Below are 57671 nucleotides of genomic sequence, written 5' to 3'. Positions count from 1 at the left end.
AATCTTTAAAAAATGATAGACAAGGACTTCAAAATTTATTTTTAGTTAAAATCAGATAAATACTTTAAAACAAATTGAGCAAATTCATCGCTATCATTTGGACAAGTGATTAAATCATAATCACACTTTGCTAAATGTTTATACTCTATACCTAGCTCAAAAATCGTTTCAGAACAATCTATGCAAAAAGAAATAGGATAAATCAAAGCTTTGTTATCTAAATTTGCCAAAATATCGCTTGTGTTTGGTTCAAGCCATTTTACTGGTCCTAGTTTTGATTGGTAAGCTAAGATAATCTCATCAAAATGATCTTTTAATCTTTCTTTTAAAAGTTCTACATGATGATTGACATGTTTTTCATATAAATCGCCCTTATCGATAATGCTTTGCGGTAAAGAATGCGCTGAAAAAATCAAAATTTTGGCATCAAACTCACTTTTTTTAGCCAAAATGTGTGAAACTATCATCTCGTTATAAAGCTCATTTTTGTAAAAAATATCTATAGTTTTCACTTTTGCTTGAATTTTTTGCTTTGAAATTTCATTTTGCAGAACTTCTAAAGATGAAGTTACTGTGGTGCAAGAATGGTGCGGATAAAGTGGAAAAAGAATGATTTCATCACTTTCATTTAAAGTGTATTTTTGCAAAATTTCTGTGGCAAAAGGAGGAACATAAAGATTTACAAAATCAAATTTAAATTCATCTTGTTTTAAATTAAGCTTGTCACACAGGCTTTGAGTAAGTTCGTTTAAAGGGGATTTTCCGCCCATTTTTTTATAGTTTTCTTGCATGGCTTTAACGCGAGCCTTTGTTATGATCCATGCTACAAATTTTCTTAAAAATCGATTTTTGATTCCTAAAATATAAGGATCATTAAACATATTTTTTAAAAAAACTTCACAATCTTGTAAATTCGCAGCTCCGCCCATATTTAAAAATAAAACTAATTTCACGCAAACCTTTCTAAAATTTCTTGAACTTTGTAAGCATCGCTCGTGCTGGCTAAATGATTGGGTTGATTATCGATAAGTTTTAACAAAGCTTCGTGTTCTGAAAAAAGTGGACTTTGTTGAGTAAGTTCTATAAAATTTCCATCTTTTAATAAAGAAAAGTCATTTAAATTGGCTTCATAAAAATGATTTTTAGTAATAAGATGAATTTTTCTTAGTTTTTGTGTGCTATTCCAACTTTGATGTATGCTAGCAATACATTTTTCAAGCTCACATAGAATAATGCTTTCACTTTCTCTTGTTTGATCTTGGGTGTATTTTTTAAGCAAATTGGTTTTTGTTATTTCTTGTTTGCTTAAAAAACAAAGCAAATCAAGATCATGCACAGCCAAATCTTGCAAAATCCCTACATCGCTGATTCTTTGTGGGTAAGGTGAAAATCTTTGTATGTTAATGCTGATAATTTCTTCATTTTCAAGCTCTTTTTTTAGGGCTAAAACCGCAGGATTAAATCTTTCGCAAAAACCTACGCCTACTTTTATGCTGTATTCTTTAGCTAAATTTGAAATTTCGTCTATTTCTTTTAAATTTAGAGCTAAAGGCTTTTCGATTAAAACGCATTTGCATTGTTTAAAAACTTTTTTTGCTATTGTTAAATGTGAATTTGTAGGTGTTGCTATGATGATAATATCATTATTTTGATTTAAAAATTTATCCAAATCATCATAAAAAATATCATCAAAAATATTTAGGTTTGGATTTTTGCAAAGATCAAAAAGTGCATTAAGTTTAAAATGAGAATTTTTACTAAGTTCATTTAAGTGGTTTTGCCCCATTTTTCCAAGGCCTATGATACCTATTTTCATGGAATTAATCTTTAAAAATACAAATAACTTGCTCTTGCTCTTCTTCACTTAAAAAAGGTGAAAAAGGCAAAGATAAGATGTGTTCGCTTGCGTATTCTGAATTTTTAAGTTCTAAATTTGAAAACTCACTAAAGCAAGATTGTTTATGCAAAGGGGTTGGATAGTGTATAGCATAAGGTATATTAGCTTTTTCAAATTTTTGCAATACACTAGCTCTATCTTCAACTAAAACGCTGTATTGTGCATAAGCGCTAAAAGCATTTGGATCAATTTGCGGAATTTGGCAGTTTTTTAAATTTGCATTATAAGTTTGTGCTAATTTTTGTCTTTTGTCTAATTCTTTTTCTAGGTATTTTAACTTAACATTTAAAATCGCCGCTTGTAAAGTATCAAGGCGTCCATTTATACCTATAAATTCATGTTTATAACGCTGAGTTTGTCCGTGATTGAGTAAAATTCTTATTTTTTTAGCAATTTCATCATCATGGCAAAAAATAGCCCCGCCATCGCCATAAGCTCCCAAAGGCTTCGAAGGAAAAAAGCTTGTGCATGAAATTCTAGCTATAGAGCAGGATTTTTCTCCTTTGAAACTTGCGCCAAAACTTTGTGCACCATCTTCGATCAAAGTGATATTTTTATCTTTTAAAATTTCTTCCAAAGCCCTTAAATCACTCATTTGTCCAAACATACTCACTGCTATAACAGCTTTAGTTTTTGGGGTTATTGCTTTTTGCACTGCTTCAAAATTAAGATTGTAATTTGATAAATTTATATCTACAAAAATAGGTTTTGCGTCCACTAAGGCGACAACTTCAGCTGTTGCTATGAAAGTAAAACTAGGCACTATAACTTCATCATCTTTGCCAATATCTAAGGCTCTTAAGGCAAGATATAAAGCACTGGTTCCACTTGAGCAACCTATAGCGTGTTTAACACCTAAGAAATGAGCTAAATTTTGCTCAAATTCGTTAAGCTTTGCACCGCCTATGAAAGAAGAGCTTGATAAAACGCTTTCAATTTCAGCATTGATTTCATCTTTGTATGCGAGATATTGGGCTTGAAGATTGATAAAATTCATAAAAAACCTTAGAGAAATAAAATTAAATAAAAATGTTTATTGTATTTTAGTTTTACTTAATTTAAAGTAATTTTGGTATGATATGTTTTTATAAAAATTTCTTTAGGAAAATTTATGGATATCAGAAAAGCTTATTTGGATTTTTTTGCATCAAAAGGACATGAGATAACCCCGTCAAGTCCTTTAGTTCCTGATGATGCAACTTTACTTTTTACCAATGCGGGTATGGTGCCTTTTAAAAGTATATTTACAGGAGAAATTCCACGCCCAAATCCTCCACGCAAAACAAGCTGTCAAACTTGTATAAGAGCAGGTGGAAAGCACAATGACTTAGATAATGTAGGATATACCGCACGCCATCATACTTTTTTTGAAATGCTTGGGAATTTTAGTTTTGGAGATTATTTTAAAGAACAAGCCATAGCTTATGCTTGGGAATTTGTAACTGAAGTTTTAAAACTACCTAAAGACAGACTTTATGTAACTGTGCATGAAAACGATGATGAAGCTTTTAATCTATGGCAAAAACACATTCAAAAAGAAAGAATTTACAAATTTGGTGATAAAGATAACTTCTGGCAAATGGGCGATACTGGTCCTTGTGGTCCTTGCAGTGAGATTTTTTATGACCAAGGACAAGAGCATTTTAACTCAAGCGAAGATTATATGGGTGGAGATGGAGATAGATTTTTAGAAATCTGGAATCTTGTTTTTATGCAATATGAAAGAAGTGCTAATGGAGTGCTTAGCCCACTGCCAAAGCCAAGTATTGATACAGGAATGGGGCTTGAAAGGGTAACAGCGATTAAAGAAGGTAAATTTAGCAATTTTGATAGCTCGCTTTTTATGCCAATCATCAATGAAATTTCAAAACTTTGTAACAAAACTTATGTTTATGAAAGTGGAGCAAGTTTTAGAGTCATAGCTGATCATATAAGATCAAGTGTATTTTTACTTGCGCAAGGGGTAAGTTTTGATAAAGAAGGTAGAGGTTATGTTTTGCGTCGTATTTTGCGCCGTGCTTTAAGGCATGGATATTTGCTAGGTTTTAAACAAGCTTTTATGTATAAACTAGTTGATGTTGTGTGCGATTTAATGGGCGGACATTATACCTATCTTAATGAGAAAAAAGACTTTATAAAAGAACAAATTCGCCTTGAAGAAGAAAGATTTTTAAGTACTATAGAAAATGGGATTGAAATTTTTAATGAAGAGCTTAAAAACACTAAAGAAATTTTTAGCGGAGAAGTAGCCTTTAAACTTTATGATACTTATGGTTTTCCGCTTGATTTAACGGCTGATATGCTAAGGGAAAAAAACCTTAAAGTTGATGAAGAAAAATTTGAACTTTTAATGAACGAGCAAAAAGCACGCGCTAAAGCTTCTTGGAAAGGAAGTGGAGATAAAACTGCAAGTGGAGATTTTAAAAACTTGCTTGAAAAATTTGGAGAAAATCATTTTGTAGGTTATGAAAAAGCAGAATGCGAAAGTAAAATTTTAGCCCTTTTAGATGAAGATTTTAAAGAAGTTTCCACCCTTAAAGATGCGGGTTGGGTGATGCTTGAAAACACACCTTTTTATGCAACAAGTGGGGGACAAAGTGCTGATAGTGGGTTTATAACTAAGCGTGAAGTTTTAGATACGCAAAAGTTTTTTAATCTCAATCTTAGCTTTATAAAAGCAGGCGAAGAACTAAAAGTTGGCGATATAGTTCATGCAAGAATCGATACAGAAAAAAGAGAGCAAATCACACGCCACCACTCAGCCACTCATCTTTTACACCATGCTTTAAGAGAAATTTTAGGTTCTCATGTAAGCCAAGCAGGATCTTTGGTTGAAAGGAATAAACTAAGATTTGATTTTACTCATCATAAAGCTTTAAGCAAAGAAGAGCTAGAAAGCATTGAAAAAAGAGTTAATGAAATGATTATAAACTCAAGCGAAGCTATCTTAGAAAATATGCCTTTAGAAGAAGCTAAAAAAAGCGGTGCTATAGCATTGTTTAATGAAAAATACCAAGGCAATGTGCGTGTTTTAACTTTAGGTGAAAGCAAAGAACTTTGCGGGGGAACTCATGTTAAAAATACTGCTCAAATAGGAAGTTTTTACATAGTTAAAGAAAGTGGTGTGAGTGCTGGGGTTAGACGCATTGAAGCTGTAGTTTCTAAAGCGGCTTTAGAATTTGTAAAAAATCAACTTGAAGAACTTTCTAAAGCCAAAGATGAGCTTAAAAATAATGATATTTTAAGCGGGGTTAAAAAGCTTAAAAATGAAATTTTAAGTTTAAAAAATGAGCTTAAAAACTCAAGTAAAACAGAGTTTGATTCTAAAAATATCCAAGGTGTTGAAATTTGCGTAAAACGCGTAGATAATGGCGATATTAAAGCTATGATTGATGATTTTAAAAACAAATTTATTAAAGCGGTGATTTTGCTTATCCAAGTAAAAGATGAAAAAATCACTTTAGCAGCTGGTGTTAAAGATGCGCCTTTAAAAGCAGGAGCTTTGGTTAAAGAAGCGGCGCAAATTTTAGGTGGAAATGGTGGCGGAAGAGATGATTTTGCTACTGCAGGTGGAAAAGATTTAAGCAAAATTGATGAAGCTTTAAAACAAAGCTTAGAAACGATAGAAAAAGCACTTTAATGTTAATTCTTGCTTCAAGTTCCATTTCAAGGGCTAACTTGCTTAAAACCGCAAAGATTGATTTTAAACAAGTTGGTTTTGATTATGATGAAAATTTAAATAAAAATATTTCACCTTTTTTATATGTTCAAAAAATAGTTCTTGAAAAAGAAAAACAATTTTTAAGTGCTTTAGGCAAAGATTTTCAAAACCAAAATTTGCTTTTTGCAGATAGTATAGTTTGCATAGATGAAAAAATTCTTACTAAAGCAAAAGATAAAAAAGAAGCTTATGAAATGCTTGCCTTGCAAAATGGCAAGTATGCAAGTATTTTATCGGCCTTTTTGCTTGTAAAACCTGAAAAAAGAGTTTTTTCTCTTTCTAAAACTACGCTTTATTTTAAAAATTTTGATGAAAATGCTTTAAGAGATTATGTAGAAAATGATCTTTATAAAGGCAAGGCGGGTTGTATCATGTGTGAGGGTTTTCATCGAAATTTCATCACTCAACAAGTAGGAAATCTAAGCACTGCTTTAGGGCTTGATATTCAAACTTTAAAGGCTTATTTATGAAAATATTAAAATATATTTTTTCATTTTTTACTCTTTTGTTTATAGCTGGATTTATTTATGTGGCTTATCTTTTCACAAGTGCTGATGCTGAGGGTTATACTTTTAAAGAATACAAACCTCCTCTTACAACACAAATTTACGATAGAAATGGTAAGCTTGTGGCTAATATTTTTGAACAGCATCGTTTTTACGCTCCTTATGAAGAGCTTCCCCCACGCCTTATAGAAGCTTTGGTTGCTATAGAAGATACAAGCTTTTTTGAACATAATGGAGTTAATATCGATGCCATTTTTAGAGCTGCTGTAAAAATCATAAAAAGCGGTGGAAAAACCATGGAAGGAGCTTCCACTCTTACTCAGCAATTTATTAAAAACACAGAATTAACCCCCGAAAGAACGATTACGCGTAAAATTCGAGAAGCTTTGCTTGCTTATAAAATGGAAACCATTTTAACTAAAGAGCAAATTTTAGAAAGGTATTTAAATTTTATCTTTTTTGGACATGGGTATTATGGAGTAAAAACCGCATCTTTGGGGTATTTTCATAAAAATTTAAATGAACTAAGCCTTAAAGAGATTGCTATGCTAGTGGGTATGCCAAAAGCACCTAGCAGTTATGATCCTACAAAGCATTTAGATCTTTCCATCTCAAGAGCAAATAATGTTATTTCAAGAATGTATAATCTAGGCTGGATTTCAAAAACAGATTATGATACAGCCATCAAAGAAATTCCGCAAGTTTATGATGATACGCTTACTCAAAATGCTGCTCCTTATGTCGTAGATGAAGTGATTAAACAATTAAGTCCTAGCATTAAAGACTTAAAAACAGGTGGATATAAAATTATTTTAAATATAGACCTAGATGTTCAAAATATGGCGCAAAATGCTTTGAAATTTGGTTATGATGAGATAGTAAAACGCGATAAAGATGCAAATTTAAGCACTTTAAACGGAGCTATGGTTGTGGTAAATCATCAAAGTGGCGATGTTTTAGCTTTGGTAGGTGGGGTTGATTATGAAAAAAGTAATTATAATCGTGCTACTCAAAGTATGCGTCAACCTGGAAGCTCTTTTAAACCTTTTGTGTATCAAGTGGCGATTAATTTAGGATATTCGCCTATGAGTGAAATTGCTGATATTTCTAGAATTTTTGAAGGTGGAGCGGGTAATAATGAGGATTGGAAACCTAAAAATGAAGGGGGTAAATTTTTAGGTTTAATTACCTTAAAAGAAGCTTTAACAAGATCAAGAAATTTAGCTACCATTAATCTCGCACTTGATATGGGGCTTGATGTTCTTTACTCTAAACTAATGGAATTTGGATTTAAAGATATACCGCCTAATTTATCAATCGTATTGGGAAGTTTTGGTATTTCTCCTTTGGAGTATTCGAAATTTTATACCATGTTTGGGAACTATGGTATGATTAAAGATCCTCAAATTATCAGACAAGTTCAGGATAAAACCGGTAAAACCATCATGGAATTTAACTCAAATGAGCGTAAAGTCAGCAATGAAGCGCAAAGTTTTCTGGTTTTAGATATGATGAGAAATGTTGTTGAAAAAGGCACAGGGCGTAATGCAAGAGTAAAAGATATAGAAATAGCAGGAAAAACAGGAACAACGAATAAAAGTGTTGATGCTTGGTTTTGTGGACTTACGCCTGAAATAGAAGCAATCATTTGGTATGGAAATGATAACAACAAGCCTATGCGTTATACAGAAGGTGGTGCTAGAACGGCTGCTCCTGTGTTTAGAGAATTTTTAACTCAATATATAGAAAAATTCCCTGATACAACTAGAAAATTTAGCATTCCTAATGGAGTTTATCGTGGAAATTATAAAGGAGAAAGTGCTTATTATACCACCAAATCACCATTACCAAAAGCAAATATGAAATTTAATGAAAGCGAGATTATATTTTGAAAGTAGTTCCTTTCTACTTTCAAAATGATTAAGCTTTTTTGATGATTATTTCATCATCTTTTGCATCAATGATAATATTATCATTTTCATGAAGTTCATCAGCAAGTATCATATCGCTTAATTTATCTTCTATAAGATCATAAATAGCTCTTCTTAAAGGTCTAGCACCAAAATCAGGGTCAAAACCATCTTTAGCGATTAAAAGGGCTGCATTTTCGCTTAAACTCGCTTTTATCCCCTTGTTTTCTAAGCTCATTTGTAAATCTTTAAATAAAAGCTTGACTATTTCATAAGCTTCATCTTTTCCAAGTGGATTAAAGGTGATAATATCATCTAAGCGGTTTAAAAACTCAGGTTTAAAGAAATTTTTTAACTCATTTTTTACCGCATCTTCTTGTTCTTTTCCACTTAAATTCATAATGGCACTTGAGGCGATATTAGAAGTTAAAATGATAATGGTATTTTTAAAATCCACTGTTACACCTTTACTATCGGTTGCTCTACCATCATCTAAAATCCCTAAAAGCACATTAAATACATCTTTATGTGCTTTTTCAACTTCATCAAACAAAAGCACGCTATAAGGTTTTCTTCGTACAGCTTCAGTAAGCTCTCCACCTTCTTCATGTCCTATGTATCCTGGAGGCGCACCTAAGAGTCTTGAAACACTATGTTTTTCCATAAATTCACTCATATCAAAGCGAATCATTGCTTTTTCATCATCAAATAAAAATTTCGCCAAAGCTTTAGCTGATTGTGTTTTTCCTACCCCTGTTGGCCCTAAAAATAAAAAGCTTCCTATAGGTTTATTGTCTGCATTAAGTCCTGCTTTGTTGCGTTTAATGGCTCTAGCTAAAGCACTTAAGGCCTTATCTTGTCCTATGACACTTTCTTTTAAATGTTTTTCCACTTCTAAGAATTTTTGTTTTTCGGAAGTTAGCATTTTTTGCACGCTAATACCTGTCCATTTGCTTAAAATTCCAGCAACCAAATCCTCATCTACTTGATTTTTAAGTAAAACTCCATTTTCGCTCATTTTTTTCCATTTATCTTCTAAAATTTCTACTTCTTTTTCAAGACTTGGAATTTTTCCATACTCTAACTCAGCTGCTTTTTGAAATTCACCTCTAGCTTTAGCTAAAGAAGCTTCATTTTTAAGTAGATCAATTTCTTTTTTCTTAGTGCTTATACCATCAAAAACACTTTTTTCATTTTCAAACTGTGAATTTAGTGCATTTTGTTTTTCTTTTAAATTGGCTAGTTCTTTTGCGATTTCATTGAGTCTTTTTTGATTTTTCTCATCATTTTCCATTTTTAAAGCTTCATTTTCAACTTCTAAAGTTTCTATATCTTTGCGTACTTTTCTTAAAGAACTTGGTTCGCTTTCAATTTGCATTTTCAGTTCAGCTGCAGCTTCATCGATTAAATCAATAGCCTTATCAGGTAAAAAACGATCTGCTATATAACGCTTTGAAAGTTTAGCTGCGGCTACTAAAGCACTATCATTTATGGTTACATTATGATGAATTTCAAGCTTTTCTTTTATACCCCTTAACATAGCCAAAGCCTCATTAACACTTGGTTCGCCCACATTTACAGGTTGAAAACGGCGTTGCAAGGCTGCATCTTTTTCAAAATATTTACGATATTCTTTTAAAGTAGTTGCGCCTATGGTATGGAGTTCACCTCTTGCAAGAGCGGGTTTTAAAATATTTGCCGCATCCATACTGCCTTCACTCGCTCCAGCTCCTACTATAGTATGAATTTCATCAATAAAAAGAATGATATTTTCACTTTTTATTACTTCATTAACCACAGCTTTTAACCTATCTTCAAATTCTCCTCTGTATTTTGCACCTGCAATTAAAGCACTCATATCAAGAGCGATGACTTTTTTATTTTGCAAAGATTTTGGAACATCTTTTTTGATAATTCTTTGTGCTAAAGCTTCCACTATAGCTGTTTTTCCTACACCTGGTTCACCTAAAAGTATAGGGTTGTTTTTGGTTTTGCGTATTAAAATTTGCATCAAACGCTCGATTTCTTCTTCTCTGCCTATAACAGGATCAAGTTTACCCTCACTTGCTTTTAAGGTTAAATCTATACCAAATTTATTTAAACTATCTAAGGTTTCATCGCTTGTTTTGCTATCGATTTTGCGTCCTGCTCTTAGACTTTCAAGCTCTTTTTGAAATTCTCTTAAATCTAAAAATTGCGCCAAAATTTCTTTAATAGAGCTTTTTTGACTTTCACTTATAAGCCAAGTATCCACACTTAAATAACTATCTCCATTAGCACTCATTAATCCTTTGGCATTTTCTAATGAATTTATAAGTTCATTGGAAAAGCGTATATTTTCACGGCTTACATTTGAACTTGTTGCAAGTTTTGAAATTCTGCTTTTAATTTCAAGTTCTAAGGCTTCTTTAGAAATATTTAATTTATTTAAAATTTGATTTAAAATACTTGTGCTATCTACGCTTAAAGCCCATAAAAGGTGTAAAGGTACGACTTCAGTATTTTTAGAATGTATAGCTAAAGATGCTGCACTTTCAAGGTTTGAAAGCATATTATCAGTTAAAAAATCTTGTATATTTGCCATGTTTATCCTTTATTTAGTTTATATACTTGACATTATATAACTTTAGTCATATAATGTCAAGTTAATTGAGTAAAATTTTTTAAATAATAGGACAAATGACTAATTTTAGATTATTTCATAAACATATCTATAGCCTTGTTTAATTCTTCTATGCTTTGAATATCATTTTCTTCTACAGCATGTACCATGCAATGAGCTAAATGTTCTTTTAAAACTACTTTTGCGGTATTGTTAACTTCGGCTTTTACGGCAGCAAGCTGGACTAAAATTTCACTACAGTCTTTGTCATTTTCAACCATTCTTTTAATAGCGCTTAAATGCCCTATGGTTCTACTTAGACGATTGCAAACTGCTTTAAGATGTTTTTGAGAATGTGTATGAGTATATTTTTCTTGGCACATTGTATTAACTTTCTTTTTGGAATTTTTAGTCTATTTTAACATATTTTTAAGAATTTAAATTTATTTACGAAGTTTTAAGCAATTTTTATTAAAATTTACTCTTTAAACTAAAACTCAATGATGGAGCTTATTTTGAAAACAAAACGATTTTTTGCGGGTCTTGCAGGCTTTGCCACTACTTTTATTTTATGTCTATTTTTAACAAGTCATTTACAAGCTAAAGTTGATCAAAAAGAAGAGCAGGTTCAAAAACGCCTAGAAGCTTTAGATAAGCTTACAAAAACTCTTGCTATAGTAGAGCAATACTATGTGGATGATCAAAATATCAGCGATTTGGTGGATAAATCTTTATCGGGGCTTTTAAGCAATCTTGATGCGCATTCTTCTTTTTTAAATGAAAAAGATTTTAATGATATGAAAATTCAAACCAATGGTGAATTTGGTGGCCTTGGTATAACCGTAGGTATGAAAGATGGCGCTTTAACAGTTGTTTCTCCTATAGAAGGAACGCCAGCAGATAAAGCAGGGATAAAATCGGGAGATATTATTTTAAAAATTAATGATGAAGCCACTTTGGGAATTAATCTCAATGATGCTGTAGATAAAATGCGTGGTAAGCCAAAAACTCAAATCACTTTAACCATCTTTAGAAAAGGTGCAACAAAACCTTTTGATGTTACACTTACAAGAGAAATTATTAAGATAGAAAGTGTTTATGCAAAAATGATAGAAAATGAAAACATTCTTTATCTTAGAGTTACAAATTTTGATAAAAATGTTGTAGATGTGGCAAGTAAAGAACTTAAAAAATATCCTAATGTTAAAGGAGTTATTTTAGATCTTAGAAATAATCCTGGTGGACTTTTAAATCAAGCTATAGGACTTGTAAATTTATTTGTAGATAAAGGTGTTATTGTTTCTCAAAAAGGACGCATCGCAAGTGAAAATCAAGAATATAAAGCCGATCCTAAAAACAAAATTTCTGATGTTTCTTTGGTTGTGCTTGTAAATGGTGGAAGTGCTAGTGCAAGTGAAATCGTAAGTGGAGCTTTACAAGATCTTAAACGCGGTGTTATTGTGGGTGAAAATACTTTTGGAAAAGGTAGTGTTCAACAAATCATACCTATTAATAAAACTGAAGCTTTAAGGCTTACTATCGCAAGATATTATCTTCCAAGCGGACGTACTATTCAAGCAGTGGGTGTAAAACCTGATATTGAAGTTTTTCCAGGTAAAGTAAATACTCAAGAAGATGGTTTTTCTATAAAAGAAAGCGACTTAAAACAACATTTAGAAAGTGAGCTTGAAAAAATAGATAAAAATAAAAAAGAAGATAAACAAGAAAATAAAGACAATAAAAATCTAATTAGTCAAAAACAAATCAATGATGACGCACAATTAAAATCAGCTATTGATACTATTAAGATTTTAAATATCAAACAAGGACAATAAAATGACAAAAAAAGAAATGCTCTACGAAGGAAAAGGTAAAAAACTTTTCAAAACCGATAATGAAAATTTGCTAATTAGTGAGTTTAAAGATGATTTAACTGCTTTTAATGCAGAAAAAAGAGGTAATGAAAGTGGAAAAGGCGCATTAAACTGTAAAATCAGTACTGAAATTTTTCATTTACTCGAAAAAAATGGGATTAAAACCCATTTAGTAGAAATTATAAGCGATACAGAACAAGTGGTTAAAAAATGTAAAATTATTCCTATTGAAGTTATAGTACGCAATGTTGCAACAGGTTCTCTTACAAAAAGACTGGGTATTAAAGACGGCACTGTGCTACCTTTTGCTTTGGTGGAATTTTGTCTTAAAGATGATGCTTTAGGCGATCCTTTTATCAATGATGAGCATTGTTTGATTTTAAATTTAGTGCAAAATGAAGTTCAAACTAGTGAAATTAAAAATATGGCTAGAAAGATTAATTCTATTTTAACTCCATTTTTTGACAATAAGAATTTAAGGCTGATTGACTTTAAAATCGAACTGGGTTTAACTAAAGATAATGAGCTTGTTTTAGCTGATGAAATAAGCCCTGATAGTTGTAGATTTTGGGATAAATTTAGTAATGAAAAATTAGACAAAGATAGATTTCGTCAAGATCTAGGTAATGTAAAAATGGCTTATGAAGAAGTTTTAAAAAGAATATTAAATTAAGGAAAAATATGGAAGTTATTGTAAATATTTCTTTAAAAAATGGAGTTTTAGATCCACAAGGCAAAGCAGTGGAAAAAGCTTTGCACTCTTTAAATTTTAATAGCGTTAAAGAAGTAAAAATAGCAAAACAAATCAAAATTTCTCTTGATGAGAAAGATGAAAAACTAGCCAAAGAACAAGTAAAAAAAATGTGCGAAGAATTGTTGGTAAATGGTGTTATTGAAGATTATGAGCTTATAATCGAGAAAGAGTAAAATGAAAGTTGCTATTATTAGATTTCCAGGGACAAATTGTGAATTTGATACAACTTATGCCTTTGAAAAACTTGGAGTAAAGACGCAGATTGTTTGGCATGAAGAAAAAGAATTTGATGCAGATTTAGTTGTTTTGCCAGGCGGATTTTCTTATGGAGATTATCTAAGATGTGCAGCTATTGCAAAACTTGCTCCTGCTATGCAAGGTGTTTTTAATCATGCAAAAAAGGGAGGATATATCTTAGGTATTTGTAATGGTTTTCAAATTTTACTTGAAAGCGGTCTTTTAAAAGGTGCAATGAAGCATAATAACAATCTTAGTTTTATCTCAAAAAACCAAAATTTAAGAGTGGTTTCTAATGATAATGCCTTTTTGAAAAATTTCAAAAAAGATGAAATTATTAGTTTACCAATTGCCCATGGAGAGGGAAATTATTACACTGATGAGACTACTTTAAAAGAATTGCAAGATAAAGATCTTATTATTCTAAAATACGAGCCAAATCCAAATGGTTCTGTATTTGATATCGCAGGAATTTGTGATGAAAACAAAAAAATCTTTGGACTTATGCCCCATCCTGAGCGTGCTTGTGAAAAAGTTCTAGGTAATGATGTAGGTTTAAAAATGCTTAAAGGCTTTTTATCTTGAAAATTTTATTAACTTTAATTTTTAGCATTGTTGTATTGTTTGGCAGGGGTGAAATTTCTGTATTTAGCGGCCAAGATGAAAATATGCAAAAAGAATTACAAAAATTACCCCAAGAAGAACAAAAAATTTATCAAAATATTCCGCCAAGTGATGAAAACAATGACTTTGAAAGCAATGTAGATGATCCTTTTGTAGCCAAAGGGAGTTTGGTTCTTACAAATGATGAATATCCAAGTAGAGTATATGTTGGAGAAGTTTTTCCTATTACGATCTATGCTCGCACTACGGAAAATATAAAATTTGATTTTAACATAAGCGTAGAAAAAACTAATTTATCTTTTTTAAATCCAGATGCAAAATGGGAATTTATCAACAATGAATATAAAACAACTTTATGGTTTGAAGCCAAAAATTCAAATGCTAGTTTGAGTAAAATTTCTATCAAACTTCTTAGAAATAATGAAGCTTTTCAAGAGGCTGATATCAATCTTAATCCTATCAAATTTGAAAATACTTTATCCAATAAGGATTTTTCACACCTTGTGGCAAGTTCTTTGGAAATTAAAAAAGTTAAAGCGAGTTATTTTGATGATGCTAATATCATTATGATGGTAGAACTAAACGCAACCAATACAAATCTTAAAAGCTTTTTTATAGAGGGAATTCAAAAGCAAGGTATTGAAAATTTAAAAGGAGACTTTAATGCTTCTAGTGCTTTTTATTATGCTATTTTGCCATTAAGTAAAACAAATTTTGAATTTTCGTATTTCAATAAGGACAGTAAAAAGCTTGAAAATATAAATTTAAAACTAAAAATTAGTGACGATGAGATCAGCACTCAGAGTGATTTAAATCCTGTAAATAAAGACTTAAATATTTATAAACAATATACCTTATGGTTTTTAGCGGTTTTATTTGGAGCTTTATTTGTATGGAGAAAAAATTACATTATTCTGGCTTTGGCAGTTGTTTGTTTTGCACTTAGTTTTCTTGTAGATACCAATACTCAAAATGCAATTATCAAGGCTGGTTCTAGGGCTAAAATTTTACCTACAGAGCCTTCAACTTATTTTTATACGGCAAATGCAGATGAAAAAGTAGAAGTTTTAGGCAAACGACAAAATTATATTAAAGTACTGTTTTCTGATGGAAAAATAGGTTGGGTTAATAAAGATGATTTACAAAAAAATTAAAGCTCTTTATTTTTGGATTTTTTTTGTTTTAAGTGTTGCTTTGGTGATTTTTTGTTTTTGCTTTACAAAATCTCAAAACACACTTTGGAAAATCCGCAAAATTTGGGCTAAATTTCAAAGATATACCATCTCTTATAAACAAGAAATCATTGGTACTTTTAATCCACAAGCTCAGATGATTTTAATGAATCATCAAAGTGCTTTAGATATTATCGCTTTAGAAGAATTATATCCTAAAAATTTATGTTGGATTGCCAAAAAAGAATTAGGAGAAATTCCTATTTTCAAAGTTGCTATGAAAAAACCAAAACTTCTTTGTATAGATAGAAAAAATCCGCGTGATTTGGTACGAGTTTTAAAAGAAGCAAAAGAAAGAATTAGTGAAGATAGGGTTTTGGCTATTTTTCCAGAAGGAACTAGATCTAAAAATGAAAAAATGCTTAAATTTCAAAGTGGAGCAAAAATTTTAAGTGAAAAATTAAATCTTAAAGTTCAACCTATTTTAATTGTGGATTCTGCAAAAATTTTAGACACAAAAAGTTTTAGTGCAAGCAGCGGAGTACTTAAAATCATTTGTATGGATTTAGTCGATACAAATGATGAAAAATGGCTTGAAAACACCAGAAAAAAAATGCAAGAATTACTCGATCAAGAAAGAGTCAAGCTTTGCTAAATACTCTTCTAGTAGTTGGTTTTGGGGGATTTATAGGAGCAATCTTAAGAATGCTTTCTATAAATTTAGTGAATAAATTTTTTCCTTATTCTATCAGCTTTGGAACTCTTTTTGTAAATGTTTTGGGTTCTTTTATTATAGGACTTTTGTTTTCTTATGCACAAAATAAAGGTTTATCTCCTTTACTTAAAAGCTTTATAAGTACAGGTTTTTTAGGAGCTTTTACAACTTTTTCTACTTTTTCTTATCAAAATTTACTTCTTTTGCAAAGTGGAAATTATTTTAATTTTGCGTTAAATATTATCTTAAATGTCTTTCTTTGCTTATTTGCCGCATGGTTTGGCTTTTTAATTTTCAAATAAATCTTTAAATTTACTTTAGAATTTGTATTTTTTGCTAAAATACCACTTTAAAAAATTACAAAGGAATCAAAATGCAATTTCAAACTGAAGTTAATCAGCTTTTACAGCTTATGATACACTCTTTATATTCTAATAAAGAAATTTTTTTAAGAGAACTTATTTCAAACGCAAGTGATGCTTTAGACAAGCTTAATTTTTTAAGCGTAAGTGATGATAAATATAAAAGCTTAAAATTCGAACCTAAAATTGAAATCAAAATTGACAAAGATAAAAAAACTTTAAGTATTAGTGATAATGGCATAGGTATGGATAAAGATGATCTTATTAACAACCTTGGAACCATAGCAAAAAGCGGTACTAAAAGCTTTTTAGAAAATTTAAGCGGTGATGCTAAAAAAGATTCTCAACTTATAGGACAATTTGGAGTAGGTTTTTATTCTGCTTTTATGGTGGCTAGTAAAATCGAAGTTTTAAGTAAAAAAGCTTTAGATGATAAAGCTTATCTTTGGAGTTCTGATGCAAATGGTTATGAGATTAATGACGCAAGCAAAGAAGAACAAGGCACAAGCATTACTTTATATTTAAAAGATGATGAGTTTGCTAATGCTTATAAAATCGAAAGCATTATAGAAAAATACTCTAATCATATTCAATTTCCAATTTTCATGGAAAAAGAAGAATTTACTCCTGCTAAAGAAGGCGAAGAAGAAGGGAAAACTGAACTTAAAATGTCTCAAATCAATAAAGCCAATGCTTTATGGAGAATGCAAAAATCAAGCCTTAAAGCAGAAGATTATGAAAGATTTTATGAGCAAAATTTTCATGATTCAAACAAACCTTTACTTTATCTTCACACTAAAAGTGAAGGAAAATTAGAATATAATTCTTTATTTTTCATACCGCAAAATGCACCTTTTGATTTATTCCGTGTGGATTATCAAAGTGGCTTAAAACTTTATGTAAAACGCGTATTTATCAGCGATGATGATAAAGAACTTTTACCAACTTATTTGCGTTTTGTACGTGGGATTATCGATGTAGAAGATTTACCACTTAATGTAAGCCGTGAAATTTTACAAGAAAATCAAATTTTAAAAGGTGTTAAAGAAGCTAGTGTTAAAAAGATTTTAGGTGAACTTGAAAAACTCAAAAATAATGATAAAGAAAAATATTTATCTTTCTTTAAAACCTTTGGCAAGGTATTAAAAGAAGGACTTTATGGTTTTGGCGGAGAAAAAGATAGTCTTTTAAAACTCATGCTTTATAAAAGCACCAAAGGTGAAAATTTACGCTCTTTAGAAGAGTATAAAAATGACCTTCAAGGCGATCAAAAAGAAATTTTTTATATAGCAGGAAATAATGAAAGTTTATTAAGAACCTCTCCTTTGCTTGAAGAGTATAAACAAAAAAACATAGAAGTTTTACTCATGGATGATGAGATTGATTCTTTGGTAACTCCTATGCTAGAATTTGAAGGTTTGAAATTTGTAGCCATTAATCAAGTAGAAGATAAAAATGAACTAAGCGATGAAGAAAAAAATACTTTTGCTCCACTTGTAGCTAAATTTAAAGAACTTCTAAAAGATCAAGTTGAAGATGTAAGACTAACCAGTCGTTTAAAAGATAGCCCAAGTTGTATAGTTTATGATAAAAATAAACCTGATTTTGCTATGCAACAACTCTTAAAACAAATGGGTCAAGAACAAAATTTCAAACCTATTTTAGAAATCAATCCAAAACACGCTATTTTTACAGGTCTTAAAAACAACGAAAGCTTTAGTGCAGATATAGCAACCTTAGTTTTAAATATGGCAAAATTAAGCGAAGGTATGGGAGTGGATAATCCTGCTGAATTTAATGCAAGCCTTACAAAAATCATCAACAAGGCTTTTTCATGATAGAAAATATCTCTGCAAGTCTTTGGACAAAGCAAGATTTGAACGCATATCAAATTTTTGATGTGCGTACTCCTTTAGAATGGGAAGAAGGTATTTTACCTAATGCGCAATGTGTGGCTTTATATGATAATCAAGGGCTTTTAAATGCTAAATTTTTAGATGAATTTCAAAGCAAAAGAGATGAAAGTAAAAAACTTGCTTTTATTTGTCGTAGTGGCCATAGAAGCATGGTTGCAGCTGAATTTATAGCTGAAAAATTGGGACTTCAAAGCATCAATTTAGATGGCGGAATGCTAGCCCTTAAGGGTTATTAATGCTAGGAATTTATTTACTTATAGCAGCTTTGTCTTTTTTAGCTCTTTATTTTGCTGTTAAAAAGCTTACTTTAAATATAGATGAGCGAACTCTTTTAGAGCCTATTAAAATGGATATTTATCCAAAATTTTGTGATTTAATCGATGAAAAAATCAGAGAATTTAAAGAAAATATCCAAAATGCTAATTTAACATTAAAAAATTCTAATCAAAAAGATGAATTTTTAGAAAAACTTGGGGATTTAAGCAGAGAGTTGACTTTCATACAAACCATGAATTTGAGTAATAAAAACGATAGTATCTGGCAAAATGAACTTTTTTCTTTTTTAAAAGAATTAGAAAATTTATTGCTTGAGTATCTAGAAAAAGGCGAAGAAGAAGCTGAAAATTTAAGAGAATTTCTGATGGATGAATTTGAAAAACTAAAAGGTTAGGCATTACAAGAAGAAGGAAATTCTTTAAAATATTTTAAATTTATTTCATGAAGTATTTTTACTTTAGTTCTGATTTTTATTTTAATTCGTTATGACGAGCTTGCTAATCTTTTAGCAGGAGTGGCAATATTTCTTTATTGGAATGACTAATTTAGGTATAGGTTTTAAAGTTTTTAGTGGTGATTTGCTTGAAAAAATTTTAGCAAAGTCAACTGATACAAAGATAAAAAGTATACTTTTTGGTACTTTAAGTACTTTAATTATGCAATCTTCAATTTTAGTTTCTATTGTTACGATTTCTTTTTTGAGTGCAGGGCTTATTTCTTTGGGTGCGGGCATAGGGATTATTTTTGGAGCAAATTTAGGAAATACGGCAAGTTCTTGGCTGATTGTTGGTTTGACAAATATTAAAATTTCAATGTTGGCTATCCCGCTTTTGATTATTGGAGTATTATTTTTCTTTCAGAAAGATAGTATTTTAAAAGGTTTGGGTAATATTTTTATTGGTATAGGTTTTTTCTTTTTGGGTGTGGATTATATTAAAAGTGGTTTTGAAAATTTTAAACATATAATTGATCTTTCTCGTTTTGATTTTGCTGGTTTTAAAGGAGTTTTTGTTTTTTAGGATTAGGTGCTTTGCTTACAGGAGTTATACAACCAAGCACAGTTATAATGGCTATTATTGTCGCTGCTTTACTTGCACAACAAATCAGTTTGGAAAATTCCTTAGCAGCAACTTTGGGTACTAGTGTTGGAGGAGTTGTAACGGCTGTTTTAGCTTCTTTAAGTACCAATATTAAAGGAAAGAAATTAGCGTTTGCAAATTGTATTTTTAATTTTGGTATAGCTTTTTTAATAGTGCTTATTTTTCCTTATTTTATACATTTCTTAATTTTTTATCCATTGCGTTAAACATAGAAGATATAGCTTTGAAAGTGACATTATTTCACACTTTGTTTAATTTAATTGGCGTTGCGCTTTTTTCATTCTTTACTCCTTAAATTGTTTTTTTAAATAAAATAGTAAAAGCTCCTAAAGATAAGAATAAAGACAAGCCTTTATATCTTGATAGTAGTTTGGTTAAATTTAGTGACACAGCCATCGAAGTTTTAAGAAAAGAAAGCGAGCATCTTTATAATAATACCTATGCAATTGTTGCTCATGCTATAGGTTTTAGTTGTAAAGATATACAGAGTGATAAAAGTTTTAAAGAAATTTTAGAAAATAAAAAGTGGTTTAGTAAAAATGTGGATTTGGACTATTTGTATCAAACTAGGATAAAAGTTCTTTTTGAAGCTATTATTGATTTTTCAACTAAAGCACAAGTTTATATTAACGATGAAACAAAGAATCATAAAATTTTTACCTTTAAGATAGCAGCTAAAAATTTAGCTGAAACAACTAAAATTTAAAAATTATCCAAGCAAATATTAAGAAATATTCTAGCTCTTCTAATGAATTTTTGGCTTTAGAATACAATAAAATTAGATCGAATCTAGGAGATCTTTTAAGAAGTATCGAAGAGCTTAGAGTGGTTGAAGATAGTGAAAAGCTTTATTTGATTATTAAAAATCTTCAAAAAGGAAAAGAAATTTTAAAAGAAATTGATACTTTAACCTTAAGCAATATTGAACATCTTATTTCAGTAAGAAAAATCACAACAGTTGAAGGAATTTCAATACTTAATGATATAACTTTTGTTGCTAAGATTGCTGAAGAACTTATAGGTGCTGTTGAGGTGATATTTTCTAAAGATATATCAAACTAGTTGTTTGTGCTAGTTTGGTTATTGTCTTGTATAGGCGTTAGAAATTCTTCATTGATTAAAATATCAACAACATCTTTAAACATAGGCAAAGCACTTTGTGCAGCATAATAACTATAAGGTTTAGTAGGATGTCTTACGAGAACTCCTATGGTATAGGCGTGATTTAAATCATTTGCAAAACCAAAAAAGGAAGCATTGTAGCGATTTGAGGTGTAACCTTGTCTTTCGGCTATTCTTGCTGTTCCTGTTTTACCTCCTGCAATAATACCTTGTGTAATTGCCTTTTTTCCTGTTCCTTTTTCTATAACATTTATAAGAATATTTTGCATCGTTTTAGCAGCTTCGCTAGAAAGAATTTTTTCTTTTTTTACATCATCATCAAGATTTGTAAAGCGTCCATTTTGGTAGAATTTTTCAGCTAAATGCGGTGTGATATAAAATCCATCATTGTTGAAAACATTATAAGCTGCAAGGAGTTGTATAAAGGTTGTTTTAAGTCCATAACCATAACTTAAAACAGATTTTTCTATATCTCTTAAGCGCTTAGGATTTGGAATTTCTCCTTTTTGTTCATAGGGTAGATCAATACCACTTTTTTCGCCAAATTTAAATATTTTAAGTCCTGATACGATTTCTATATTGTTAAGCCTTTTAGCAATTTGTATCATGCCTATATTTGAAGAATATCTTATAACTTCCTCCATAGTCATTTTGTCCATTTTATGATCGTCTTTGATAGTGAAACGTCCTAGCTTGTAAGAACCGCCATAAGTATTAATCACTTCATCTATTTTTATTTTACCAAGTCTTAAGGCTGTTGTAAAGATAAAAGGTTTGATAACAGAACCTGCTTCATAGCCGTATTCTATAGCGCTTGCATTAAGAACTGATAGATCTTTTCCGCGATTTTGCGGGTCATAGCGCCTTGAGCTTGCTAAAGCTAAAATTCTTCCTGTTTTGCTTTCCATTACCCCAACTATGATTTCATTGGCTTTTAAATCCTCATTTCTTTGATCTATAGCTTTCTCTATACTTTTTTGCAGTTTTAAAGAAAGATTTAAATATAAATCACAACCATTGATCTTTTTTTGTTGCAGTGAATTTAGATTTAAAATAATATTTCCACCTATATCTTTAAGTCCTTGAATTTTTTCATTTTGAACAGGACTTAGACATTCATCGTAGTATTTTTCTAAACCTTTAACTCCTATATTTTTTAAAATTCCACTTTCTGGATCTAATATCATTTTAGTATAACCGATAATAGGAGTAAAAGAATCTTTTGACATGTAAATTCTATCTTCTTCATGTTCGATGATATTTAATCCTCTTGTTTCAACTCTTCCAGAGTTATTTGTAAAAGCTTTGAAAAAACCTTGTATATAAAGTTTTTTAGCAAGGTCTTTAAGATAGCTTGCTTGCTTGGAATCTAAGTTTTGCAAAAGAACAAAATTATAAGAGCGTTTTTTTTGATTTTGCATTCTTTTTTTAATATCTGCTACTTGATCGTTACTTATCCCACTATAAATTTGAAAAAGCTTTAAAAATAGATCAAATTTATCTTTGTTAATACTTCTAAGATCAATTTCAGCGCGATAAATTTGTTTAGAACTTGTGATAGTAAAATTATCTTTAGTTATAATTGATCCTCTTAGAGCAAGAGCGTATTGATCTTTTTCAGTGTTAGGTATATGACGTTTTGATGTAAGAAAAAAAGTAGAGCTGATAAAAATAATCATAAACAAAAGTGCCATGCAGTAGGCAAAGGCAACTTTTGAAACCCTATTTTTTTTATATTCTTGCATTAGGGTTTAAATTTGAGTTCTTGTGATTTCTTTATAAGCACTGATCGCTTTATTTCTTACTTCTAGCATAAATTTCATGCTGCTTTCAGCCTTAGTGATAGCTATAGCTGCTTGATGTAAATCTTTTACTTGTCCTGTGGCAATGTCTGTCATTGCAGCTTCTCCACTTTCTTGTGCCTTATTTAAATCATCGATTTCATTTTTAAGCATCTTGGCAAATTCATCACCAATTCCTGTGGAATTTTGACTTTTGTTGGTATTTGAAATATTATTATTTAATCTTAAATCATTAATATTGTTCATTTTTTATTATCCTCTTAATAAATCAATCGCACTTTGAGCTATAGTTTTTGCACTTGTAAAAGCACTTACATTCGCTTGATAAGCCCTTGTAGCTTCAATCAAATCTGCCATTTCAATAACAGGGTTTACATTTGGATACGCTACATAACCTTCAGCATTCGCATCAGGATGGCTTGGATCATACTTCATACGAAAATCTTTGTCATCTCTGACCACTTTATCCACTACAACACTTTGAATAGCAGGTTTAGCTTCTTCTGGCGAGCTTGGATCATTTAAAGGATTTTCATATTTTAAAAAATTATTATCTTTGTTAATTTGCTCATTTAAAAGCTTATCAAAATCTGTTGCTTTAAAGATCACTTCGCGTCTTCTATAAGGCCCACCTTCAGCTGTTCTTGTAGTGTTTGCATTAGCTATATTAGAGCTAATAATATTCATTCTAAAACGTTGAGCACTTAAACCATAACCACTAATATCAAAATCACTTAAGTATGCCATAATTTACCTTTAACTTAATTTAGAGCTTGCGTCAAGTATAGAACTAAAGATATTGCTTTGTCTTCTTAAAACTCCATCAAGAGCTGTTATCATAACTGTATTTTTACTCATTTCTGTAGTTTCTACATCTAGATCAACAGTATTTGCATCATTTCTTGCTAAATGACCATCTCTTAAGTAAATAGTAGATTTACTAGGATCAGGAAATTTCCAAGGTTTTTGATGCCCTTCTTCGGTTACTGCCAATTCTAATTCTTTTTTGTCATTTTTTTTGAAAATTTCATTTGCACGATTTACCAAAGCTGTTTCAAATTCAATATCTCTTGCTTTATAAAAAGGAGTATCAACATTTGCAAGATTGGCATTGATGAGTTGATTTCTTAGATTTCTACCCGCTAAAGCACCAGTGACTAGTTCTTTTGATTTAAATGGGTTAATCATTTTTTATCCTTTTTATAATTTTTAATATTAACAAGCAAATACTGTTCCAATTTAACTATTTTGTATAAAAATATCAAAAATTATTTTCCTTTTTGTAAATTTATGGCTTTATTGTGATCATCTATATTTGTGCTAAAAATATGAACTCCAGTATTTTTATCACGCACAAAATATAAATAATCTGTCTTTAAAGGAAAAATAGCTGCACGAATAGCAGCTAAAGAAACATTACAAACTGCTTCTTTAGGCAATCCTGTAAATTTATAGGTATTATAAGAGCTATTATCTTGTCTTATTCTTTGTGGGGTAACTTTTACATGGGAATAAATTCCATAATTTAAAGTTCCATCCATTTGAAGTTTCATACCTTTTTTAAGTCGATTGTAGATTACGCTTGCAACTATAGGCATTTCATTGTCATTAGCAGCTTCTTTTTGTATTACAGAAGCGATGATGATATATTGGTGCCATTTTTTTGGATTATAATCACCAAAAATTTTCTCAGAAGTTTTTTTATTGGAAATTTCAGCATGGTTTAAAAGCATTTGAATGAGTAGATTTTCTGTAATGCCTTTTGGGATTTTATAAGTTTCTGGCAAAAAAACTCCTTCATCATAAGGAGCTTGAGCTTGAAATTCTTTTAAAAGTATATCTTTATCAAGTCCAAGTTGTTTGGCTGCTTGTTCTAGAAAGATTACGCTTGTTTCTCCTGGGATAAGAGTAATGGTTTGCAGTGCTGCTTTAGCAATAGTGAGTTTATGTAGAAATTCAGCTCTATTTAAATCTTTTGTACCTATGTTGATCCAGCCTGATTGAGGGTGTCCTAAAAAAAATAAAATATATTTATCAATATTACTCATCTGATATTTATTTTGCTTTAAATATGTTATAATTTGAGAAATTGAACCTTGGGGAATAAATACCACAGAATTGCTTTTTAAAGGCTGAGTTAGATAATAAAAAATCCCCAAAATAAATATCAAAAAGAAGTTGCGTATGAAAAAGAAAATTTTATATATTGTTGTATTTTTTGTTGTGCTTATATTAGCTTTGTTTATAGTGCTTAAAAATGGAATTGTCATCTCTAGTATCCAATTTGATTTTTTAAAATTGGAACAATTATATATTAAATTAGATAAAAAATTAATTGTACGAGCAAAAAATATCACTATAAATGAGACTCAAAATTCCGAAATTTCATCACAAACCCACTCTTCTGATAATGCTTCAACAGAGATTTTAAAAATAACAAAAAATTTAAAATATCTATATACTTTTGTTAAAGAGATTGATATACAAAATTTAAATATAAAAGATAATCATGTGCGTATTTTATTTAAAGATAATGAATTTTTTATAGATAATGATTTATTGTTTTTAAAATTAACATTACAGCGTCAAAATAAAGAACTTATAGCTGATATTAAAAAACTTTTATTAAAAGATTATGATTTAAGTATTGATGGAAATTTAAGTATCAATACTAAGAGCGAGTTTTATTATTTTCAAGGTAGAGCAAGTGGAGAATTGCTTGACTTTAACGCAAGCATCTCTTACAAAGATAAAAATTTAGCTTATAAAATAGAAGATTTAAATATTAGAAATATTACGGAAATTTTTAAAAGAGTTAATAAAAGAATAGAACTTCCGCAGAGTTTAAATCTTTGGGTAGCATATAGGGCTAAGGGAGAATTTTATCATTTAGATTATTTGCAGGGCTTTATAGATTTTACTAAAGATAATTATTATTTAGACAATATTAGTGCATCAGGTTATGTTAATAATGTCAAAGTTCGCTTGGATGATAAAATGAATGCTATTGAAATTCCAAAACTCGATTTAAATTTAAACAAACAAAAGCTTGATTTTGTCTTTAATAAAGCTTTCTATAATGGTGCTGATTTAAGTTCTAGTAAGGTTTATCTATATGATTTGTTTGATGAAAAAAAAGTTGGGATTTATTTGCGCATTAAGTCTGATAATCTAAAATTTGACGAAAAACTTGCTAAAGCTTTAGAGGATTATCATTTTTCACTACCTTTTTATCAAAAAAGCGGAAAAATTAAAAGTGATTTGGAGCTTAAAATTGATTTTCATGATAAGGGTGAAATTTCTTATAGTGGTATTTTAGCTTTAGAGAATGCTAGTATTTCTTTGGCTGATTTTAATATTACAAAAGCATTTGTAAAATTAAATCAAAATGATTTAAATATAGAAAATGCCAGTGTTAAAAATGGCTTTTTAGAAGCTGATTTTAATGCTAAATTTGACTTACAAAAACAGCAAGGAAATTTCAATACTCAGATTTCAAGGCTTTATTTTGACAATGGAGAGCTTTTAGATTTAAAAAATCAAAATGTAGAAGTAAAATTAGATTATTCGCAAAATGTTAACATTAGCATTCCTCAGTGGAATTTGATTTTAAATTTTAAAGATGGACTTGAGGCTAATCTTAATAATCCTAAGATTTTATTTTCATTTTCTCCATTACTTAAAAAGCTTGGGTTTATCGATGCTAAAAATGTTTATTATAAAACTTTAAATTTTGAAGATTTTAATGCAAGCGTTAATGATGCTTATTTTAAAAATAATTTACTTATCAACGGTCAAACTCCTTATGAAAATGATAGTTTTGATATTGTAAAAAATAAGGGCATTATGGAAATTCATACTCAAAGTGATACAGCAAGTGCTAAAATAAGTTCTGATAATAAAGAAATTCATTTAAAAAATTTAAGTTATATTTATAGAAAACATTCCAACTCTTCAAATTCAACATTTGATATTGCTACTAATACCCAAAATATTAGTTTTGGTGGAGCAAATGTAGCTTTAATTTTGGCAGATTCTAATAAAACTTTGGCTTTTGATAGAGTAGAGGCTGATTTAAAAGGCAATGCTTTAGATCTTAAAGGTTCTAGAGGAAATGCAAAATTTGATCTTTATTATTCTTCTAATGATTTAAATTTAAACGTTAGCAATATTGATGATAATTATTTAAATGAGTTTTTACAAAAACAAGCTGTTCAAGATGGAGTGTTTAACTTAAGTATAAAAGGAAGTGGATTGGAGTATTTTGATGGACAGATCGATTTTAAAAATACTTATGTGAAGGATTTAAAAGGTATAAATCAGCTTATTTCCTTTATCGATACTGTACCAAGTTTATTGATGTTTAAATCTCCAACCTTTAATCAAAAAGGTTTAAGCTTACATGATGGAAAGATTATTTTTAATAGAAAAAAAGATCTTTTAAGTGTTTCGGCTATTAATTTAAATGGTGATAGTGTAGATATATATGGTTTAGGATCAGCAAATTTAAGATTAAATACAGTGGATTTTAGTTTAGAGCTTAAAACTTTAAAATCAGCTTCAGAAGCTATATCCAAGGTTCCAATTTTAAATTATGTAATTTTAGGTAAAAATCAAGAAATTAGCACAAACTTAAAAATAGATGGAAGCATAGATGACCCTAAATTTCATACCGAAATTTTAACAGATACCCTAAAAACCCCTTTTAATCTTATTAAAAATATCATACAACTTCCTGCTAATTTACTTAATTAAAAATATTTAAAGTTTGTTTGAAAACTAAAACAAACTTTAAACTTACTCTTGCATTTTTTTTTATTTGTAATATACTTAAAAATGAAAATAAAAATAAGTATTTTAAAGGACTAAAAATGCAAATTACTTATACCTTAACAGATGAGTCGCCAGCTCTTGCGACTTATTCGTTTTTGCCTATAGTGAAAGCTTTTTTAAGTAGGGCACATATAGGAGTAAAAACCTCGGATATTTCTTTATCTGGAAGGATTTTAGCTGCTTTTAGTGAGTATTTAAAAGAGGAGCAAAGATGTGAAGATGCTTTAGAACTTTTAGGTGAGCTTGTAAAAAGATCGGATGCAAATCTTATTAAAACCCCAAATATTTCAGCTTCTATTCCTCAGCTTAAGGCGGCGATTAAAGAATTGCAAGATAAGGGTTACATGTTACCAAATTACCCAGATGAGCCAAAAAATGATGAAGAATTGCAAATTAAAACAAAATATCAAAAAGTTTTAGGTTCAGCGGTTAATCCTGTATTAAGACAAGGAAATTCAGATCGTCGTTCAACAAAAGCGGTAAAAGATTATGCAAAAAACAATCCTTATCATGTGGTTGAGTTTAACCCAAACTCAAAAACTCGTGTTTCTTACATGAAAGAAGGGGATTTTTTCTCTAATGAAAAAGCGGTTTTAATCGATCAAGATTGTGTGGCTAATATAGAATTTACAAGCATTGATGGTAAAAATGAAATTTTAAAAAAGGGATTAGAACTTGAAAAAAATGAAATTTTAGACGCTACTTTTATGGATGTGCAAAAACTTCAGGAATTTTATGCAAAAGAAATTAAAGCAAGCAAAGATGATGATGTGCTTTTTTCTTTGCATTTAAAAGCTACAATGATGAAAGTAAGTGATCCTATACTTTTTGGTTATGCGGTAAAAGTATTTTTTAAAGAATTATTTATCGAATTTCAAGATGAATTTGAAAAATTAGGCATTAATCCAAATAATGGTTTAAGTGAGCTTTTAAGTAAGATCGAAAATTCAAGCAAAAAAGATGAAATTTTAAAAAAATACAATGAAATTTTAGCTAAATCTGCAGATATTTCTATGGTAAATTCAGATAAAGGCATTACAAATCTTCATGTTCCAAGCGATGTTATCGTTGATGCTTCTATGCCTGCAATGCTTAAAAATGGCGCAAGATTGTGGGATAAGGAAGGTAAGGAAAAGGACACAAATGCCGTAATTCCTGATCAAACTTACGCAACTATTTATGAGGCGGTTATTGAAGATTTGCATAAAAATGGTACTTTAAATCCTTCAAAACTTGGCAGTGTATCTAATGTAGGTTTAATGGCTAAAAAGGCTCAAGAATATGGATCGCACGATAAAACCTTTGTGGCTAAAGAAGAAGGAACTTTTAAAATAGTTTCTAACGGTAAAGTTTTATTAGAACATAAGGTTAGAAAAGGTGATATTTATAGAGCTAATCAGGCTAAATTTGATGCAGTGTTAAATTGGATTGATTTAGGTATAGAAAGATCAGAACTTAGTGGAGCCGAAGCTATTTTTTGGTTAGATAGCAAAAGAGCTAGTAATAAAATCATGATAACTTTGGTACAAAATCGTTTAAAAGAAAAGGGTAAAAATGTAGCCATTTTAACTCCAAAAGAAGCTTGTTTAAGAAGTTTAGAGTTAATCCGAGAAGGTAAAGATGTTATTTCTATCACGGGTAATGTTTTAAGGGATTATTTAACCGATCTTTTTCCTATTTTAGAGCTTGGAACAAGTGCAAAAATGCTTTCTGTTGTGCCTATGTTAAATGGTGGAGCTATGTTTGAAACAGGAGCAGGGGGTTCAGCACCTAAACAAGTAGAACAATTAGTCGAAGAAAATCATCTGCGTTGGGATAGTTTGGGTGAATTTTTGGCTTTGCAAGCAAGTTTGGAATTTTATGCAAATAAGTGTGGCAATCATAAAGCTAAGGTTTTAGCAGAATGTCTTGATGAGGCTATAGGCGAATGGCTTGAAAATAATAAAGCTCCATCAAGAAAAGTCAAAGAAGATGATAATAGAACAAGTCATTTTTATTTAGCAATGTATTTTGCAAATCATTTAGCAAGACAGGCGAGTGATATGGAGCTTCAAAGCTTTTTTAAAGATATTGCCCTAGAGCTTTCTTCTAATGAAGAAAAAATCAGAGCCGAATTTAACAATGCACAAGGTGTGAAAGTGGATTTGGGTGGGTATTATAAATTTGATGATGAAAAAGCAAATAAAATCATGCGTCCAAGTGCAACTTTTAACGCTATTTTAGAAAAAATAGGACAAAGATGAAAATTACTGTTATAGGGACTGGCAATGTAGGCTCAAGCGTAGCTTATGCTTTGATTTTAAGAGAAATAGCAAATGAAATTGTTTTAGTAGATATCAATGAGGATTTGCTTTACGCAAAAGAACTAGAGCTTACTCAAAGCATAGCCGCTTTAAATTTAAATATAGATTTACTTTGCACTAAAGATTATACTCATACCAAAAATTCAGATATAGTGCTTTTTAGTGCAGGTTTTGCTAGAAAAGATGGGCAAAGTAGAGAAGAATTGCTTCAGTTAAATACAAGTATTATGCTTGATTGTGCTAAAAAAATTAAAGATTTTACAGAAGATCCGCTTTTTATTATTTTAACTAATCCTGTGGATTTTCTACTTAATACTCTTTATGAAAGCGGGATTTTTTCATCAAAGAAAATTATAGCCATGGCAGGAGTTTTAGACAATGCAAGATTTAAGTATGAACTTGCCAAAAAACTTAATGTCAAAATGTCAAGCGTGGATACAAGACTTATTGGTTTTCATAATGATGATATGGTTTTGGTAAAATCTTACGCAAGTGTTAAAAATAAAAATATAAGCGAATTTTTAAATGAAGAGGAATTTGAGGATTTAGAAAATGAAGTTAAAACAGGTGGAGCTAAAGTAATCAAACATCTTAAAACTTCAGCTTATTTAGCCCCTGCTAGTGCTTGTATAAGAATGCTTGAGTCTATAAGAAGTGGCGAATTTTTACCTATGAGTGTGATTTTACATGGAGAATTTGGAGTGCAAAACAAAGCCTTAGGAGTTATGGCAAGATTAGGACTTGAAGGTGTGATTGAAATCATGAAAATGGATCTTAGTTTGCAAGAAAAAGACAAATTAGAAAAATCTTTAATCAAATATCAATATAAAGGAGAATAAATGAACATACATGAGTATCAAGCAAAAGCAATTTTTGCAGACAATGGCATCCCTACCTTAAAGGGAAAAGTTGCATTTAGCGTAGATGAAGCTGTATCTAATGCTAAAGAATTAGGCGGTAGTGTTTGGGCGGTTAAAGCTCAAATTCACGCAGGAGGCCGTGGTCTTGGTGGTGGTGTTAAAATCGCTAAGAATTTAGATGAGGTAAAAGATTACGCAAGTAAAATTTTAGGAATGAATTTAGTAACTCATCAAACAGGACCTGAAGGCAAACTTGTGCAAAAACTTTATATAGAAAGTGGCGCTAATATAGTAAAAGAGTATTATTTGGCTATTTTGTTTAATAGAATGGCAGAGCAAATTACCATTATCGCTTCAAGTGAAGGAGGGATGGATATAGAAAAAGTAGCCAAAGAAAGCCCTGAAAAAATTGCAAAAGTAGGTATTGATCCACAAATTGGATTTAAAATGTTTCATGGACTTGAAGTAGCGAGAGTTTTAGGACTTGATAAAGATGAAGGCAAAAAACTCATTTCTATGTTAGCTAAACTTTATAAGCTTTACATGGATAAAGATATGAATATGCTTGAAATCAATCCTTTAATTAAAACTGCAGAAGGGGATTTTTATGCCCTTGATGCAAAATGCAGTTTTGATGATAGTGCGCTTTATCGTCATCCTGAAATTGCTGAACTTAGAGATATTACTGAAGAAAATCCTGCTGAAAGAGAAGCGGCTGAATTTGGCTTAAGCTATGTGAAACTAGATGGAGATGTAGCTTGTATGGTAAATGGTGCGGGTCTAGCAATGGCAACTATGGATATTATTAATTATAGTGGTGCAAAACCTGCAAATTTCTTAGATGTAGGTGGGGGAGCTTCTCCTGAAACTGTTGCAAAGGCTTTTGAAATTATTTTAAGAGATAAGAATGTAAAAGTTATATTTATCAATATCTTTGGTGGTATTGTTCGTTGTGATAGGATAGCAAATGGAATTTTAGAAGCTACTAAGAATGTTGAGGTAAATATTCCAATTGTAGTGCGTCTTGATGGCACTAACGCAGCAGAAGCAAAGACAATTTTAGATAATTCAAATCTTAAAAATATTAAAGCAGCAACCAATCTTAAAAACGGTGCAGAGCTTGTAAAAAGTTTAATAGGATAAGGATGGAAAATGAGTATATTGGTTAATAAAAATACAAAAGTAATAGTTCAAGGTTTTACAGGCAAAGAAGCAACTTTTCATGCTGAGCAATGCATGGCTTATGGTACAAATATAGTTGGAGGTGTCACCCCTCATAAAGGCGGACAAACTCATTTAGGTAAACCAGTTTTTGATACCGTTGCAGATGCGGTTAAAGCAACAAAGGCTGACGTGAGCTTGATCTTTGTACCTGCTTTTGCTGTGGGTGATAGCGTGATTGAAGCAGCTGATGCGGGTATTAAGCTTGCAGTTGTAATCACCGAGCATACGCCTGTAAAGGATATGATGTTTGCTAAGCAATATGCTAATAAAAAGGGTATGAAAATCATTGGACCAAATTGTCCAGGTATTATTACTTCTGAAGAATGTAAGTTAGGTATTATGCCAGGTTTTATTTTTAAAAAAGGTTGCGTGGGGCTTATTTCAAAAAGTGGAACTTTAACTTATGAAGCTGCTAATCAGGTAGTTCAAGGTGGTTATGGAATTTCTACTGCAGTAGGAATTGGCGGTGATCCTATTATAGGTCTTGCTTATAAAGAACTTTTAAGTGAATTCCAAAAAGATGATGAAACTAAGGCTATTGTAATGATAGGTGAAATTGGTGGTAGTTTGGAAGTAGAAGCGGCTAAATTTATTAAAGAAAATATTAGTAAACCTGTGGTAGCATTCATTGCAGGTGCAACTGCTCCAAAAGGTAAAAGAATGGGGCATGCAGGTGCCATAGTAGGAAGTGCTGATGAAAGCGCTGCAGCTAAAAAAGAAGCTTTAAAAAGCTATGGAATTCATGTGGTGGATTCTCCGGCTTTAATTGGTGAAGAAATTCAAAAAATATTAGGTTAATAAAGGAAAAAAACATGAGTATGATAGCTCCAAAAGATACCCCTGTTTGGGTAGATGAGCATAGATGTAAAGCATGCAATATTTGTGTTAGCTATTGCCCCGCTGGGGTTTTAGCTATGCGCGATGATGTGCATGCGGTTTTAGGACAAATGATAGAGGTGGTACACCCTGAATCCTGTATAGGCTGTACCGAGTGTGAGACACATTGCCCTGATTTTGCTATTATGGTGGCAAAAAGAGATGAATTTAAATTTGCCAAACTTACTGCTGAGGCTAAAGATAGAGCTGCAGCCGTAAAAAATAACAAATACAAAAAATTAGCATAGGAAAAATAATGAGAGAAGTTATAGCAACAGGTAATGTTTTAATCGCCAAAGCTGCGATTGATTGTGGATGTAAATTTTTTGGAGGTTATCCTATTACTCCTAGTAGTGAGATAGCTCATGAATTAAGCCATATGCTTCCTGCAAATGATGGAACTTTTATACAAATGGAAGATGAAATTTCAGGTATTAGCGTGGCTATTGGTGCGGCAATGAGTGGAGTAAAATCCATGACTGCAAGTAGCGGTCCAGGAATTTCTTTAAAAGCAGAGCAAATAGGACTTGCATTTATTGCTGAAATTCCACTTGTGATTGTAAATGTTATGAGAGGTGGTCCTTCGACAGGTCTTCCAACCCGTGTAGCACAAGGAGATTTGTTTCAAGCTAAAGCACCAACTCATGGGGATTTTGCAAGTATTGCTATTGCTCCTGCAAGTCTTGAAGAAGCTTATACAGAAACCATTAGAGCGTTTAATTTAGCTGAAAAATATATGACTCCAGTATTTTTACTTATGGATGAAACCGTAGGGCACATGAATGGTAAAGCGGTTTTACCTGATTTAAAAGATATTAAAATTTATAACCGCAAAAAATTTGAAGGAGACAAAAAGGATTATAAACCTTATGCAGCAGGAGAAAATGAGCCTGCAACTTTAAATCCTTTCTTTACAGGTTATCGTTATCATGTTACAGGGCTTCATCATGGAGACATAGGTTTTCCAACTGAAGATGGAGCCACAGTGAAAAAAAATATGGAAAGACTCATAGGTAAAATTAAAAACAATCAAGAAGATATTTGTGCTTATGAAGAGCATATGCTTGATGATGCTGAGTTTTTAATCATTGCTTATGGAAGTGTAAGTCGTTCAGCAAAAGAAGCTATACAAAGATTAAGAGAGCAAGGGGTTAAAGTGGGACTTTTCCGTCCAATTACTCTTTATCCAGTGGCTGAGAAAAAAATTGCTGAGGTTGTAAGCAAATTTAAAAAAGTAATGGTAAGCGAGCTTAATATGGGACAATATCTTGAAGAGATTGAAAGAGTAACTTCGCGTCGCGATTTTATTAGTTTACACCGTGCAAATGGTCGTCCTATCACTCCAAGTGAAATTATTGCTAAGGTAAAGGAGAATATATAAATGGCTTTTAATTATGATGAATATCTAAGAGTAGATAAAATGCCTACTCAATGGTGTTGGGGATGTGGCGATGGTGTTGTTTTAAAATGTATTATCCGCGCGATAGAAAAACTTGGTTGGAATATGGATGATGTTTGTCTTGTTTCGGGTATAGGTTGTAGTGGCAGAATGAGTTCTTATGTAAATTGCAATACAGTTCATACTACTCATGGTAGAGCAATAGCTTATGCAACAGGCATTAAACTAGCCAATCCTAGTAAACATGTTATTGTAGTAAGTGGAGATGGGGATACTTTGGCAATTGGTGGAAATCATACCATACATGGTTGTCGCAGAAATATTGATTTAACACATATTGTAATCAATAATTTCATCTATGGACTTACAAATTCTCAAACAAGTCCAACTACTCCAAAAGGTTTTTATACAGTAACAGCTCAATTTGGAAATATTGACCCCAATTTTGATGCGTGTGAATTAACTAAAGCTGCAGGAGCTTCTTTTGTGGCAAGGGGTAATGTGATAGAAGCTAATAAGCTTGAAAATTTAATTTACAAAGCTTTAGCACACAAGGGTTATAGTTTTGTAGATGTTTTTTCAAATTGTCATATCAATCTAGGTAGAAAAAACAAAATGGGCGAAGCTGTAGCTATGCTTGATTGGATTAAAAATCGCGTTGCGGATAAAGCTAAATTTGAAAGCATGGATTTTGAAGAAAGAAAAGATAAATTTCCAACAGGAATTTTACATGAAGATAATTCTCAGCCAGAATACTGCCACGCTTATGAAGAAGTACGTCGTGCAGCCAAAGAAAAAAGAATGGTGGATTTAGGAGCTTTAAAATGAAATATCAATTAAGATTTGGCGGTGAAGGCGGACAAGGTGTTATCACCGCAGGAGAAATTTTAGCAGAAGCAGCCATTAAAGAAGGTCGTCAAGCTTTTAAGGCTTCTACTTATACTTCACAAGTGCGTGGCGGTCCTACTAAGGTGGATATTATCATTGATGATAAAGAAATTTTATTTCCTTATGCTGTAGAAGGGGAAGTAGATTTTATGCTTTCGACTGCAGATAAGGGTTATAAAGGTTTTCGTGGGGGTGTAAAAGAAGGAGGTATTATAGTTGTAGAGCCAAATTTAGTACATCCTGAAAGTGAAGATTATAAAAAATGGCAAATTTTTGAAATCCCTATTATTACCATAGCTAAAGATGAGGTAGGAAATGTGGCTACTCAATCAGTTGTTGCACTTGCAATTGCTGCTTATATGAGCAAATGTATAGATTTAGATGTTTTAAAAGAAACTATGCTTCATATGGTTCCTGCAAAAACTCGTGATGCAAATGCTAAAGCTTTTGATCTGGGTGTAAAATACGCCACTCAAGCAAAACCATATTCATAATAAATTCCGCATCATGCGGAATTTAACTTCTAAAATTTTACACATTGCAAATAAAATTTAAATTTTAATTATTTTAATTTAGCTACTTTTAACGATTAAAATTTTATAATCAAAAACTTATATTTTCAAGGAAAATTAATGGATTTTTTTGATGAAATGTTTAATAAAACTCCAAAAGAAAAATTTATAGAAATTATACAAAATGGAAATTTAGGAGCCTTAGAAAAAGTTTTTGAGGAATTTTTTGCTGATCATATTGCCATGGTGGAACTTTTGGAAAAACAAGGTTTAACAGAAATGGATGTAAAAAATTTCATATTAGAAAATGGTGATTTTATAGAAGAAAGGCAAAATGATATTTATATAGAATTGGGCGCAAAAATTTTAGGACACGAAGGCTAAAATTGTTTAAAATAAGCCCTTGTTTAATTTGTATTTTTTTTATTTTTAGTAATGTTTTAGCATCTGAACCAACTTTTGATTATACTTATAAATTTATACTTAAAAAAGATGAGAGAGCTAGTGTGCAGATTAAAGAAATAGGCTATGAAGATAAGGTGCAAAATTTTGATTTTTATTGGACTTTGTTTGATAATACTAATATCATCGTACATTCGAAATTTCGCAAATATCCGCGTCAATTTGTGATGAGTTTAAGAAGAAATTTAGATTGGGTAACTCAAACTTTAATACCTGATTATACCAATCCACACATTGATAGAGCAAGACTTATTTTAGAATTTAGTAGTTATAATAAAGGTTTGGCAACTTTTACGGTTTATATAGAAGATAAGGAATCTCGCTTAATGGTAGAATTTTTAGATCCGAGAAAAAAAGCTTTACAAAATCCACCGCAAAACAATCAGGTTGTTCCTATGATTAATTTTAACGAACCTCAGGTAAAACCATTAACAAACAAAGAAAATAATAATAGCAATTAACAAGGAAAAGATAGTGCAAAAAATAGATGAATTAATAAAACAGTTTTTACAAGAGCTTGGCTATGAACCTATTTTAAATATGTTTTCAAATGTAAAATCAGGAAAGAAATTACGCTCTAAATTATTATTAGCTATCGCAGATGAGAGTGAGATTGCTTTTAAAATTTGCGCAGCTATAGAATTGATACATCTTGCTAGTTTATTACATGATGATATTATCGATGAGAGTGAATTAAGGCGTGGAGCAAGATCTGTTAATGCTGAATTTGGCACAAAAAATGCTCTTATGTTGGGCGATATTTTGTATTCAAAAGCCTTTTATGAATTAAGCAAAATGGATGCTAGATTTGCAAGTATTATTTCAGATGCTGTTGTAAAGCTTGCTATAGGCGAACTTATGGATGTTGATTTGGGAGAGAAATTTAATATCAATAAAGAAGCTTATTTGAAAATGATCTATAATAAAACAGCTGTTTTGATTGAAGCAAGTGCTAGATGCGGAGCTATTTTGGCTGGATTATATGAAAAAGATTTTGCAGAATATGGTAAAAATTTAGGACTTGCTTTTCAGATGATTGATGATATTTTAGATATTAAGAGTGATGAAAAAATTCTTGGAAAACCTGCTATGAATGATTTTAAAGAGGGTAAAACTACCTTGCCTTATATTTATCTTTATGAAAATTTACAAGAACAAGATAGGATATATTTGCAGACTTTATTTAAAAAAGATTTAAATGAAAATGAAAAAGAATGGCTAAAAACTAAATTTGAAGAACAAAAAGCTTTAGAAAAAGCTATTTTAGAAGCTAAAACTTATGCAAAAAAGGCTAGAAAAGCAATTGAAAAATATGATAATAACAAGCTTAATGATATTATTAAAGCTATGATAGATAGGGAATTTTAATGTATTATTGTATATCTTTTACTCATAAAAATACAGATATTGCCTTAAGGGAAAAGTTAAGCTTTTCCAATGAAGCTAAAAAAAGTGAGTTTTTAAAAATCATTAGCACTCATGAAAATATTGAAGAATGTTTGGTTATAAGCACTTGCAATCGTGTTGAAATTGTTGCTTTTGTAAAAATGGCCTGTGTGGAGTTTATTGTTAAATCTTTGGCTTTACTTTGTGATGTTGATAAAGATATTTTACTTGAAAAAGCTGATATTTTTGAAGATAGTGGAGCAATCCACCATCTTTTTTCTGTAGCAAGTTCTTTGGATAGTTTGGTGGTTGGAGAAACTCAGATAGCAGGACAATTAAAAGATGCCTTTGCTTTTGCTGTAAAAAATAATTTTTGTGGAGTACACCTTTCAAGAGCGGTACATAGTGCTTTTAAATGTGCTGCTAAGGTACGCAATGAAACTCAAATTTCTAAAAATTCTATTTCTGTAGCTAGCGTTGCCGTGGCAAAAGCAAAAGAATTTGCAGATTTAACGCAAAAAAAAGCTGTTGTTATTGGAGCTGGAGAGATGGGAGAACTTGCGGCAAAACATTTAATTGCTGCGGGTGCTAAGGTGATTATTTTAAATCGTGATTTACAAAAAGCTAAAGATTTGTGTGAGAGACTTGGTGTTTTAAGCGAATATGATAGTTTAGAAAATTTAAAAAAATATTTAAATCAATACGAGTTTTTTTTCTCAGCTACCAATGCACCAAATGCTATTATTACAAATTCTTTAATAGAAGAACTTTCTTATAAAAGGTATTTTTTTGATATTGCAGTTCCAAGGGATATTGATATCAATGAAAATGAAAATATATCTGTTTTTGCTGTAGATGATCTTGAAATTGTGGTTCAAAAAAATTTAGCACTAAGAGAACAAGAAGCTCGTATGGCTTATGGGATAATAGGTCGTGAAACAAGTGAATTTTTTAGGTATTTAAACGATTTGGCTTTGATGCCTATTATCAAAGCTATACGCTTGCAAGCTAAAGAATATGCAGATAAACAACTTGAAATTGCGTTAAAAAAAGGATATTTGAAAAAATCTGATAAAGAAGAGGCTAGAAAGTTGATTCATCAAGTTTTTAAGGCTTTTTTACACACGCCTACTGTGAATTTGAAACATTTACAAGGTAAAATGCAAAGCGATACAGTGATTAATGCTATGCGTTATGTTTTTGATTTGCAAAATAATCTTGAAGGTTTAAATCAATATAAATGTGAATTTGATATGGAGAATAATGATGAGATTTACTAAATTTTATGCACCAAGTTTAAAAGAAGCGCCAAAAGATGCGAGCTTACCTAGTCATATTTTTTTAACGCGTGCGGGTTTTGTAGAACAAATTGGTAGCGGACTTTATAATTTCTTGCCTTTGGGAAAAAGAGTTTTAGACAAGATTAAAAATATAGTTAAAGAAGAAATGGATAAGGCTGGAGCACAAGAAGTAAATCTTAGTTTTATCACTCCTGCAAGTTTGTGGCAAGAAAGTGGGCGTTATAATGTTTTTGGAAAAGAACTTTTGCGTTTTAAAGACAGAAAAGAAAATGAATTTGTTTTAGGTCCAACACATGAAGAAGCTATGCTTTCTTTGGTAAAAAACAAAATCACAAGCTATAAACAACTTCCTTTGCATTTATATCAAATTGGACTTAAATTTCGTGATGAAGCAAGGCCTAGATTTGGGCTTTTAAGATGTCGTGAATTTCTAATGAAAGATGGATATAGTTTTCATGCTAATGAAGAAGATTTAGGGCGTGAGTTTGAGCTTATGTATAAAACTTATTCTCAAATTTTGCAAAGAATGGGGCTTGATTTTAGAGCAGTTGAAGCTGATAGTGGGGCTATTGGTGGAAGTGGTTCTAAGGAATTTATGGTTTTGGCAAAAAATGGGGAAGATGATATTTTAATTTGTGAAAATTGTGATTATGCGGCTAATGTTGAAGCTGCAAAAAGAGCTAAAAAAACTTGTCAAGATGAGCGTCCTGAAGCAAATTATGCAAGTAAATTTCACACTCCAAATATTAAAACTATAGATTCTTTAGCACAATTTTTTAAAATTAATGCTTTTTATACGATTAAAGCAGTGGTAAAAAAAGCTATTTATGAAAATGAAAGCAAATTAGTTGTGTTTTTTATAAGAGGAAGTGATGATTTGCAAGAGGTTAAGGCTCAAAATGCTTGCAGTGCCCTTGAACTAGTCGATGCGAGCGAAGAAGAATTAGAAAAAGCTGGCTTAGTAGCTGGTTTTATAGGTTTTGTGGGATTAAAAGATATAGATTTTTATATAGATTTTGAGCTTGAAAACGAAAAGCAAATGATTATGGGTGCGAATGAAAAAGATTATCATTTAATCGGTATTGATGTTGTAAATTTAAATAAAGATCGTTTTAAAGATTTGATTGAAGTTAAAGAAGGGGATTACTGTGTTAAATGTGGAGCAAAATTAAAACAAAGTAAAGGTATAGAAGTAGGGCATATTTTTAAGCTAGGACAAAAATATTCCAAAGCGATGAATGCAAATTTCTTAGATGAAAATGGCAAAAGTCAGCCTTTTTATATGGGATGTTACGGCATAGGTGTTTCACGCTTGTTGGCTGTAGCTATTGAAGCAAGTCATGATGAAAAAGGATGTATTTGGAATAAAACTTTAGCTCCTTTTGTGCTTGAAATTATTGTTTCAAATCTCAAAGATGAAAAGGCTTTAGAATTTGCCAATAAGCTTTATGAGGATTTAACTAATCTTGGATTAGAAGTCTTGCTTGATGATAGAAATGAGCGTTTTGGGGTTAAAATGAATGATTTTGAACTTATGGGTTTTCCTTATGCGTTAGTTATTGGCAAGGGATTAGAAAATAATGAAATAGAGCTTATCCAAAGAGAAGATTTGGTAAAAGAACTTATAAAAACTGATGAACTTATGGAAATTCTTAAAAAGAAAGTGTTATGAATTATAAATTAAGTTTAAGTCCTTTATTTGTACTTGAAATTATTGCAAGTATACTTTTTATAGTGTTTTTTGGTTTTGGTAATTTTTTATTTTTCATACTTTTGAGTATGATTTTTGGTGCGGTTTTATTGGGAATTTTTTGGAAAAATATGCTTGAGTTTCAAATGGGTGGCCTAAAGGATATGTTAACACAATTTTCTTTTGTTATCGCAGGGTTTTTGCTTGTTTTTCCAGGGATTATTACAAGTGTTTTTGGGATTTTTGTATTTTTCTTTGGTATTGCTTTGAAATTAATAACTAAATCAAAATATCAATACACCAAGCAAGAGTATCAAAATTCTAATGAAGAAATCATTGATGTTGAAATTATAGAGGATAGAAAATGAAGCTTATTATTGCAACAAGAAAAAGTCAATTGGCTCTTTGGCAAAGTGAGCATGTAGCCCAAATTTTAAAAAATACACATCAAATTGAAGTGCTTTTAGAAGGTTTTAAAACAAAAGGCGATGTTTTGCTGGATTCTCCTTTGGCAAAAATTGGTGGTAAAGGACTTTTTACAAAAGAACTTGAAGAAAGTATGTTAAGAAAAGAAGCGCATTTAGCAGTGCATAGTTTAAAAGATGTGCCTAGTTTTTTTCCTCAAGGTTTAGTTTTGGCAGCGGTAAGCAAAAGAGAGCAAAGTAATGATGCTATGCTAAGTCAAAATTATAAAGATTTTCTTTCTTTGCCAAAAGGTGCAAAAATAGGCACCACTAGTCTTAGACGCAAGATGCAGCTTTTATTATTAAGACCTGATTTAGAGATTATTTCTTTGCGTGGTAATGTCAATTCTCGTATAGAGAAATTAAAAAATAATGATTTTGATGCGATTATTTTGGCAATGGCGGGAATTAAACGCTTAAACTTAGATAAGCAAGTGAATTTTGTTTATGAATTTAGCAAAGATGAGCTTATTCCTGCGGCTTCTCAAGGAGCTTTAGGTATAGAAAGCATAAATGATGAAAAAATTTTAGAACTTTTAAAATGTTTAAATGATGAAAATGCTTTGATTGAAACAAGCATTGAAAGAGAATTTATTGCTACTTTAGAAGGAGGTTGTCAAGTTCCTATAGGTATTAACGCAGAACTCCTAGGAGATGAAATTTGTGTGCGTGCGGTACTTGGACTACCCGATGGAAGTGAAATTTTAAAAGATAAGAGAATGATTAAAAAGAATGATTTTAAAGGTTTTGGAGAGAGTTTGGCTAAGGAGTTTATTGCTAAAGGTGCTAAAGAACTTTTAAAAAAAGCTGAGAGTATGATATGAAAGAATTTATTCAAATTTTAAAAGAAAATGATCTTTTAAGGGTAATTGAAGAACCTGTAGATGTAGATCTTGAAATCGCTCATTTAGCCTATATAGAAGCTAAAAAAGGAGAAAAAGGGAAGGCTTTATTATTTAAAAATCCTATAGATAAAAAATTAAATAAACAATATAAATTTCCTGTTTTGATGAATACTTTTTGCAATGAAAAGGCTTTAAATTTAGCTTTTGGACGTGATTATGAAGAGGTGGCTGAAGAAATTTCAAAACTCATCAAGCTTCATATTCCTACGAGTTTTAAAGCAAAAATGGATTTTTTTATGAATTTGTTAAGTTTTAAAAATATTCCTCCTAAAAGACTGAAAAAAAATAAAGCCTTGTATGATTATGAAATTTTAAACTCACTTGAAGAACTTCCCATACTAAAAACTTGGGAAGATGATGCGGGTAAATTTATTACCATGGGGCAAGTTTATACACAAAATTTAGATAAAACTCAAAATAATCTTGGAATGTATCGTTTGCAAATGAGTGATAAAAATGAACTTTTAATACATTGGCAAATTCATAAAGATGGGGCAAATTTTTATCACGAATACAAAAATGCTGGTTTTAAAAAAATGCCTGTAAGTATAGCCATAGGTGGCAATCCGCTTTATATTTGGTGTTCTCAAGCACCTTTACCTAAGGGAATTTTTGAACTTTTACTTTATGGTTTTATTAAAAAAACTCCTGCAAAAATTACTCCTTGTGAAAATGGTATTTTTGTACCTTATGATAGTGATGTGGTTATTGAAGGTTATGTGGATTTAGAAGAGTTTAAAATCGAAGGTCCTTTTGGAGATCATACGGGTTTTTACACTCCTGCTGAACTTTTTCCTGTGATGAAAGTAGAAAAAATTTATGCTAAAAAAGATGCGATCTATCAAGCAACGGTTGTAGGAAAGCCTCCTTTAGAAGATAAGATCATGGGACTTGGTACTGAAAGAATTTTTTTACCTTTGCTTCAAACTTCAGTACCTGATTTAATTGATTATAATATGCCTGAAAATGGGGTCTTTCATAATCTTATCTTAGCAAAAATCGATGCAAAATATCCCGCTCATGCGCAACAAATTATGCATGCATTTTGGGGAGTAGGGCAAATGAGTTTTGTTAAGCATGCAATTTTTGTGGATAAAAATGCACCTTCTTTGAAAGATTATGATGCTTTAATTCCTTATATGTTAGATCGTTTTAATACAAAGAAAATTTTAATTTCAGAAGGAATTTGTGATCAATTAGATCATGCTTCACCTAATTCTTGTTTTGGGGGTAAAGCAGGACTTGATGCTTGCGAAGAAATACAAGTTGAAGAGCTTGAAATTTTAGAAGATGAAAAATTACTAGAACTTTTTAAAACTAAGGTAGAACTTTTAAATTTAAAGCAATTTTATAAAGAAAGTAAAAGTCCTATAGTTTGTATTTTGCTTGATAAAAAAGAAAAAATCGAACAAAGTTTTGACAAACTTTTAGAATTTAAAAAACATTTTAGGATTTTAGTGTTTTTAGATGCTGAAAATAAGCTTGAAAATTCTTATATGCTTGTTTGGCGTGTGGTAAATAATATAGATGCTAAAAGAGATATTTTTATCAAAGAAGAAAGACTTGGAGTAGATGCAAGTGCTAAAGGTGAAGCTGAGGGTTATTTAAGAGCTTGGCCTAAGCAAACAGATTGCACTAAAAGCGTCATAGAAGATTTGATCTTGCGTAATATTTTAGAAAATAATCCAGATCTTTTTAATAAATTTGAAATTTTTTAAGATAATTGAGATTTATTTTAAAATTTTGGCACAGTTTTTGCTTATTATTTTTTTATTATTGAAAAATAAAATTTTCTTTATAGGTGTTCATAAATTTATAAATTTGTCGATATAAGCTTTTAACTAGCAATAGGAAATTTTAAAAAGGATTTTAAAATGGAAATATCGAAGGCAAATGGGCAAATGGATACAGCTTTGGCAAACATTAGCCAAAGAACAAGTGAGACACAGGCTAGTTTAAACATTCAAACCGATAGAAGTCAAGGCCAAGAAGGCGATGATGGACAGCAACGAGGTGTGAGTGAAAAGTTGGCTGATATTACAAAAAAGTTAAATGAGCAAATGGATTCTCTAGATACCAATGTTCGTTTTGGTTATAGTGATAAAATCGGTTCTATGTATATTAGCGTGACTGAAAAAAGCACTGGAAGGGAAATCCGTCAAATTCCTAGTGAAGAAGCTATGAGATTAGCTGAGTATTTTAGGGATGTGATAGGAATGATATTTGATAAGGAGAGTTAAAAATGGCATTTGGTAGTCTATCTAGTTTAGGATTTGGTTCTGGGGTTTTAACTCAAGATACTATAGATAAATTAAAAGAAGCAGAGCAAAAAGCTCGTATTGATCCTTATACTAAAAAAATTGAAGAAAATACAACCAAACAAAAAGATTTAACAGAAATCAAAACTAAATTACTAAGTTTTCAGACGGCTGTTTCATCATTAGCCGATGCTACGGTTTTTGCGAAAAGAAAAGTTGTAGGAAGTATTAGCGATAATCCTCCAGCAAGTCTTACAGTTAATTCGGGTGTTGCTTTACAAAGCATGAATATCAATGTTACTCAACTTGCACAAAAAGATGTGTATCAAAGTAAAGGATTAGCAAATGACGGTGGTTTTGTTAATGCAAAATTAAATGGAACTGCCGATCTTACTTTTTTTTCAAATGGCAAAGAATATACTGTTACGGTAGATAAAAACACAACCTATAGAGATTTAGCTGATAAAATTAATGAAGCTAGTGGAGGAGAGATTGTCGCTAAGATTGTAAACACAGGAGAGAAAGGCACTCCTTACCGCTTAACTTTAACCAGCAAAGAAACAGGCGAAGACAGTGCGATAAGTTTCTATGCGGGAAAAAAAGATTCGAATGGTAAGTATCAAAAAGATACAAATGCAGAAAAAATATTCGACGATCTTGGATGGGGATTAGATGTATCGGCTTCTATTGATCCAGATAAGGATAAAAAAGGTTATGGCATTAAGGATGCTTCTTTGCATATCCAAACTGCGCAAAATGCAGAATTTACACTTGATGGTATTAAGATGTTTAGATCGAGTAATACTGTTACCGATCTTGGCGTAGGAATGACTTTAACTTTAAATAAAACAGGTGAAATTAATTTTGATGTACAGCAAGATTTTGAAGGTGTGACAAAAGCTATGCAAGATTTGGTGGATGCTTATAATGATTTAGTAACCAATCTTAATGCTGCAACTGACTATAATAGTGAAACTGGAACAAAAGGAACTTTACAAGGCATCAGTGAAGTAAATTCAATACGCTCAAGCATTCTTGCTGATTTGTTTGATTCTCAAGTTGTTGATGGAACTACTGAAGATGCAAATGGTAATAAAGTAAACACTAAGGTTATGCTTTCTATGCAGGATTTTGGCTTAAGTTTAAATGATGCAGGCACTTTGAGTTTTGATTCTTCTAAATTTGAACAAAAAGTTAAAGAAGATCCAGACTCTACTGAAAGTTTTTTTTCAAATATTACTAAATACGAAGACATTAATCACACAGGAGAGGTAATTAAGACAGGAAGTTTAAGTAAATATCTTAATTCCAATGGAGGTAATACTAATGGTTTAGAATTTCAACCAGGAGATTTTACTATAGTTTTTAATAATCAAACATATGATTTATCTAAAAATTCTGATGGTACTAATTTTAAATTAACAGGGAAAACAGAGGAAGAATTGCTTCAAAATTTAGCTAATCATATAAACAGTAAAGGTATTGAAGGCTTAAAAGTTAAGGTTGAATCCTATGATCAAAACGGTGTTAAAGGGTTTAAGTTGAATTTTAGTGGAGATGGTAGCTCGGATTTTTCAATCAAAGGAGATGCTAACATTCTCAAGGACTTAGGTTTGTCTGACGTAAATATAACCTCTAAGCCTATAGAAGGTAAAGGTATTTTTTCAAAATTAAAAGCCACGTTGCAAGAGATGACTGGAAAAGATGGTTCAATTACAAAATATGATGAGAGTTTGACAAATGATATTAAATCATTAAATACCTCTAAAGACTCGACTCAGGCTATGATTGATACAAGATACGATACAATGGCGAATCAATGGTTGCAATATGAGAGTATTTTAAATAAACTCAATCAACAGCTAAATACTGTAACTAATATGATTAATGCGGCAAACAATTCTAATAATTAAGGATAAAAAAGATGCAAAATAATTTAGCCTATAATGCTTATTCTCAAAATCAAGTGGGGATAGAGTCTCCGCAAAAACTTATTGAAATGCTTTATGAGGGAATTTTGCGTTTTTGTGCAAGAGCTAAAGTAGCCATAAGAAATGAAGATATAGAACAAAGAGTGTATTTTGTAAAAAGAACCACGGCTATTTTTATAGAGCTTATTAATACTTTAAACTATGAAAAAGGCGGAGAAGTGGCACATTATTTAAGCGGGCTTTATACAAGAGAAATTCAACTTTTATCTTTGGCAAATTTAGAAAATAATGAAGATAGAATCAATGAAGTTATAAATGTAACCAAAGGTTTGCTAGAAGCTTGGAGAGAAGTGCATAACAATGAAACAGTGGCTCAGTGATTTTAAACTTGCATTAATCCAAGAAGATGTTAATAAACTTGAAAATTTACTTGATGAACTTGATATGAAAGCTTTTATTAAAAATTTAGCCAAAGAATCGCCTTCAGAAGATTTTTTAAAAGAAAATGCAAATGATGTATTTTATCAAGTTCAAGCTCTTTTGCAAGAAGCTGTTATACTGATTGAACAAAAGAAAAAAACAAAAGCTGTTGAAATTCAAAAATTTCAAAAAGCGTTGACATATTTTAAATCTTAAAAAAGCATAGCGATAAGCCGAGTTCTGTCTTGAATGCTCATTTATCTAGTTTTGTTTTTGCAAACAAAATCAAGCGAAGGGTTAAAACAAAGACGCTAACCATCCCTTCTTGCTGCACATTGGGTTTACATAGCCGAAATTGTTACCAAAATCGCTGGTGGGCTTTTACCCCGCCGTTTCACCTTTTCCACTTGCGTGGTAGTTTTCTTTCTGTTGCACTATCCCTTAGGTTACCCTAGCCATCTGTTAGATGGAATGTTTGTCTTTAGCAGCTCGGACTTTCCTCTCCTAAAAAGAAGCGAGCATTTACTATGCTTTAAATTTGGATTTTAACGTAATTTTACTTATTTTTTCATCAAATAAAATAATTTTATTGTGATATCAATCAAAATTTGATAAAATTGTTTTTTATTTTTTAACAAAGGAAATTTATGGCATCTTATTCAATGGGTGATTTAAAAAAGGGACTTAAAATAGAAATCGATGGAATTCCTTTTAAAATAGTTGAGTATCAGCATGTAAAACCAGGCAAAGGTCCTGCTTTTGTGCGTATTAAAATCAAATCTTTTATTGATGGTAAAGTACTTGAAAAAACTTTCCATGCAGGTGATAAATGTGAAGCTCCAAATTTAGAAGATAAAACTATGCAGTATCTTTATGATGATGGTGAAAATTGCCAATTTATGGATACGCAAACATATGAACAAGTAGCTATTAGTGATGATGATGTAGGTGAGGCGAAAAAATGGATGCTTGATGGTATGATGGTAGATGTGCTTTTCCATAATGGTAAAGCTATCGGCGTAGAAGTTCCACAAGTTGTTGAACTCAAAATCATCGAAACAGCTCCAAATTTTAAGGGTGATACTCAAGGATCAAATAAAAAACCGGCTACATTGGAAACAGGCGCAGTAGTGCAAATTCCTTTTCATGTGTTAGAAGGTGAAGTTATACGCGTTGATACTGTGCGTGGTGAGTATATAGAAAGAGCGAACAAATAATACAAAAAAAAGCTTTTGGACTATTCCAAGGCTTTTTTAAATTTATATAAAATTTATTTTGTTACTTAATTTCTCATTCCATTCTTAAAAATATTTTTTTAAACTTTTCTTTAATTTAAAATTTCTATAATATTTCTAATTCATATTGTGGAGATGGTTGATGGAATGGTTGCTTCTTGCTTCTATACCTTTGATTGTTTTAGGTTTTGCTTTAAAGATTAACCCCTTTTTAGTGGTAACTTCAATTGGAATTTATGCTGGACTTGTTTCAGGTTTTGATTTTGTTAAGGTTGTTAGTGATATAGGAAAATCTTTTGTAGATAATCGCTATGTTGCTATAATTTGGCTTATTTTACCTTTACTTGCTGTTTTGGAACGCAAAGGCTTAAGAGAGCAGGCTAAAAATTTAATATCCAAAATAAAAGTTGCCAGTACAGGACGAATTTTAATGTGTTATTTTGTTTTTAGACAAGTTACTGCAGCTTTAGGGCTTTTATCTTTAGGCGGACATGCGCAGATGATAAGACCTTTAATAGCCCCTATGGCAGAAGCTGCAGCTAAGCTTAAATTTAAAAACTTAACACATAAAGATAGTCAAAAAATCAAAGCTTTTTCTGCGGGAACGGATAATGTTGCTGTATTTTTTGGAGAGGATATTTTTATAGCCGTGCATTCTATTTTATTTATTAAAGCTTTTTATGAGAGCAATGGTATTATTGTTGAGCCATTGCATTTATCAGTTTGGGCTATACCAACTGGAATTTTGGCTTTAATTATCCATTGCTCTAGACTTTATTTATTTGATAAAAGATTGGAAAAAACTTATAAAGGGTTGAGTGATGATAAGTCTTGATTTACTTTATTATATTGTAGGAATTTTATTTTTAGTTTTTGGAATTTTAAGTTTTTCTAATCAAGCTAAAGATATAAAATCAAGAATAAGCGGCGGGGTATTTTGGATAAGTTATAGTTTTACTTTTTTACTAGCAGGAGTTTTGCCTCATTTTGTGATGGGTTGTATAGTGATTTTACTAGCACTTATAGCAGGGTTTAATTTATTAAAACCAGCAAAGATCGAAGTTAGCAAAGAAGAAAAAGAATACGAGATAAAACATGCAAATATTTATAAAAATAAACTTTTTATTCCTGCTTTAATGGTTCCTTTGATTACACTTATTGGGACTTTTTTATTTCCCCATTTGAGTTTTTTTGAAAATAAAAATGCTACATTGATGGCTTTGATTATAGGTATAATTATTTCTTCAGTAGTTGCTTGTTTTATGTTTAAGGCTTCTCCTAAAAGAGCTGTTAAAGATGCAGTACATACTATGGATCACATTAGTTGGGCAGCGCTTTTACCGCAAATTTTGGCTACACTTGGGGTAGTTTTTGTTTCTACAGGAATGGGCGATCAAGTATCTAAACTTTTATCTAGTTATATTAGTTTAGATAATGCTTTTATTGCAGTAGCTGTGTATTGTATCGCTATGGCGCTTTTTACTATAGTAATGGGCAATGCTTTTGCAGCTTTTCCTGTGATTACTGCTGCTATTGCTTTGCCGATTTTAATCATACAAATGCATGCAAATCCTGCTATTATAGGTGCGATTGGAATGCTTAGTGGATTTTGCGGAACTTTAATGACGCCTATGGCTGCAAATTTTAATATAGTTCCTGCGGCACTTTTAAATTTGGATGATAAAAATGGCGTAATTAAAGCCCAGTTTATGTCAGGACTTGTTTTGCTTGTGGCTAATATCTTTTTAATGTATTTTTTAGCTTTTAGATTTTAAGGAGAAACAATGGAAAAATTTATAAAACAATTTAGCTTTATTGCACTAGAAAATATTTTTAGAGAATTGCCAAATAAAATTACACATTCTTTTAATGATATCAATGATATTAAACCACCAAAACTTATGTATCCTATATTTTATGGTTCTTATGATTGGCATTCTAGCGTGCATTCTCACTGGCTTTTGGTGAAAATTTTAAAAGATTTTTCTCATTTTGCTCCAAAGGATGAAATCATCAAAGCTCTAGATTCTCAATTTAGCAAAGAAAAAGCAGAAGGAGAGCTTAAATATCTTCAAAACCCTGCACACAAAGGTTTTGAAAGACCTTATGGATGGGGATGGTTTTTAAAACTGACTTTGGAGATAAATTTACTTGCTAAAGAAAATGACAAAGCTGAAATTTGGGCTAAAAATTTAGAAGGCATAGCTGATTTCTTTGTTAAAGAATTTAAGGAGTTTTTACCTAAGATGGATTATCCTATACGAGTTGGAACCCATTTTAATAGCTCTTTTGCTTTGTATTTTGCTTTAGAATATGCAAGATTTAAAAAAGATCAAGAATTGGAGTATTGTATCATCCAAAGTGCTAAAAAGTGGTTTTTAAATGATAAAAATATGCAAGCTTTAGAGCCTTGTGGAGATGAGTTTTTATCTCCTGTTTTGATGGAAGCGGTGCTTTTAAGTGCTGTTTTACATAAAAATGATTTTGTAAAATTTTTTAAAGCATATTTGCCAAATTTAGAAGCAAAAGAGCCTGCAACTTTATTTACCCCTGTGAGTGTGAGTGATAGGAGCGATGGTAAAATAGCACATTTAGATGGGTTAAATTTAAGTCGTGCTTGGTGTTTTAAAATACTTTCAAATTTTTGCGATGAAAATTTAAAAATTCTTTTAAGAAACAATGCTACAGAGCATTTTGATAAAGCTATAGCTCATATAGAAGATGATTATCTTGGGTCGCATTGGCTAGGAAGCTTTGCTTTGCTTGCTCTGGATGTGGATATTTTATAAAAAATTTCATAAGATGAGTAAATTTGTTACTAAATAGATATTTTTTAAATTTAGATTTTGTTTTTATGCTTTGAAAAATATATTTTTTGATATTATAAGCCCTATAATATTTTAAAGGATGATAATGGTTTTTTTAATCATCTCTAGTATTATAGTGGCTATTATTTTGGGCTATATTACTAGACATAATGTTGGAATTTTTGCTATGATTTTTGCTTATATTATAGGAGCTTTTTTTATGGATTTAGCTCCTAAAAAAATCATAGCTTTTTGGCCTATTTCTATATTTTTTGTTATTTTTGCTGTCTCATTGTTTTATAATTTTGCAACCGTAAATGGAACTCTTGAAAAATTAGCCGGACATTTGATGTATCGTTTTGCTAATCATCCTTATTTGCTTCCTTTTGTTATTTTTGTGGTTAGTGCTATTATAGCTGCTTTAGGAGCAGGTTTTTATACAGTTTTAGCTTTTATGGCACCACTTACTTTTTTACTTTGCGATAAAATCGGTTTAAGCAAAATTGCTGGAGCTATGGCTATAAATTATGGTGCTTTGGGAGGAGCAAATTTTATGACTTCTCAAAGCGGGATTATTTTTCGAGGATTGATGGAAAATTCAGGTATTGAAGCAAATGAAGCTTTTGCAAATTCTAGTATTATTTTTGCTTTTACTATAATTTTGCCTATTGTGGTATTATCTTTTTTTGTGTTTAATGCTTTTAAAAATAATATAAAAATTAGTGTTATTTCAAAACCTGATCCATTTGATTATAAACAAAAAACTACTTTAATTCTCATGTTTATGATGATTGTTGTTGTTTTAATCTTTCCTGTGCTAAATATTATTTTTCCACATAATGAGACAATTAGTTATTTTAATAAAAAAATAGATATAGCCATGATAGCCATGATTTTTGTTGCCATTGCTTTATTTTTAAAATTAGCCGATGAGAAACAAGTTGTTGCTTTAATTCCTTGGGGAACCTTGATAATGATTTGTGGAGTAGGGATGTTAATTAGCATAGCAGTTGAAGCAGGGGCTATAAAATTATTTTCAGATCTTGTAGAAAATGAGATCAATGTGATTTTTATTCCGTTAATAATGTGTGCTATTGCGGCTCTTATGTCGCTTTTTTCAAGTACTTTGGGTGTGGTTACTCCAGCGCTTTTTCCTATAGTTCCAAGCATTGCTGCAAGCAGTGGATTAAGCGAGGCATTGCTTTTTTCTTGTATTGTTGTAGGGGCTCAAGCTTCTGCTATTTCTCCTTTTTCTTCTGGAGGAAGTCTAATTTTAGGATCTTGCCCTGATAAATATAAGGAAAAATTATTTAAAGATTTACTTATTAAAGCTGTGCCTATAGGATTTATAGCGGCGATTTTAGCTACTATTATAATGAGTTTTATTTTATAAGGATAATTTAATGAAGATTGATACTCACGCACATATATTTTTGAAAAAGTTAAATACGGTTGCAAATGCAAGATATAAGCCTGATTATGACGCTAGTTTTAAAGATTATAAAGCAAATTTAGATCATTATGATTTTAATAAAGGGGTTTTAGTTCAGCCAAGTTTTTTAGGTATTGATAATGAATTTTTGCTTCAGAGTATAGAAAAAGATGAAAATATAAAAGCTATAGTTGTGGTTGATGAAAATATTAAATTTGATGAGCTTAAAAAACTAAAAGAAAGAAAAGCTTGTGGAGTTAGATTAAATTTAATTGGCAAAGAATTGCCAAATTTTAAAAGTATGGTTTGGACTCAATTTTTTGAAAATTTAAGTAAGCTTAAAATGCAAATAGAAATTCAAAGAGATTTAGATAATAATCTTGTTGATATTGTTGAAAATTTAATTCCTTATGGTTGTAATATTGTTATCGATCATTTAGCAAGAGCTAATGCAAACTTAACAAATTTAGAGGATTTAATTTGCTTAAAAAACTCTAGAATATTTTTTAAAATTAGCGGTTTTTATAGAGCAAAAATAGACTATGCTAATAATGAACAAGCTGTAAAATTTGCAAAGAAAATATATGAAATTTTAAAAGAACATTTTCCACTTAGCAATTTTGTTTTTGGAAGCGATTGGCCACATACAAATTTTGAAGCAAATATTAATTTTTCATCGGCTCTAGTGGCTTTTAATGAAGTTGTCGTATCTAGAAAAGAACAAGAGCAAATTTTAGGGGATAATGCTTGTGCTTTATTTGGCTTTTAAGCTTTTTGTTTTATCCTAAAGATGTATTTTGCAATGCGTTCAAAATGCACTCTTAGATAAGGTTTGTAAATCACAAAACCACCTAAAAGCCCTAAAATGCTTCCTATTACAACATCAATTAAACGAGCGAGTATTAATTTATCTGCATTTTCACTCATAAAATTAGCTGCTTCCGAAAGATAAGTAGCATAAGGAGTAAAGAAAATCATAGCTAAAGCATAGTTTCGATTGATTAAAAATTGTCCTATAAAAAACAAAGACATCATAAGTAAAATAAGCTCTATATCGTGAAATTGTTTAGATAAAAGCCACCATGCAAAACATACCCCTAAGGCCGTTCCTATGATGCGTTGAATTTGTTTAATCCATATAGAATTTAAAGTTACACCTTGCATAATAGCTGTGCAAGAAATGGCTATCCAATAACTTCTTTCAAGTTCTAAAAAAGTTCCTATAAATATAGAAAAAGCCACAAAAGAACCCATGATCAAAGAATCCACAAAAACTGCATCAAAACCTATGTATTCTCTAGGTGGAATTTCGCTAGGTAAAGCATTTTTAAATCCATAAATCACAACGATAGAATATAACAAAGCCATTAAATTAGCTACCATTGCTCCAAGAAAAACAAGACCTACTAAAAAGATAAAATCCTTAGCTTCAAAAGGAGAATAAGCTCCTAAAATACAAGAAAATACAAAGAAAAAATATCCAGGTGCACCAATGTTATAGTATCTAATTAAAATAGAACTTCCCATGGCCATAATTCCTATAGGGATGAAGGCAAAAATTGCAGGCAAAAAATGAGTTAAAATTCCTAAGAAAAAACTAGAAACTATGCCAAAAGAACAGCACATCACAACAGCCATTCTATGATATAAAGGAGTGTTTGGAACATATAAAAAAGACAAAGCTCCTATCATGGCAATGAGTCCATAGTTTAATTTTCCAAAAAATACACTAAGCCCTAAAACTATACCCACGCCTAAAGCCGCAAAAAAAGGCATTTGCCAAACTTGTTCGCTTGAATTTAATTTAGCAATTTCTTTAAAGTGTTGCTTTAGTATTTCTATTTTATTCACTCTCGAATTTGTCCTTCCCCATTGATTATATATTTATAAGTGCAAATATCTTCAATCCCCATAGGACCTCTTGCATGCAATTTGTTGGTTGAAATTCCAACTTCTCCACCAAAGCCAAATTCTCCTCCATCGCTAAAACGCGTTGAAGCATTAGCATAAATACAAGATGAGTTTATAAGGCGTTGAAATTTAGCCATATTTGAAGCATCATTTGAGATAATGGTTTCAGAGTGCAAGGAGCTGTGTTTATTGATATGCTCTATAGCTTCATCGCAATCTTTTACTAATTTTACACTTAAAGCAAAATCAAGCCATTCTGTATCAAAGGTATTTTCATTTGCTTTAAAAATTTCTAAATTTGAGTTGTTAAAATAAGCCAAAGCATTTTCATGGGCGTGAATTTTTACCTTAAATTTTTCAAATTCAGGTATTAAAAGACTTATAAAATTTTTAGCAATTTTTTCATGGATTAAAAGCGTTTCTAAAGCGTTACAAACACTTACTCTTTGACACTTTGCATTAAGGATTATTTTTAAAGCCATATCTAAGTTAGCACTTTGATCTACAAAAGCATGACACAAGCCTTTATTTTGCTTAATGAGAGGAATTTTGGTATTGTTTGCAATGTCTTGTATCATATTTGAACTTCCGCGAGGTATGATCACATCGATTAAATCATCAAAGGCTAGAATTTGCAAGATTTCATCTCTTTGGGTAAACATAGCAAAACAATCTTGCAAATCAAATTCCTTAAGTACTTTATTAACAAGAGTAAATATAGCCTCATTTGTAAATTTTGCTTCACTTCCGCCTTTAAATACACAAGCATTGGAACTTTTTATCATTAAAGCTGCGATTTCAGCGCTAAGACTAGGCCTTGCTTCATAAATAACACAAATGAGTCCTAAAGGAATGCTCATCTTTTGTATGCTCAAACCCGCATAATTTTTCCAGCCTTTAGAAATTTTGCCTATAGGATCTTCGATGTAAGCGATTTTTTCTAGGCCTTCGCAAAGAGCTAAAATACGTTTTTCATCTAGCAAAAGCCTATCTTTCATTGCTCCGCTTTTTGTGAAATTTGCCATATCTTTTTTATTTGCTTCTAGGATAATTTTGAAATTTTCTCTTAAAATTTGAGCTAATTTTAGAATAATTTTTTCTTTATCTTTGGGTGTTAAGTTAAGTAGTTTTTGAGAATTTTTCTTAATATTTTCAAGCAAATTTCGCATTTTTAATCCTTTATTTACAAAAAACTTGATAAATTATACAAAAAAATTTAGAATTGAAAGGTAAATATAAATGAAAAAAATAGATTTAATTGTAGTAGGTGCAGGTCCAACAGGGATAGGCTGTGCAGTTGAAGCCAAGCTTAAAAACAAAGAAGTTTTGATACTAGAAAAATCAAATAACATTTGTCAAACTTTAATGCAATTTTATAAGGATGGCAAAAGAGTAGATAAAGCTTATAAGGGATGCGAAGGAACCAATCACGGACATGTTCCTTTTGAAGATGGCACCAAAGAAAGCACTATAGAAACTTTTCAAAACGCTTTAAAAGAGCACAATATAGAAGTTGAATTTGGTTCTGAAGTTGAGAGCGTTAAAAATGAAAATGGAGTTTTTTTAGTAAATACAGCTAAAGGTGTTTATGAGTGTAAAAACATTATTGTTGCTATAGGTAGAATGGGTAAACCTAATAAACCTGATTACAAACTTCCTATGACTTTAACAAAAATCATTAATTTTAATGCCAATTCAGTTTTGGGAAATGAAAAAATTCTTGTTGTAGGTGGCGGAAATTCAGCAGCAGAATACGCTGTGGATTTGGCAAATTCAAATCAAGTTAGCCTTTGTTATCGTAAAAAAGAATTTACAAGATTAAATGATATAAATCTTAAAGATATTCACGAAGCTGGAAATTCGGGTAAGGTAGAGTTAAAATTAGGAATTGATATTAATGAAGTAGAAGATGATAATGGCAAAGCTAAAGTAAATTTTACCGATGGTACAAGCGATATTTATGATAGAATCATTTATGCTATTGGTGGTTCTACTCCACTTGATTTTTTACAAAAATGTGGGATTAATGTTGATGATAAAGGCGTGCCTTTAATGGATGAAAACAAACAAAGCAATGTTAAAGGCATCTTTGTAGCAGGAGATATTGCTACTAAAAATGGAGCAAGTATAGTTACAGGGTTAAATGACGCTGTGAAAATTCTTTCTGTGCTTTAAAATTTAGCCTTTGGGCTAAATTTTTATTTTAGTTTAATCTAGAAAATTCATATGCAAAATAAAATAAATATTAATAAACTTATTGCGAAATTACTTTATTTAAATTCTTACATACTAGGACTTTTGGCATTTTATTAGCGGTTTAAAATATTTTTAATTTTAAATATTTTAAGGATTGTTATGTCAAGTATTTTTAGCACCTTAAGCCCTTTTAGGCTTTTTGTAAAATGTGCCGTGCCAAATGTTATAAGCATGGCTTTTATTTCTTTTTATTATATAGTTGATGGAATTTTTGTTGGAAAATATCTAGGAAGTGATGCTTTAGCGGCACTAGCCTTGATTATTCCCTTTATCATGATGTCTTTTGCTTTGGCTGATATGATAGCCATAGGATCAGCAGTGCAAATTTCTATGCATTTAGGTTTAGGCAAGAAGAATTTAGCTAGAAAGATATTTAGCTCAAGTATGTTGATTATTTTTATAATCTCTTGTTTTATTGGAATTTTAGAGTATTTTTTAGGACCTGTTTTGATTGATTGTTTAAATGTTAGCGATGAGATTAAAACGATGGCTAAAGAATGTATGTTTGTTTTTGCTTTGTTTGCACCCTTTACTATGCTTTCTTTTGCTTTGGATAATTATTTAAGAATTTGCGGAAAAACTGCTTATAGTATGGTAATGAATGTAATTATAGCATTAAGCAATATAGTGCTTGATTATATTTTTATAGTCGAGTTGGGTTGGGGCTTATTTTCAGCTGCTCTTGCAACTTGTTTGGGACTTGTTTTAGGTGGTATTTTTGGAATTTTTCCTTTCTTGTTTCAAAATTTAGAGCTTAAAATTTCAAGCCTATACATGAATTTAAAAATTTTTAAAAATATTCTTTATAACGGAAGCAGTGAGTTTTTTGGCAATATTTCAGGATCTTTATATAGTATTTTTGCAAATTTTGTTTTATTAAAAATTTCTGATACTCAAGCCGTGGCAGCCTTTTCTATAGTTTTATATATTGATAGTTTTATTATAATGCTTATTATTGCTATGGGTGATGCAATGCAGCCTGCGCTTAGTTACAACTATGCTAAAAAAGATTTTTCAAGAATCAAAGCTATTGTAAAAGTGGTATTTTTTGCAGGGGGATTTTTATCTTTATTCTCTATAGTGCTTATATTGATATTTGGAGAAAATTTAATCACGCTTTTTACAAAAGAAAACAATCAAGAATTTAAAACTTTTGCTTATACAGCTTTGATGCTTTTTGCTTTTAATTATTTTTTTGCATGGTTTAATGTTCTAAGTGGTTCTTTTTTGACAGCTTTTAATAAGGCAAGCTTTTCTTTGGTTTTAAGTTTGGCGCAAAATTTATTTATACCTTTGTTTTTTCTTTTGCTTTTATCTTATTTTATAGGTTTAAATGGAGTATGGCTAAGTCCATTTTTTGCTGAATTTTGTGTTTTGATTTTAGCTTGGATTTTTCTTAAAAGAATTTTTAAAGATCTATCTTTATAGGAGATAGATCTTTTTTAAATTTTATCAAAGGAGCTTTTTTTATAATTTTTTAGAATTTATATCCTATACCAGTTAGGATAATTTGATAGGTTTCATCATAAAATCCTATATTGCTATTTCTTTTTTCTATGCCATAATTTGCAAAACCATAAAGTCCGTTATAACCCAAAAATTGATTTTTAACAACTTTTAGATTAAGCTTAACTATATTACCATCTTGTTTTTTGTGGAAGATAGGATCAGTTCCTACTGCTTCATATTTGCTAAGATTTAAATGTGGAGTGAAGATGTAATCATTAG

General features: G+C 30.7%; 54 protein-coding genes, 1 other RNA gene and 2 pseudogenes (1 of these 57 cut by a window edge). 43 read left to right on the top strand and 14 right to left on the bottom strand.

Annotated features, from left to right (window positions below):
• Positions 1-41 precede the first annotated feature (41 nt).
• The 3 genes from hemH to BGS40_RS03585 are packed head-to-tail and all read right to left on the bottom strand — an operon-like array spanning position 42 to position 2894.
• Positions 42-953: a ferrochelatase gene (gene hemH / locus BGS40_RS03595; protein WP_096738379.1), complete on the bottom strand. Its 912-nt coding sequence runs from the start codon at positions 951-953 to the stop codon at positions 42-44.
• On the bottom strand, positions 950-1816 hold the full coding sequence (locus BGS40_RS03590) for a Gfo/Idh/MocA family protein (protein ID WP_002859910.1): 867 nt from the start codon (positions 1814-1816) through the stop codon (positions 950-952). The genes hemH and BGS40_RS03590 overlap by 4 nt, the downstream gene beginning before the upstream one ends.
• Positions 1817-1820: 4 nt before the next feature.
• The gene (locus tag BGS40_RS03585; RefSeq protein ID WP_096738378.1) at positions 1821-2894 is read right to left on the bottom strand and encodes a DegT/DnrJ/EryC1/StrS family aminotransferase; all 1074 of its coding nucleotides are present in this window, start codon (positions 2892-2894) and stop codon (positions 1821-1823) included.
• A 114-nt stretch (positions 2895-3008) separates the two neighbouring features.
• Between BGS40_RS03585 and alaS the strand changes: the two genes are divergently transcribed.
• The 3 genes from alaS to BGS40_RS03570 are packed head-to-tail and all read left to right on the top strand — an operon-like array spanning position 3009 to position 8016.
• A complete protein-coding gene (gene alaS, locus BGS40_RS03580; RefSeq protein ID WP_096738377.1) occupies positions 3009-5537 on the top strand; it encodes an alanine--tRNA ligase in 2529 nt (842 codons plus the stop codon).
• Positions 5537-6088 (top strand): septum formation inhibitor Maf, encoded by a 552-nt coding sequence (gene maf / locus BGS40_RS03575; protein WP_052794103.1) that lies wholly within the window; start codon positions 5537-5539, stop codon positions 6086-6088. Before alaS ends, maf begins: the two co-directional genes overlap by 1 nt.
• Positions 6085-8016: a penicillin-binding protein 1A gene (locus BGS40_RS03570; RefSeq protein ID WP_096738376.1), complete on the top strand. Its 1932-nt coding sequence runs from the start codon at positions 6085-6087 to the stop codon at positions 8014-8016. Before maf ends, BGS40_RS03570 begins: the two co-directional genes overlap by 4 nt.
• Before the next feature lie 28 nt (positions 8017-8044).
• Here BGS40_RS03570 and BGS40_RS03565 read toward each other — a convergent pair whose 3' ends face one another.
• Both BGS40_RS03565 and BGS40_RS03560 read right to left on the bottom strand, forming a co-directional pair.
• The gene (locus tag BGS40_RS03565) at positions 8045-10618 is read right to left on the bottom strand and encodes an ATP-dependent Clp protease ATP-binding subunit (RefSeq protein WP_096738375.1); all 2574 of its coding nucleotides are present in this window, start codon (positions 10616-10618) and stop codon (positions 8045-8047) included.
• 110 nt (positions 10619-10728) lie between these two features.
• Positions 10729-11019, bottom strand: a complete 291-nt coding sequence (locus BGS40_RS03560; protein ID WP_002892330.1) for a metal-sensing transcriptional repressor — start codon at positions 11017-11019, stop codon at positions 10729-10731.
• A gap of 117 nt (positions 11020-11136) precedes the next feature.
• Between BGS40_RS03560 and BGS40_RS03555 the strand changes: the two genes are divergently transcribed.
• From BGS40_RS03555 to BGS40_RS09705, 11 genes and pseudogenes are all read left to right on the top strand, one after another.
• On the top strand, positions 11137-12471 hold the full coding sequence (locus BGS40_RS03555) for a S41 family peptidase (RefSeq protein ID WP_002892332.1): 1335 nt from the start codon (positions 11137-11139) through the stop codon (positions 12469-12471).
• A gap of 1 nt (position 12472) precedes the next feature.
• Positions 12473-13183, top strand: coding sequence for a phosphoribosylaminoimidazolesuccinocarboxamide synthase (purC, locus tag BGS40_RS03550; protein WP_096738374.1), 711 nt, complete (start codon positions 12473-12475; stop codon positions 13181-13183).
• Positions 13184-13191: 8 nt separating this feature from the next.
• On the top strand, positions 13192-13437 hold the full coding sequence (gene purS / locus BGS40_RS03545; protein ID WP_002872631.1) for a phosphoribosylformylglycinamidine synthase subunit PurS: 246 nt from the start codon (positions 13192-13194) through the stop codon (positions 13435-13437).
• Position 13438: 1 nt separating this feature from the next.
• A pseudogene (gene purQ / locus BGS40_RS03540) lies at positions 13439-14111 on the top strand (phosphoribosylformylglycinamidine synthase I).
• Positions 14083-15279 carry an SH3 domain-containing protein gene (locus BGS40_RS03535; RefSeq protein WP_002868058.1) on the top strand — a complete coding sequence of 399 codons (1197 nt, stop codon included), beginning with the start codon at positions 14083-14085 and terminating at the stop codon, positions 15277-15279. The pseudogene purQ and the gene BGS40_RS03535 overlap by 29 nt, the downstream one beginning before the upstream one ends.
• Positions 15260-15952 carry a lysophospholipid acyltransferase family protein gene (locus BGS40_RS03530; protein ID WP_002872634.1) on the top strand — a complete coding sequence of 231 codons (693 nt, stop codon included), beginning with the start codon at positions 15260-15262 and terminating at the stop codon, positions 15950-15952. The genes BGS40_RS03535 and BGS40_RS03530 overlap by 20 nt, the downstream gene beginning before the upstream one ends.
• Complete coding sequence (gene crcB / locus BGS40_RS03525; protein ID WP_096738373.1) at positions 15946-16314, top strand: fluoride efflux transporter CrcB; 369 nt, start codon at positions 15946-15948, stop codon at positions 16312-16314. The genes BGS40_RS03530 and crcB overlap by 7 nt, the downstream gene beginning before the upstream one ends.
• 71 nt (positions 16315-16385) lie before the next feature.
• On the top strand, positions 16386-18212 hold the full coding sequence (gene htpG, locus BGS40_RS03520; protein ID WP_044261296.1) for a molecular chaperone HtpG: 1827 nt from the start codon (positions 16386-16388) through the stop codon (positions 18210-18212).
• On the top strand, positions 18209-18526 hold the full coding sequence (locus BGS40_RS03515) for a rhodanese-like domain-containing protein (protein ID WP_096738372.1): 318 nt from the start codon (positions 18209-18211) through the stop codon (positions 18524-18526). Before htpG ends, BGS40_RS03515 begins: the two co-directional genes overlap by 4 nt.
• Positions 18526-18960: a hypothetical protein gene (locus BGS40_RS03510; RefSeq protein ID WP_002858595.1), complete on the top strand. Its 435-nt coding sequence runs from the start codon at positions 18526-18528 to the stop codon at positions 18958-18960. The genes BGS40_RS03515 and BGS40_RS03510 overlap by 1 nt, the downstream gene beginning before the upstream one ends.
• A gap of 54 nt (positions 18961-19014) precedes the next feature.
• A pseudogene (locus BGS40_RS09705) lies at positions 19015-20728 on the top strand (Na/Pi cotransporter family protein).
• On the opposite strand, the gene BGS40_RS03485 reads toward BGS40_RS09705, so the two are convergent.
• The 5 genes from BGS40_RS03485 to mltG all read right to left on the bottom strand — a co-directional run bounded on the left by BGS40_RS03485 (position 20725) and on the right by mltG (position 24860).
• Positions 20725-22533, bottom strand: a complete 1809-nt coding sequence (locus tag BGS40_RS03485) for a peptidoglycan D,D-transpeptidase FtsI family protein (protein WP_096738370.1) — start codon at positions 22531-22533, stop codon at positions 20725-20727. The pseudogene BGS40_RS09705 and the gene BGS40_RS03485 overlap by 4 nt on opposite strands.
• Positions 22534-22539: 6 nt before the next feature.
• Positions 22540-22836, bottom strand: coding sequence for a flagellar hook-basal body complex protein FliE (gene fliE, locus BGS40_RS03480; protein ID WP_002856884.1), 297 nt, complete (start codon positions 22834-22836; stop codon positions 22540-22542).
• Positions 22837-22842: 6 nt separating this feature from the next.
• Positions 22843-23337: a flagellar basal body rod protein FlgC gene (gene flgC, locus BGS40_RS03475; protein WP_057096084.1), complete on the bottom strand. Its 495-nt coding sequence runs from the start codon at positions 23335-23337 to the stop codon at positions 22843-22845.
• Positions 23338-23346: 9 nt separating this feature from the next.
• Positions 23347-23778, bottom strand: a complete 432-nt coding sequence (gene flgB, locus BGS40_RS03470) for a flagellar basal body rod protein FlgB (RefSeq protein ID WP_002859066.1) — start codon at positions 23776-23778, stop codon at positions 23347-23349.
• 80 nt (positions 23779-23858) lie between these two features.
• Complete coding sequence (gene mltG / locus BGS40_RS03465) at positions 23859-24860, bottom strand: endolytic transglycosylase MltG (protein ID WP_002859067.1); 1002 nt, start codon at positions 24858-24860, stop codon at positions 23859-23861.
• Between mltG and BGS40_RS03460 the strand changes: the two genes are divergently transcribed.
• The 21 genes from BGS40_RS03460 to BGS40_RS03360 all read left to right on the top strand — a co-directional run bounded on the left by BGS40_RS03460 (position 24775) and on the right by BGS40_RS03360 (position 46518).
• The gene (locus tag BGS40_RS03460) at positions 24775-27345 is read left to right on the top strand and encodes a DUF3971 domain-containing protein (protein ID WP_002872641.1); all 2571 of its coding nucleotides are present in this window, start codon (positions 24775-24777) and stop codon (positions 27343-27345) included. The genes mltG and BGS40_RS03460 overlap by 86 nt on opposite strands.
• Positions 27346-27461: 116 nt before the next feature.
• Positions 27462-29666 carry an NADP-dependent isocitrate dehydrogenase gene (locus BGS40_RS03455; RefSeq protein ID WP_096738388.1) on the top strand — a complete coding sequence of 735 codons (2205 nt, stop codon included), beginning with the start codon at positions 27462-27464 and terminating at the stop codon, positions 29664-29666.
• A complete protein-coding gene (locus BGS40_RS03450) occupies positions 29663-30565 on the top strand; it encodes a malate dehydrogenase (protein ID WP_096738369.1) in 903 nt (300 codons plus the stop codon). The genes BGS40_RS03455 and BGS40_RS03450 overlap by 4 nt, the downstream gene beginning before the upstream one ends.
• Positions 30566-31729 (top strand): ADP-forming succinate--CoA ligase subunit beta, encoded by a 1164-nt coding sequence (gene sucC, locus BGS40_RS03445; RefSeq protein WP_096738368.1) that lies wholly within the window; start codon positions 30566-30568, stop codon positions 31727-31729. It abuts the gene before it with no gap.
• 9 nt (positions 31730-31738) lie between these two features.
• Positions 31739-32608, top strand: coding sequence for a succinate--CoA ligase subunit alpha (gene sucD, locus BGS40_RS03440; protein ID WP_002855278.1), 870 nt, complete (start codon positions 31739-31741; stop codon positions 32606-32608).
• A 14-nt stretch (positions 32609-32622) separates the two neighbouring features.
• Positions 32623-32934, top strand: a complete 312-nt coding sequence (locus tag BGS40_RS03435; RefSeq protein ID WP_052797805.1) for a 4Fe-4S binding protein — start codon at positions 32623-32625, stop codon at positions 32932-32934.
• Between the two features lie 8 nt (positions 32935-32942).
• Positions 32943-34067 carry a 2-oxoglutarate synthase subunit alpha gene (locus tag BGS40_RS03430; protein WP_087691803.1) on the top strand — a complete coding sequence of 375 codons (1125 nt, stop codon included), beginning with the start codon at positions 32943-32945 and terminating at the stop codon, positions 34065-34067.
• The gene (locus BGS40_RS03425; protein ID WP_052801289.1) at positions 34068-34913 is read left to right on the top strand and encodes a 2-oxoglutarate ferredoxin oxidoreductase subunit beta; all 846 of its coding nucleotides are present in this window, start codon (positions 34068-34070) and stop codon (positions 34911-34913) included.
• Entirely contained in the window at positions 34910-35467 is a 558-nt protein-coding gene (locus tag BGS40_RS03420) for a 2-oxoacid:acceptor oxidoreductase family protein (RefSeq protein ID WP_002812564.1), read from the top strand. Before BGS40_RS03425 ends, BGS40_RS03420 begins: the two co-directional genes overlap by 4 nt.
• A gap of 138 nt (positions 35468-35605) precedes the next feature.
• Positions 35606-35869, top strand: coding sequence for a DUF2018 family protein (locus tag BGS40_RS03415; RefSeq protein ID WP_002854834.1), 264 nt, complete (start codon positions 35606-35608; stop codon positions 35867-35869).
• Between the two features lie 2 nt (positions 35870-35871).
• A complete protein-coding gene (locus BGS40_RS03410; RefSeq protein ID WP_002899447.1) occupies positions 35872-36408 on the top strand; it encodes a hypothetical protein in 537 nt (178 codons plus the stop codon).
• A gap of 13 nt (positions 36409-36421) precedes the next feature.
• The gene (locus BGS40_RS03405) at positions 36422-37315 is read left to right on the top strand and encodes a hexaprenyl-diphosphate synthase (RefSeq protein WP_002899448.1); all 894 of its coding nucleotides are present in this window, start codon (positions 36422-36424) and stop codon (positions 37313-37315) included.
• Positions 37315-38613: a glutamyl-tRNA reductase gene (gene hemA / locus BGS40_RS03400; protein WP_002924918.1), complete on the top strand. Its 1299-nt coding sequence runs from the start codon at positions 37315-37317 to the stop codon at positions 38611-38613. Before BGS40_RS03405 ends, hemA begins: the two co-directional genes overlap by 1 nt.
• Entirely contained in the window at positions 38597-40306 is a 1710-nt protein-coding gene (locus BGS40_RS03395; protein WP_096738367.1) for a proline--tRNA ligase, read from the top strand. Before hemA ends, BGS40_RS03395 begins: the two co-directional genes overlap by 17 nt.
• The gene (fxsA, locus tag BGS40_RS03390; protein WP_002854991.1) at positions 40303-40692 is read left to right on the top strand and encodes an FxsA family membrane protein; all 390 of its coding nucleotides are present in this window, start codon (positions 40303-40305) and stop codon (positions 40690-40692) included. The genes BGS40_RS03395 and fxsA overlap by 4 nt, the downstream gene beginning before the upstream one ends.
• Positions 40689-41612 (top strand): hydroxymethylbilane synthase, encoded by a 924-nt coding sequence (gene hemC, locus BGS40_RS03385; protein WP_002856753.1) that lies wholly within the window; start codon positions 40689-40691, stop codon positions 41610-41612. The genes fxsA and hemC overlap by 4 nt, the downstream gene beginning before the upstream one ends.
• Entirely contained in the window at positions 41609-43411 is a 1803-nt protein-coding gene (locus BGS40_RS03380) for a menaquinone biosynthesis decarboxylase (protein ID WP_070295622.1), read from the top strand. Before hemC ends, BGS40_RS03380 begins: the two co-directional genes overlap by 4 nt.
• Positions 43412-43567: 156 nt before the next feature.
• Entirely contained in the window at positions 43568-43933 is a 366-nt protein-coding gene (locus BGS40_RS03375; protein WP_002776146.1) for a FlaG family protein, read from the top strand.
• Between the two features lie 2 nt (positions 43934-43935).
• The gene (gene fliD / locus BGS40_RS03370; protein WP_096738366.1) at positions 43936-45864 is read left to right on the top strand and encodes a flagellar filament capping protein FliD; all 1929 of its coding nucleotides are present in this window, start codon (positions 43936-43938) and stop codon (positions 45862-45864) included.
• Between the two features lie 11 nt (positions 45865-45875).
• The gene (fliS, locus tag BGS40_RS03365; RefSeq protein ID WP_002776169.1) at positions 45876-46262 is read left to right on the top strand and encodes a flagellar export chaperone FliS; all 387 of its coding nucleotides are present in this window, start codon (positions 45876-45878) and stop codon (positions 46260-46262) included.
• Positions 46243-46518: a hypothetical protein gene (locus BGS40_RS03360; RefSeq protein ID WP_002776186.1), complete on the top strand. Its 276-nt coding sequence runs from the start codon at positions 46243-46245 to the stop codon at positions 46516-46518. The genes fliS and BGS40_RS03360 overlap by 20 nt, the downstream gene beginning before the upstream one ends.
• Here BGS40_RS03360 and rnpB read toward each other — a convergent pair.
• Positions 46516-46836, bottom strand: an RNA gene (rnpB, locus tag BGS40_RS03355) — RNase P RNA component class A. The genes BGS40_RS03360 and rnpB overlap by 3 nt on opposite strands.
• 113 nt (positions 46837-46949) lie before the next feature.
• Here rnpB and efp point away from each other — a divergent pair.
• The 6 genes from efp to BGS40_RS03325 all read left to right on the top strand — a co-directional run bounded on the left by efp (position 46950) and on the right by BGS40_RS03325 (position 52545).
• Positions 46950-47519, top strand: a complete 570-nt coding sequence (gene efp, locus BGS40_RS03350) for an elongation factor P (RefSeq protein WP_002855210.1) — start codon at positions 46950-46952, stop codon at positions 47517-47519.
• A 160-nt stretch (positions 47520-47679) separates the two neighbouring features.
• Complete coding sequence (locus BGS40_RS03345) at positions 47680-48372, top strand: DUF969 domain-containing protein (protein WP_002872649.1); 693 nt, start codon at positions 47680-47682, stop codon at positions 48370-48372.
• Entirely contained in the window at positions 48359-49312 is a 954-nt protein-coding gene (locus tag BGS40_RS03340) for a DUF979 domain-containing protein (RefSeq protein WP_002854880.1), read from the top strand. Before BGS40_RS03345 ends, BGS40_RS03340 begins: the two co-directional genes overlap by 14 nt.
• Before the next feature lie 9 nt (positions 49313-49321).
• Positions 49322-50326: a DUF2891 domain-containing protein gene (locus BGS40_RS03335; RefSeq protein WP_002858603.1), complete on the top strand. Its 1005-nt coding sequence runs from the start codon at positions 49322-49324 to the stop codon at positions 50324-50326.
• A gap of 118 nt (positions 50327-50444) precedes the next feature.
• Positions 50445-51737 carry an SLC13 family permease gene (locus BGS40_RS03330; protein WP_079473763.1) on the top strand — a complete coding sequence of 431 codons (1293 nt, stop codon included), beginning with the start codon at positions 50445-50447 and terminating at the stop codon, positions 51735-51737.
• Positions 51738-51747: 10 nt separating this feature from the next.
• Positions 51748-52545 (top strand): amidohydrolase family protein, encoded by a 798-nt coding sequence (locus BGS40_RS03325; protein ID WP_060809779.1) that lies wholly within the window; start codon positions 51748-51750, stop codon positions 52543-52545.
• On the opposite strand, the gene BGS40_RS03320 is transcribed toward BGS40_RS03325, so the two are convergent.
• Positions 52542-53627, bottom strand: a complete 1086-nt coding sequence (locus BGS40_RS03320) for an FUSC family protein (RefSeq protein WP_060809780.1) — start codon at positions 53625-53627, stop codon at positions 52542-52544. The genes BGS40_RS03325 and BGS40_RS03320 overlap by 4 nt on opposite strands.
• Entirely contained in the window at positions 53624-54856 is a 1233-nt protein-coding gene (locus BGS40_RS03315) for a glutamate-5-semialdehyde dehydrogenase (RefSeq protein WP_096738365.1), read from the bottom strand. The genes BGS40_RS03320 and BGS40_RS03315 overlap by 4 nt, the downstream gene beginning before the upstream one ends.
• Before the next feature lie 70 nt (positions 54857-54926).
• On the opposite strand from BGS40_RS03315, the gene BGS40_RS03310 reads away from it, so the two are divergent.
• Positions 54927-55862, top strand: coding sequence for an NAD(P)-binding domain-containing protein (locus tag BGS40_RS03310; RefSeq protein WP_096738364.1), 936 nt, complete (start codon positions 54927-54929; stop codon positions 55860-55862).
• Positions 55863-56042: 180 nt separating this feature from the next.
• Entirely contained in the window at positions 56043-57371 is a 1329-nt protein-coding gene (locus BGS40_RS03305; RefSeq protein ID WP_002872655.1) for an MATE family efflux transporter, read from the top strand.
• A 49-nt stretch (positions 57372-57420) separates the two neighbouring features.
• Here BGS40_RS03305 and BGS40_RS03300 read toward each other — a convergent pair whose 3' ends face one another.
• Positions 57421-57671: the end of a DUF2860 family protein gene (locus BGS40_RS03300; protein WP_052797794.1), read on the bottom strand. 679 nt of this gene lie beyond the right edge of the window; 251 of the gene's 930 nt are visible here — the last part of the coding sequence; its start codon lies off the right edge, out of view — the gene reads right to left on this strand; its stop codon occupies positions 57421-57423.

Source organism: Campylobacter sp. 107, assembly GCF_002383835.1.
Lineage (GTDB): Bacteria > Campylobacterota > Campylobacteria > Campylobacterales > Campylobacteraceae > Campylobacter_D > Campylobacter_D jejuni.
This window is presented reverse-complemented; position numbering and strand designations above follow the sequence as displayed.

Excerpts from the sequence above, each read along its gene's own strand:
- flgB (WP_002859066.1), bottom strand. The coding sequence starts at position 23,778 with ATGATTAACCCATTTAAATCAAAAGAACTAGTCACTGGTGCTTTAGCG.
- BGS40_RS03430 (WP_087691803.1), top strand. The coding sequence starts at position 32,943 with ATGAGAGAAGTTATAGCAACAGGTAATGTTTTAATCGCCAAAGCTGCG.
- BGS40_RS03560 (WP_002892330.1), bottom strand. The coding sequence starts at position 11,019 with ATGTGCCAAGAAAAATATACTCATACACATTCTCAAAAACATCTTAAA.
- BGS40_RS03485 (WP_096738370.1), bottom strand. The coding sequence starts at position 22,533 with ATGCAAGAATATAAAAAAAATAGGGTTTCAAAAGTTGCCTTTGCCTAC.
- fliS (WP_002776169.1), top strand. The coding sequence starts at position 45,876 with ATGCAAAATAATTTAGCCTATAATGCTTATTCTCAAAATCAAGTGGGG.
- BGS40_RS03380 (WP_070295622.1), top strand. The coding sequence starts at position 41,609 with ATGAAAGAATTTATTCAAATTTTAAAAGAAAATGATCTTTTAAGGGTA.
- BGS40_RS03340 (WP_002854880.1), top strand. The coding sequence starts at position 48,359 with ATGATAAGTCTTGATTTACTTTATTATATTGTAGGAATTTTATTTTTA.
- hemA (WP_002924918.1), top strand. The coding sequence starts at position 37,315 with ATGTATTATTGTATATCTTTTACTCATAAAAATACAGATATTGCCTTA.
- BGS40_RS03450 (WP_096738369.1), top strand. The coding sequence starts at position 29,663 with ATGAAAATTACTGTTATAGGGACTGGCAATGTAGGCTCAAGCGTAGCT.
- mltG (WP_002859067.1), bottom strand. The coding sequence starts at position 24,860 with ATGACAATTCCATTTTTAAGCACTATAAACAAAGCTAATATAAGCACA.
- fliE (WP_002856884.1), bottom strand. The coding sequence starts at position 22,836 with ATGAACAATATTAATGATTTAAGATTAAATAATAATATTTCAAATACC.
- purC (WP_096738374.1), top strand. The coding sequence starts at position 12,473 with ATGACAAAAAAAGAAATGCTCTACGAAGGAAAAGGTAAAAAACTTTTC.
- BGS40_RS03590 (WP_002859910.1), bottom strand. The coding sequence starts at position 1,816 with ATGAAAATAGGTATCATAGGCCTTGGAAAAATGGGGCAAAACCACTTA.
- BGS40_RS03455 (WP_096738388.1), top strand. The coding sequence starts at position 27,462 with ATGCAAATTACTTATACCTTAACAGATGAGTCGCCAGCTCTTGCGACT.
- BGS40_RS03345 (WP_002872649.1), top strand. The coding sequence starts at position 47,680 with ATGGAATGGTTGCTTCTTGCTTCTATACCTTTGATTGTTTTAGGTTTT.
- BGS40_RS03375 (WP_002776146.1), top strand. The coding sequence starts at position 43,568 with ATGGAAATATCGAAGGCAAATGGGCAAATGGATACAGCTTTGGCAAAC.
- BGS40_RS03530 (WP_002872634.1), top strand. The coding sequence starts at position 15,260 with ATGATTTACAAAAAAATTAAAGCTCTTTATTTTTGGATTTTTTTTGTT.
- efp (WP_002855210.1), top strand. The coding sequence starts at position 46,950 with ATGGCATCTTATTCAATGGGTGATTTAAAAAAGGGACTTAAAATAGAA.
- htpG (WP_044261296.1), top strand. The coding sequence starts at position 16,386 with ATGCAATTTCAAACTGAAGTTAATCAGCTTTTACAGCTTATGATACAC.
- flgC (WP_057096084.1), bottom strand. The coding sequence starts at position 23,337 with ATGGCATACTTAAGTGATTTTGATATTAGTGGTTATGGTTTAAGTGCT.
- maf (WP_052794103.1), top strand. The coding sequence starts at position 5,537 with ATGTTAATTCTTGCTTCAAGTTCCATTTCAAGGGCTAACTTGCTTAAA.
- fxsA (WP_002854991.1), top strand. The coding sequence starts at position 40,303 with ATGAATTATAAATTAAGTTTAAGTCCTTTATTTGTACTTGAAATTATT.
- sucC (WP_096738368.1), top strand. The coding sequence starts at position 30,566 with ATGAACATACATGAGTATCAAGCAAAAGCAATTTTTGCAGACAATGGC.
- BGS40_RS03310 (WP_096738364.1), top strand. The coding sequence starts at position 54,927 with ATGAAAAAAATAGATTTAATTGTAGTAGGTGCAGGTCCAACAGGGATA.
- BGS40_RS03420 (WP_002812564.1), top strand. The coding sequence starts at position 34,910 with ATGAAATATCAATTAAGATTTGGCGGTGAAGGCGGACAAGGTGTTATC.
- fliD (WP_096738366.1), top strand. The coding sequence starts at position 43,936 with ATGGCATTTGGTAGTCTATCTAGTTTAGGATTTGGTTCTGGGGTTTTA.
- BGS40_RS03515 (WP_096738372.1), top strand. The coding sequence starts at position 18,209 with ATGATAGAAAATATCTCTGCAAGTCTTTGGACAAAGCAAGATTTGAAC.
- purS (WP_002872631.1), top strand. The coding sequence starts at position 13,192 with ATGGAAGTTATTGTAAATATTTCTTTAAAAAATGGAGTTTTAGATCCA.
- BGS40_RS03335 (WP_002858603.1), top strand. The coding sequence starts at position 49,322 with ATGGAAAAATTTATAAAACAATTTAGCTTTATTGCACTAGAAAATATT.
- alaS (WP_096738377.1), top strand. The coding sequence starts at position 3,009 with ATGGATATCAGAAAAGCTTATTTGGATTTTTTTGCATCAAAAGGACAT.
- BGS40_RS03325 (WP_060809779.1), top strand. The coding sequence starts at position 51,748 with ATGAAGATTGATACTCACGCACATATATTTTTGAAAAAGTTAAATACG.
- BGS40_RS03330 (WP_079473763.1), top strand. The coding sequence starts at position 50,445 with ATGATAATGGTTTTTTTAATCATCTCTAGTATTATAGTGGCTATTATT.
- hemC (WP_002856753.1), top strand. The coding sequence starts at position 40,689 with ATGAAGCTTATTATTGCAACAAGAAAAAGTCAATTGGCTCTTTGGCAA.
- BGS40_RS03570 (WP_096738376.1), top strand. The coding sequence starts at position 6,085 with ATGAAAATATTAAAATATATTTTTTCATTTTTTACTCTTTTGTTTATA.
- BGS40_RS03510 (WP_002858595.1), top strand. The coding sequence starts at position 18,526 with ATGCTAGGAATTTATTTACTTATAGCAGCTTTGTCTTTTTTAGCTCTT.
- BGS40_RS03565 (WP_096738375.1), bottom strand. The coding sequence starts at position 10,618 with ATGGCAAATATACAAGATTTTTTAACTGATAATATGCTTTCAAACCTT.
- BGS40_RS03425 (WP_052801289.1), top strand. The coding sequence starts at position 34,068 with ATGGCTTTTAATTATGATGAATATCTAAGAGTAGATAAAATGCCTACT.
- BGS40_RS03415 (WP_002854834.1), top strand. The coding sequence starts at position 35,606 with ATGGATTTTTTTGATGAAATGTTTAATAAAACTCCAAAAGAAAAATTT.
- BGS40_RS03555 (WP_002892332.1), top strand. The coding sequence starts at position 11,137 with ATGATGGAGCTTATTTTGAAAACAAAACGATTTTTTGCGGGTCTTGCA.
- BGS40_RS03395 (WP_096738367.1), top strand. The coding sequence starts at position 38,597 with ATGATGAGATTTACTAAATTTTATGCACCAAGTTTAAAAGAAGCGCCA.
- BGS40_RS03315 (WP_096738365.1), bottom strand. The coding sequence starts at position 54,856 with ATGCGAAATTTGCTTGAAAATATTAAGAAAAATTCTCAAAAACTACTT.
- BGS40_RS03585 (WP_096738378.1), bottom strand. The coding sequence starts at position 2,894 with ATGAATTTTATCAATCTTCAAGCCCAATATCTCGCATACAAAGATGAA.
- BGS40_RS03460 (WP_002872641.1), top strand. The coding sequence starts at position 24,775 with ATGAAAAAGAAAATTTTATATATTGTTGTATTTTTTGTTGTGCTTATA.
- BGS40_RS03305 (WP_002872655.1), top strand. The coding sequence starts at position 56,043 with ATGTCAAGTATTTTTAGCACCTTAAGCCCTTTTAGGCTTTTTGTAAAA.
- BGS40_RS03360 (WP_002776186.1), top strand. The coding sequence starts at position 46,243 with ATGAAACAGTGGCTCAGTGATTTTAAACTTGCATTAATCCAAGAAGAT.
- sucD (WP_002855278.1), top strand. The coding sequence starts at position 31,739 with ATGAGTATATTGGTTAATAAAAATACAAAAGTAATAGTTCAAGGTTTT.
- BGS40_RS03435 (WP_052797805.1), top strand. The coding sequence starts at position 32,623 with ATGAGTATGATAGCTCCAAAAGATACCCCTGTTTGGGTAGATGAGCAT.